Source organism: Streptomyces montanus, assembly GCF_005786655.1.
GTDB lineage: Bacteria > Actinomycetota > Actinomycetes > Streptomycetales > Streptomycetaceae > Streptomyces > Streptomyces sporangiiformans.
Genome location: NZ_VBZC01000016.1, coordinates 107,094 through 164,385, shown reverse-complemented (window position 1 = coordinate 164,385; position 57,292 = coordinate 107,094). Strand labels below are relative to the sequence as shown.

The following is a 57,292-nucleotide window of genomic DNA, read 5'->3' as shown; positions in this document are numbered from 1 at the left end:
CCTGACCGTGGCCATCCTCGCCGTGGTCGCGCTGCGCCCGAACGGCTATCTGCCCGCCATGTACATCATCCAGGCCCTGCCGTTCCTCGCGCTGGTCCTCGCCGGAGGTGCGGCGAGCGTCGCGCACGCGGTGCTGCGCCGGCGGCGGCACGGCGGCGAGAAGGAGTACGTCACGAGGGCGCGATACGCGGTCGCGGCCCTGCTCGTCGCGGCCTCGGCGGCGTATGTCGCGCCGCGCTGGTACGACGGCGCCCGCACCGCCGTCACCACCGACGCCAACGCGCCCTACCAGGCCGCGGCCACATGGCTGGCCACCGAGGTCGACCGCCCCGAGGACGCCCGCGTTCTCGTCGACGACGCGCTCTGGCTCGACCTCGTGCACTCCGGCTACCGGCCCGGCCTCGGCGCCATCTGGTTCTACAAGGCGGACCTCGACCCCGCCGTGACGAAGACGATGCCGCGCGGCTGGCGCGACCTCGACTACGTCGTCGCCTCCCCGACGGTGCGCCGCGACGCGGTCGACCTGCCCAACGTCAAGGAGGCGATGGAGCATTCGACGCCGGTCGCCACCTTCGGCAAGGGCGCCGACCGGATCGAGATCCGGCAGATCAGGGGATCCACGGCAGACACCGACGGCACGGCAGACACCGACAGCACAGCAGACACCGACAGCACGGCAGGCACCGACAGCACGGGAAGCTCCGGAGGCGACCGATGAACTTCGAAAGCACGGTCCCCGAAGAACTCGGCGATCCGGCCCTACGTGCTGTCGACCTCCCCGAGCCCGCAGCCGTCACCATCGTCGTGCCGACCTTCAACGAGTCGGCGAACATACGGGAGTTGCTGTACCAGATCACGGAGTCGGTGCCCGCGCGGCTGCCCTGTGAGGTCATGTTCGTCGACGACTCCACCGACGACACCCCCGAGGTGATCCGGCAGGCCGCGCAGGACTGCCCGTTCCCGGTCACCGTGCTGCACCGCGACACCCCGGACGGCGGGCTCGGCGGGGCCGTCGTCGAGGGCATCAGGGCCGCGACCTGCGACTGGATCGTCGTCATGGACGGCGATCTGCAGCATCCGCCGTCCCTGGTGCCGGAGTTGGTGGCCGCCGGAGAGCGCACGCCCGCCGGGCTCGTCGTGGCCTCCCGCTACACCAAGGGCGGCAGCCGCGCGGGCCTCGCGGGCGGTTACCGCGTCGCCGTGTCGCGCGGCGCGACCTGGCTGACCAAGTCGCTGTTCCCGCGCCGGCTGCGCGGCATCAGCGATCCGATGAGCGGCTTCTTCGCGATCCGCCGCAGTGTGGTCACCGCGGACGCGCTGAAGCCGCTCGGCTACAAGATCCTGCTCGAAATGGCCGTCCGCGGGCGCCCGCGCGAAGTCACCGAGGTGCCCTTCGTCTTCCAGAACCGGTTCGCGGGCGAGTCCAAGTCGACCGCGCAGGAGGGGATGCGGTTCCTGCGCCACCTCGCCGGGCTGCGCACCGCGTCACCCATGGCGCGGATGGTGGTCTTCGGACTGATCGGCGCGACCGGGTTCCTGCCGAACCTCGCCGCGCTGTGGGCCCTGACATCCGCCGGGCTGCACTATCTGCCGGCCGAGATCATCGCCAACCAGTTCGGTGTCGCCTGGAACTTCTGGCTCATCGAGCACCTGTGCTTCCGGGACCGCCGGCAGCACCGGCACTGGTGGGACCGCGTCAGCCGGTTCGCGCTGCTGGCCAACGCCGACCTCGTGCTGCGCATCCCGCTCATCGCGCTGCTCGTGGGGCGGTTCGGGATGACCGCCTTCACCGCCACCGCCCTGGCGCTGGTCACGACGTTCGTACTGCGGTTCGTCGGGACAGAGGCGCTGGTCTATCTGCCACGGAAGGCACGTGCGTCACGTAAGTCAGGCCTGTCACCCGCGCCGCATGAGGCACATACGCATGAGGGACACAAGCCTCATGAGTCACATATGCCGCAGGAGGCTCGTACGCCGCATGAGGTGCGGGCGACACGGGACGCACATCCCGGCCGTGGCCAGCTCAGCAGGAGCCGTAGAGCAAGGAGAACCGTGTGAAACCGAGACGGAGAACAACCCTGCTGGCCGTGGGAGCTCTCACCGCCGGCCTGCTGCTCGCCGCACCCCAGTCCGCCTCCGCCGCCAACCTCGTGAAGAACCCCGGCTTCGAGACGGCCGGTACGGACGACATGCCCTACTGCTGGAAGAAGTCCGGCTGGGGCGACAACGACTTCACCTTCTCCACCGTCGCCGACGCCCACTCCGGCTCCAAGGCCATGAAGGTCGAGCTGACCCGCCGCGTCGACGGCGACCGCAAGGCGCTGATCACCGAGTCCGCCGAGTGCGCGCCGCCGGTCACGGCGGGCAAGCAGTACGACCTCGCGCTCTGGTACAAGTCGACGACCCCGGACACCTCGCTCACCCTCTTCCGGCACGACACGACCGCGGGCTGGCAGTACTGGACCGACCTCAAGACGCTGCCGATCAGCGGGAGCTGGGCCCGGGCCGAGGTCCGCACCCCCGAGGTGCCCGCTGGCACGGACCGCATCAGCTGGGGCGTCTCCGTCTACGGCACCGGCTCCGTCACGACCGACGACTACACGATGGACCAGGTCGCCGACCCGACACCCGACCCGGTGTGCACGGGCACGGCCGAGGAGTGCGCCAACGGCAGATGGGACGTGCTGCCCACGAAGAACCCCGTCCGCTCGATGCACTCCGTCGTCCTCAACAACGGCAAGGTGCTGCTGATCGCGGGCTCCGGCAACAGCGAGGAGTTGTTCAAGGCGGGCACGTTCACCTCGGCGGTCTACGACCCGTCGAAGGGGACGTACAAGCAGATCCCCACGCCCAAGGACATGTTCTGCGCGGGACATGTGCAACTGCAGGACGGGCGTGTGCTCGTGATGAGCGGCAACAAGGGCTATCCGTCCGCGGACGGCAGGGTCGGCTACCAGGGCTACAAGGACTCGTACATCTTCGACCCGGTCACCGAGACGTACAGCAAGACCAACGACATGAACGACGGCCACTGGTACCCGTCGGCGACGGTCCTCGGCAACGGTGACGTGATCTCCTTCGGCGGCCTGAAGGAGGACTCGACGGGTTCGGTGACAGCCGAGCGGTGGTCCGACGCGCAGCAGAAGTGGCTGCCGCTGTGGCAGGTCAACCAGACCTGGTCGTACTGGGGCCTGTACCCGTCGATGATCCTGATGCAGGACGGCCGCCTCTTCTACTCGGGCAGCCACGTCTTCGGCAACAACATCCCGGGCACGGGCTCGGCGATCTACGACTACGACGCGAACACGACCACACAGGTCCCCGGCCTCCAGAACAAGGACGAACGCGACCAGTCGGCGAGCGTGCTGCTGCCGCCCGCCCAAGACCAGAAGGTCCTGACGATCGGCGGCGGCAACATCGAGTCGAACCCGGACGGGAACCGGCTGACGGACATCATCGACCTGAAGGCGACCAGTCCCTCGTACGTCGCCGGGCCGCCGCTCCCGCAGGGCACGGTCGACCTGGGCAACGGCCGGGTGGCCGAGACGGGCAACCAGGGCAAGATGTACGTCTCCGCCGTGCTGCTGCCGGACGGGAAGGTGCTGGAGACGGGCGGCGCCCTGCACAACCGCGCCAACCCGGTCTTCGAGTCGTCGATCTTCGACCCGGCGACGGAGACCTTCGACCCGGTGGCCGCCGACCCGGAGGCGCGCGGCTACCACTCGTCCGCGTTCCTGCTCCCCGACGGCCGCGTGATGGCGACCGGCGACAACCCGGGCAACGGCTCCTGGAACCACAACGTGTCCATCTACACGCCGCCGTACCTGCTCAAGGGCGCCCGCCCGAAGATCACGTCGGTGATCGACAAGGAGTGGACGTACGGGGACACGCAGCGGATCACGGTCGACCGCCCCGTCGCGAAGGCGCAGCTGATCCGCCCCGCGGCCGTGACGCACTCCTCGGACCCGAACCAGCGGTTCGTGGACCTGCCGCTCTCGGTGGACGGCGACAACATCGACCTGAACGTGACGAGCAACCCGAACCTCGCCCCGCCCGGCTGGTACATGCTCTTCGCGGTCGACGCGAACGGCGTGCCGTCGGTCGCCGAGTGGGTGCACCTCCAGGGTCCGTCCGCACTGGCCGCCTCCGAGACCGCCTCGGCGCACGTCCACTCCTTCGCCGACTCGCTCGACGGAGCCGTCCAGCAGCCCGGCAAGAAGCGCACATCGGCGAAGGTGAGCCCGACGATCGCCGGCTGTGACCGGCACTACGGCACGGCCAACGTCTGCGTCCCGACGGCGTTCCCGGCCGAGGTGAAGCAGACGACCGCCGCCCGCTGCACCTGGCTGAAGGAGAACGACTACGGCCGTCTGAAGGTCAACGGCAAGGACGATCCGCTGCGCCTGGACCGCAACAAGGACGGCGTGGCGTGCGGGAAGGCGGACATACGCAGGCGCTAAGCGACCGGAGCTCTCGCTCCTGGGAGCCCTCTCGCGCCTAGGAGCCTCTCGCCCCAGGAGCCCTCCCGCTCCTAGGAGCCGAACTCCGTGAGGGCGCGTGCCACGATGGCCTGCAGGCGGTCGTGGTGCGCGCCCCGCCAGTACACGCGCCCGCACTCCTCGCACTGCGCGAAGACGTCGTACGAGCGCTGGGTACCGCCTTCGAGCCGGCCCGCGACCTCGTCCTTGGCGGCCTCCTTGAGCATGCCGTTGCAGGCCGTGCAGCGGGTCCAGGGCCGCAGCTCGGGCTCGAACCGGCCCAGTACGTCCCGGAGTTGGTCGTCGGGCTGCGTGCTGTAGACGAACGCGCCCGCCCACAGTTCGCGGCGGCGCAGCAGACCGCGGTCGCGGCTGAGCATCACCCGCCGCTCGGCCGCCGACCGCGCGGCGAGGGCCGGGTCGCCGATGTCCGTGGACTCGTACGCGGCGTCCACGCCCAGCAGGCGCAGCCGGCGGGCGAGCGTGCCGAGGTGGACGTCGAGGAGGAAGCGCAGCGGCGCGCCCGGCACCCGCTGCGGGCGCTCGACGGCCCGTACCCGGACGGTCTGTCCCGCCGCCGGGACGTGCGACGCGGGCACCTCACGGCCGTCCACGACGAGCCCGCCGACCTCCGTGAGCGGCACGCCCAGCGACTCCACGACATGGCCGAGCGTGGAGACGCCGTCGGTGACGACCTTCGTCGCCTTCGCGCGTCGCCCCTGCGGGACGAACAGCGCCGGCTCGCGGTCGAACTCGACGAGGATCTCTGGACCGTTCACCAAGTCAGGATGTCATGCGGGCTGTTCAGGAGCCCGCGGGTTTTCCCGGCGTGAGGCCGTGCTCCACCACGTCGAGGGTGCGCTCGACGAGGTCCGCGAGGTTGTCCCGGTGGTCGTTCTCGGCCCAGTGGATGGACGCCTCCATCATCGCGCCGACGACGCCCATGCAGTACGCGCGGACCTCGAGGTCATCGGGAGCGCGCCCGGTGCGTTCCGCCACGATCCCGCACATCATCCGGCCCGTGACGGACATGCTCTCCCTCGCGCGGGAGCGGACCGCGGGCACCTCGGCCATCAGCCGCGAGCGCAGCCTCTGCTCCTCGGGGGACTCGAACTCGCCCGACATGGCCTGCTCGACGGCGTCGCGGATCACGTGCCGCAGCGATATCGTCAGCGGCTCGTCCGCGGGCCGCGCCCGCAGCGCGGCCTCCATCAGCGGGTCGTACTCGTCCGTGAGGACGATGTCCTCCTTGGTCGGGAAGTACCGGAACACGGTGGAGGGGGAGACCTCGGCCGCCTCCGCGATCTGCTCGATGGTCGTCGCGTCGTACCCCTGCTCCATGATCAGCCGGTAGGTCGCCCTGCGGATCGCGGCCCGGGTCTTGATCTTCTTCCGCTCGCGAAGCCCCAGGTGAGCCGTGGCAGCGGAGGTCGAGCTGTGTGCGATGGCGGCCATGGTGGTCATTGTCGGCCATCAGCGGGGACGAGGCCATGCAGCCTCATCAAAAGTGGCAGTAGCTATCAAAAGATCGCTACTGCCACTTCTGGTGCACCGCGCTCGCGGTCGCCCGGGCTAGTAGGCCACGAGCGAGATGCACACGTAGTGCGCGATGAACGCCGCGAGCGTGAAGGAGTGGAAGACCTCGTGGAAGCCGAACCATCGCGGTGAGGGGTTGGGGCGCTTGATCCCGTAGATCACGCCGCCCGCGCTGTAGAGGAGGCCGCCCACGATCACGAGCACGAGGACGGCGATGCCGCCCGCCCGCATGAAATCGGGCAGGAAGAAGACGGCCGCCCAGCCCATCGCGATGTAGCAGGGCGTGTAGAGCCAGCGCGGGGCGCCGATCCAGAAGACCCGGAAGGCTATGCCCGCGCCCGCCGCGACCCAGATGCCCCACAGCAGCCACTGCCGCTTGGCCTCCGGGAGGAGCAGCATCGTCAGCGGCGTGTACGTGCCCGCGATGATCAGGAAGATGTTCGCGTGGTCGAGTCTGCGCAGTACTCCGTCCATGCGCGGACTCCAGTCGCCCCGGTGGTAGAGCGCGCTGACGCCGAAGAGAAGGCAGGCCGTGAGGACGTAGATCCCGCAGGCGATGCGGCCGCGGGGTGAGTCGGCGAGCGCGGTCAGGACGATTCCGGAGACGAGTACGGCCGGGAACATGCCGGCATGCAGCCAGCCGCGGAGTTTGGGCTTGACCGGGTGCGGCAGGGAGAGCGCGGAGGAGACGCGGTCGGCGACCGGCGGGTCCTTGGGCGCGTCGGAGGCGGACGCAGTCATGCGGGGCATCGTACCTACGGAACCGTAAGTTACGTGTCAGTACGACCGTATGAATGCCGCCAAGTGGCCAGGGTCTCACGGGTGATGGGTGGACGGGAACGCCCTGTGCGTGAGAAATGGCCGAGAGTGAGTGGTGATGGTCACGCCGCTCAGTTGTGAGGCGCTCTGGACATATGCGCGAACCCGTCGGATGATCAAATGAGTGCCGTTGGCACCGGATGAGCGCCAAGTGATCGATGCGCAAAGCGTCCGGGTCACAGCCCCCACGGGGCGATCAATACAAAATCCCTCATCTAGGAGCAATCGTGGCGCCTGACATCGCGGCTCCCTCCGCTGTTCCCACCAAACATCAGGACCTGGTCTCGTGGGTCAACGAGATCGCAGCACTGACGCAACCGGACAGCGTGGTCTGGTGTGACGGCTCAGAGGCCGAATACGAGCGCCTGAGCGAGGAGCTCGTCCGCAAGGGCACCTTCAGGAAGCTCGACCCGATCAAGCGCCCCAACTCGTACTACGCGGCATCCGACCCGACCGATGTCGCCCGGGTCGAGGACCGCACCTTCATCTGCTCCGAGAAGGAAGAGGACGCGGGCCCCACGAACCACTGGAAGGACCCCGCCGAGATGCGGGAGATCTTCGCCGGTGAGCAGGGCGTCTTCCGCGGCTCGATGCGCGGCCGGACCATGTACGTCGTGCCGTTCTGCATGGGCCCCCTCGGCTCGGAGCTGTCGGCGATCGGCGTCGAGATAACCGACTCCGCGTACGTCGCCGTGTCCATGCGCACGATGACGCGGATGGGCCAGGCGGTCCTGGACGAGCTCGGCACCGACGGCTTCTTCGTGAAGGCCGTCCACTCGCTGGGCGCCCCGCTCGCCGAGGGCGAGGCCGACGTCCCGTGGCCCTGCAACTCCACCAAGTACATCTCGCACTTCCCCGAGTCCCGCGAGATCTGGTCGTACGGCTCCGGCTACGGCGGAAACGCGCTGCTCGGCAAGAAGTGCTACGCCCTGCGCATCGCGTCCGTGATGGCGCGCGACGAGGGCTGGCTGGCCGAGCACATGCTGGTCCTCAAGCTGACGCCGCCGCAGGGAGAGTCGAAGTACGTCGCCGCCGCCTTCCCGAGCGCCTGCGGCAAGACGAACCTCGCCATGCTGGAGCCCACGGTTCGTGGCTGGACGGTCGAGACGATCGGTGACGACATCGCGTGGATGCGGTTCGGCGAGGACGGCCGGCTGTACGCGATCAACCCCGAGGCCGGCTTCTTCGGCGTCGCGCCCGGCACCGGTGAGCACACCAACGCCAACGCGATGAAGACGCTGTGGGGCAACTCCGTCTTCACGAACGTCGCGCTCACCGACGACAACGACATCTGGTGGGAGGGCATGACCGAGGAGACGCCCGCCCACCTCACCGACTGGAAGGGCAACGACTGGACGCCGGAGTCCGGGACCCCGGCCGCCCACCCGAACGCCCGCTTCACCGTCCCGGCGTCCCAGTGCCCGATCATCGCGCCCGAGTGGGAGGACCCGAGGGGCGTGCCGATCTCGGCGATCCTCTTCGGCGGCCGCCGGGCCACGGCCGTCCCGCTGGTGACGGAGTCCTTCGACTGGAACCACGGCGTCTTCCTCGGCGCGAACGTCGCTTCGGAGAAGACCGCCGCGGCCGAGGGCAAGGTCGGCGAACTGCGTCGCGACCCCTTCGCCATGCTGCCGTTCTGCGGCTACAACATGGGCGACTACATGGGCCACTGGATCGATGTCGCCAAGGACAAGGACCAGGCCAAGCTCCCGAAGATCTACTACGTGAACTGGTTCCGCAAGAACGACGCGGGCAAGTTCGTGTGGCCGGGCTTCGGCGAGAACAGCCGTGTCCTGAAGTGGATCGTGGACCGGCTGGACGGAAAGGCGGAGGGCGTCGAGACGCCGATCGGCATCCTGCCGACCAAGGACGCGCTCGACACCGAGGGTCTCGACCTCTCCGAGCCCGAGCTGGACTTCCTGCTCACCGTCGACAAGGAGGTGTGGCGCGAGGAGGCCGCGCTCGTGCCCGAGCACCTCAACACGTTCGGTGACCACACGCCCACGGAGCTGTGGGACGAGTACCGCGCCCTGGTCAAGCGCCTGGACTGACGGCCGGGACGGCCGCCCGCGAGGGTGGTGTCGGCGAACCTCATGACAGGGCCGGGGCCCCGCACAACGGTGTGCGGGGCCCCGGCCCTGTCAGCTGTTCTGTCCGTGCCTCATGCCCGAATCCGGCGGTCCCGCCCTTCCCGGACTTCGGCGGCGCGCTCACCCACAGCCCCGCCCCGGCCAGGCCCTGAGGCGGGGTCCCTTTCCGAGGGGTTGTTTCGCCCCCGCCGCCCCTACCCTCCCCCAGCTACCGCTGGGAGGTGCCCCCAGAGGGGCTGACATACCCAGCCCGTCCGGCGTTTGAGGACGAGGCCGTTCAGGCCGACGGGGGTCTGGGGGCGGAGCCCCCAGGTACGGGATGGGACGGGTAAGGGCGGCGGGGGCGAAGAAACCGGGCATGACCAGGGGCGTCGCCATCGACTGGTCAAAGCGAACGCAGTGCTGTGGCGCCCGGTCCGCGTGACGCTGCGGGTGCGCGCGGACCGGGGCCGATCGGGGGAGCCCGGAGGCCTCAGTGGGACGTGAGGGCCTGGGGCTCGGCGGCAGCCGCGTGGGCGTCCATGCGTTCGGCGGAGAGGATCGCGGCCGCGGTGTCCGCGCGGGACGCCGCCACGACGAGGGCGCGTCCGGCGAGAGTGTGTGCGCGCTGGTGGAGAGCCGCGACGCGCGGCTCGTCGTCGGCGGCCCCCGACGCATGGACCGGCGGACGTCCACCCCGAAGCCGGGCCACCTGCTCGGCCAGCCGCTCCGCGGCGACCTCGAGGTCGGCGGACGGCGCGAGGCCGCGCAGTTCGTCCGTCACCGTGAGCAGCGCCGCGAGATGACCGGCGAGCTGGATGTCCAGCTCTTCCTCGCGCGACCGGTGGGGAAAGTCGGCGGTGCCGGCCATCGTGTGGACCGACTTGGCACGGATCGGTTCGTACATGGGGACGGCCTCCTGTGCTCTGACAGGAAGCCATCCTAGCTTGGATTTCGTCTAAAGTTGAGCCGGTTCGCAGAAGTGACCCCATTGGCCACACAAAGTGATGGCCCGAGCGGGGACGGAGAGGCCGAGCGGCGGCGTCACGGCTGGCTGTATCCGTCCAGGAAGTTCCCTATGCGCGTCACCGCGTCCGTCAGATCCCTTGCCGTGGGCAGCGTGACCACCCGGAAGTGATCGGGCTCGGGCCAGTTGAACCCCGATCCCTGCACCACCATGATCTTCTCGGCCCGCAGGAGGTCCAGCACCATCTGCCGGTCGTCCTTCACCTTGAAGACCTTCGGGTCGAGCCGCGGGAAGAGATAGAGCGCTCCCTTCGGCTTCACACACGTCACACCCGGGATCTGCGTGAGCAACTGGTGCGCCACGTCCCGCTGCTCGCGCAGTCGGCCGCCGGGCAGTACGAGATCGTTGATCGTCTGGCGGCCACTCAGCGCCGCCACCACACCGTGCTGACCGGGCATGTTCGCGCACAGCCGCATGTTCGCCAGGATCGTCAGTCCCTCGATGTACGAGTCGGCGTGCGCCCGCGGCCCGGAGATCGCCATCCAGCCCACCCGGTAGCCGGCAACGCGGTACGCCTTGGACATCCCGTTGAAGGTGAGCGTGAGCAGATCCGGGGCGATCTTGGCGGTCGCGGTGTGCGTGGCGTCGTCGTACAGGATCTTGTCGTAGATCTCGTCGGAGCAGACGAGCAGGTTGTGGCGGCGCGCGATGTCCGTCAGGCCCCGCAGCATCGCCTCGTCGTACACCGCGCCCGTCGGGTTGTTCGGGTTGATGATGACGAGCGCCTTGGTGCGGTCGGTGACTTTCCGCTCGACGTCGGCGAGGTCGGGCATCCAGTCGGACTGCTCGTCGCAGCGGTAGTGGACGGCCGTACCGCCGGAGAGGGAGACGGCCGCGGTCCACAGGGGGTAGTCGGGCGCCGGTACGAGGACCTCGTCACCGTCGTCCAGCAGGCCCTGCATGGCCATCACGATCAGCTCGGAGACGCCGTTGCCGATGAAGACGTGCTCGACGTCCGTCTCGATGCCGAGCGTCTGGTTGTGCATGACGACGGCCCGGCGCGCCGCGAGCAGGCCCTTCGCGTCCCCGTACCCGTGCGCGGACGAGACGTTGCGGAGGACGTCCTCCAGGATCTCGGGCGGGCACTCGAACCCGAACGCCGCGGGGTTTCCGGTATTCAGCTTGAGAATGCGATGCCCTGCTGCCTCAAGCCGCATCGCCTCCTCGAGCACCGGGCCCCGGATCTCGTAACAGACGTTGGCGAGCTTGGTCGACTGGATCACCTGCATGTCCGCGAGCTTACGGCCGCGTAACGCTTCATGGGGCGTGTTCTCCACCACGTGAGACGTGGTGCTTTGGGTGGCTTTGACTCTCGACTGCACCACAGGCCCCTTCTTTCTCTACAATGCCGCGCCATGTCCCGGACCCTCAGTGCGGCAGCGGCGCCTCCCACGCTAATGCCACGAAGAACCCAAAGGGCGTGTACGACGTGAATGGCGCATACCGGGAGAACGGTGAAGGCCGCGACACGCCGCGTGTGTACCACCCGTACGGCGACACGGCTCCGCCGTACGACGAGTACGCGGACCCGGCGGCGGCGCACGGCTGGCAGAACGCGTACGACGACACGGTCCGCATCGAGTTCGGGGAGGACCCGGCCGCTGCGGGGCCCTACCCGAAGCCGGCGGCTGCGGGTCTCCCCGACGAGGAGGGGCGTCACGAGCGGCTGATGCGCCGCCGCCGCGTCCGGCTGCGGAGGCGCGGAGCCGTGGCGGCCGGTGTGGCCTGCGTCGGGCTCTGCGTCGTCGTGATCACCGGCCTCTTCGGGTCCGAGAGCTCCGGCGACGGGGACCGGAAGAACGCGCCGGACGCCCAGCAATCCTCCTCCGCCACGGACCGGCCCGACTCGACCGCCTCGGCGTCCGGCGACCCGTCCGGAGCGTCGCGCGAGGCAGCGTCCGGGGCGCCGGCCCGGGCCTCGGCGAGCCCGTCGCCGAGCACCTCCCGCACCGATGGGTCCGGCGGGTCCGAGGACGACTCCGGCAAACCCGCGAAGGACACGCCGTCGCCCACGGCCACCACCACGAGCGAACCCGGCAGGGGAAACGGCAATCCCGGTCGGGGCCAGGGGGCCACCAAAGGCCCCAAGTAGCGAGCCGTGTCCGGAAGTACGGCGGAAGTACGGCGGAAGTACGGCGGAAGTACGGCGCAAAACTTGCTCAAATCAGCGGCTTGATTCAACTCCTTGCTCACCAGTCACTCGCACCCCAGAATGCGCATGACAAAAACGGGAAGCGGCCGGGAAACCCCCGGTCGCTCAACACGTAAAAGGGGACCCCACATGAAGCCCCGCGCAAAGAAGCCGCTCTTCGCCGTACTCGGAGCCCTGGTGATCACCGGAGCGGGCATGGCGCCCGCGGTGGCCGCCGGCACGGGTGAGGCCGCGGCGCCCGTCCTGCAGGCAGAGGTCAAGACATCCGCCGGACAGGCGGAGACCAGAGTGCCTGCCACACAGAAGGAGGCCGAGGCGCCCGCCGTCCGGGCGGTCGACTTCGCCGGCACCGTCGCGCTCAGCAACTGTTCCGGATCCGTCGTGCGCATGCCGGGCTCGGAGGCGGACGACCCCGCCCTCGTGCTCTCCAACGGCCACTGCCTCGAGAGCGGCTTCCCGGAGCCGGGCGAGGTCATCGTCGACCAGCCCTCCAGCCGCACCTTCGGCCTGCTCAACTCCGCCGGTACGCGCGTCGCCACGCTCAGGGCCAGCAAGATCGCGTACGCGACGATGACCGACACCGACATGTCGCTGTACCAGCTGACCAGCACGTACCAGCAGATCCAGAACTCCTACGGCATCAAGGCGCTGGAGCTCAACGCCGCCCGCCCGGCGGCCGGTACCGCCATCAAGGTCGTCTCCGGCTACTGGAAGCGGATCTACAGCTGCAGCGTCGACGGGTTCGCCTACCGCCTCAAGGAAGGCTCGTGGACCTGGAAGGACTCGGTCCGCTACACCTCCTCCTGCAACACCATCGGCGGCACCTCGGGTTCGCCCGTCATCGACAACGCCACCGGCAAGGTCGTCGCCGTCAACAACACCGGTAACGAGGACGGCGGTCGCTGCACCGACAACAACCCCTGCGAGGTCGACCAGAACGGCAACATCACCGTTCGAAGGGGCATCAACTACGCCCAGCAGACCTACCAGGTCGTCCCCTGCGTCGGGCTCGACAACAAGATCGACCTGAGCCGCTCGGGGTGCACTCTTCCCAAGCCGTAGTGCGGCTCCGGTAGTGGGCGGGTGGTCAGGCCGTGCGCCGGACCGCCCGCCCCGCCAGTACGTCCGTACGCCGCCCGTCCTCGACGGCGAAACGACCGTCGACGAGGACGTGCGGGATGCCGGCCGGGAGCGTGCGCGGGGTCTCGAAGGTCGAGCCGGCGGCGACCGTGGCCGGGTCGAAGAGGACCAGGTCGGCGCGGTGGCCCTCGCGGACCAGGCCGCGGTCGGGCAGGCGGAGCCGCGCGGCCGGGCGTGAGGTGAGATGCGCGACGCATTCCTCGAGGCTCAGGACGCCCAACTCCCTCACGTACCGGCCGAGATACTGGGGGAACGTCCCGTACGCGCGCGGATGCGGCTTGTCGCCCTGGAGGATGCCGTCGGAGCCGCCGGTGTGCACGCGGTGGCGCATGATCTGCTGGACGTTCTCCTCGTGGCCCACGTGCTGGAGGATCGTGGAGCCGAGGCTGTCGTCGAGGAGGAGACGGCGGGCGGTCGTCCACGGGGCCTCGCCGCGCTCGTCGGCCGACCGCTGGACCGTCCGCCCGACATAGGACGCGAGGGCCGGGTCGCTCACGCCCGAGATCTCGATCGTGTCCCACTCGATGGGAACGCCGTGGCAGCCGTCCGCGCCCACGACCTCCATGTGGTGGCGGATCCGCTCGGCGGTGCCGTCGTCCTTCAGCCGGGCGAGGATCGCCTCCGGGCCGCCCTCGCTCGCCCAACTGGGCAGCATCGCCACGAGAGTCGTACACCCCGGGGTGTACGGATATGTGTCGAGGCTGATGTCGGCCCCGGAGGCGAGCGCGTCGTCGAGGAGCGCCAGCAGATCCGGTGCCTTCCCCTCGTTCACGCCGAAGTTCATGGTGGCGTGGGCGAGATGGAGAGGGCAGTTCGCGTTCCGCGTCAGCTCCACCATCTCCTCGTACGCCTCGAGCGCGCCCGCTCCGTACGAGCGGTGGTGCGGGCAGTAGTAGCCGCCGTGTTCCGCCACCACCCGGCACAGCTCGGTGAGTTCGGCGTCCTTGGCGTACATGCCGGGGGTGTACGTCAGCCCGGACGACATGCCCACGGCCCCCTCGCGCAGCCCGTCGGCCACCAACTGCCGCATGGTGTCCAGCTCTTGGGGCGTCGCCTCACGGTCGTCCCATCCGACGGCGAGCATCCGGACGGTGCCCTGGGGGATGAGGTACGCGGCGTTGACGGCGATGCCCTCGCCGTCGAAGCCGTGGTCGAGGCGGTCCAGGTACTCACCCACCGACCGCCAGGTGAAGTCGATGTCGTCGCCGTTGCCGTTCCAGCCGGTGATCGCACGGCGCACCTCGGCGAGCGTGCGGTCGTCGACGGGCGCGTACGACAGCCCGTCCTGGCCGATGACTTCGAGGGTCACCCCCTGCGCGACCTTCGCGCTGTGGTCCGGGTCCCGGAGCAGGGCGAGGTCGCTGTGGGCGTGCATGTCGATGAAACCGGGGGAGAGGACGAGGCCCTCGGCGTCGAAGACGCGGCGGGCGGTGGGCCGCTGGCAGCCGGCCGCCGCGGCCTCCTTGACGATCGCGGCGATACGGCCGCCCTGGATGGCCACGTCGGCCCGGTAGGAGGGTTCACCACTGCCGTCGACGACGTCCGCGTCACGGATGACGAGATCCACGGTGCCTCCTAGAAGAACGTACGCACGTAGTCCACGACGGTGCCGTCCTGCTCCACCACCGGGATCAGCTGCCACTTGTCGAACGACGTGCAGGGGTGGGAGAGGCCGAGGGCCAGCCAGTCGCCGACCTCCAGATCCGCCTCGGGGGTCGTACCGATCCACGCGTGCTGGTCGGAGAGGGACGTGACCGTGATGCCGTGCGCGGGATGCTCGGCGCCCGCACGGCGGACCACCTCGGCGACGGGCAGGTCCAGGTCGTACGCCGCGTCCCGCTTGCCCGCGTTGACGAAGGCCTGCTCCGGGGAGGGGCGGGAGACGACCTGGGCCCAGAGGCGGAAGGCGGGGTGGAGGGCGCCCTCTTCGGGGACGCGGTTGAACGGGGTCACCCGGCGGTAGTGGCCCACGTCGTGCGAGACGTACGCACCGGACCGCAGCAACTTCAGTACGGGCAGGGACAGTTCGGGGATCTCACCGAAGACGTCGGCCACCGCGTCGAACCAGGCGCTGCCGCCCGCGCTGACGACGATCTCGTCCAGCCCCTCGAAACGCCCCGCCCTGTCGAAGTCGGCGGCCAGCGCGGTCAGGCGGCGCAGCCACGCGTGCACCCGCTCCGGGTCCGCCTTCGGCACCTCGCCCTCGTACCCCGCCACGCCCACCAGCCGCAGTGTGTCCACGGCGGCCACCGCGTCCGCGACCACCGCGCACTCCGCCTCCGTCCGTACGCCGGTCCGGGCGCCCTCGCCCGCGGCCAGCTCGACGACGACGTCCACCGGGCGGGCCGATCCCTGCAACGCCGCGTCCATCAGCTCGACACCGCGCACCGAGTCGACGTAGCAGATGAGGCGGAAGGACGGGTCGGCGGCGAGTTGGGAGGCGATCCACTTCAGCGCGGCCGGGTCGACCAACTCGTTGGCCAGGAAGACGCGCTGGATGCCGAAGGCCCGTGCCACCCGCACCTGGTGCGGCACCGCCAGGGTGATCCCCCACGCGCCGTGCTCGATCTGGCGGTGGAAGAGCTGGGGCGCCATCGTGGTCTTCCCGTGCGGGGCGAAGACGAGGCCGTGGCGGGCGGCATACGTCTCCATGAGGCGGAGGTTGTGCTCCAGGTGCTCGGCGGAGAGGGCGAGTACGGGGGTGGTGAAGCCGTCGGTGAAGAGATTGCGGCGCCGGGCGGCCAGTTCGCCGACCGTCAGGCCCTCGGCGTCCGGCGGGAGGCCCCTGAAGCGGTGGTCGACGCGTTCCTCGGCGAGCCGGGCGAGGGCTTCGAGGGCATCGAGGGCTTCGGCTGGTCTGTCGACGGCCATGGAGCCTCCCTGATGAGGTGTGTTGCGATATTTGCAACGCTCATTGCGTATGTCGCTCACCGCTGTCTAACATCCCAGCCAACGCCGGGTCAACGGAGCCGCCGAGACCCGCGGAGCGACAAGGAGTCACAGTCATCGTTACCCCCGTCGGAGATGGCGTGGACGTTGTCACGCTAGGCGAGTCCATGGTCACCTTTCTGCCCTCCCGTCCGGGGCGCCTCGCCGACGTACCGTCCTTCGACCGGGGCATCGGCGGCGCGGAGTCCAATGTGGCGTGCGGGCTGGCTGCCGCCGGACATGCGGTGAAGTGGGTCAGCCGGATCGGCTCCGACGGCTTCGGGCAGCACCTGGTGGAGCGGATCGCCGCACTCGGCGTCGACACGAGTGCGGTCCAGGTGGACCCGGCCCGTCCCACCGGCATCTACTTCCGCACGGCGGGGGAGCGGGCGTTGACGCCAGGCGCGGGGGATCCCCACGGGCCGGACGTCATCGAGGGGGCCTACGGGGGTGCGGACGGGACCGCGGGTTCGGACGGAACCGCCCTCGCCGGCGGGGCCGCCCTCGGCGGCGGGGCTGCGGACGCCGGCGGGGCCGCGGATGCCGGCGGGGCTCCGCTCTCCGAGGTCGTCTACTACCGTGCCGGTTCCGCGGCCTCCGCCATGTCCCCGGCGAACATGCCGGGCGACGAGATCCGCTCCGGCCGCGTCCTCCACCTCTCCGGCATCACGGCCGCCCTCTCCGACGACTGCCTCGCCCTTCTGCGCGACCTCACGTCCCCCCGCCCCCGCCGCCCCCTCGTCTCCTTCGACGTCAACTACCGCGCCGATCTCTGGCGCGACCGGCCCGAGGCCGGCGCCACGCTCCTCGGCCTCGCCCGCCGCAGCGACCTCGTCTTCGTGGGCAGCGACGAGGCGGAGGCCGCCTGGGGCGTGACCGGCGGCCCCACCGCGATCCGGGCACTGCTTCCCGAGCCGCGCCTGCTGGTGGTCAAGGACGGGGGACAGGGGGGCACGGTGTTCGATGGCGGGAGCGGGAGCGAGGGCGATGGCGATGGCGAGGGCGAGTCCGTCACCCATGTCCCCGCCCTCCGTGTGGACGTGGTCGCCCACGTCGGGGCCGGGGACGCCTTCGCCGCCGGTTTCCTGTCCGCGACCCTGCGCGGGCTCCCCGTACGGGACCGCATCAGGCACGGGCATCTCATGGCGGCCGCCGCGCTCACCGTGCCCGGGGACCTCGCGGCGCCGCCCGCACGCGGGCACGCCGACCGGCTGGTCGCCCTGGACGACGACGCGTGGGGGACACTTCGACTCGGCCCCGGGTGGACGCGGGCCCCGGAGGAGGTACGCACCCCATGAGCCAGACCGTCGATCGCGCGCTGAGCATTCTGCCGCTGCTCGCCGAGGGCCCCGCCGACCTCGGCCAGGTCGCAGACCGGCTCGGTGTGCACAAGTCCACGGCGCTCCGGCTCCTGCGCACGCTCCACGAGCACGGCCTCGTCTACCGCCAGTCCGACCAGCGCTACCGCCTCGGCGCCCGCCTCTTCGCGCTCGCCCAGGAGGCGGTCGAGAACCTGGACATCAGGGAGATCGCCCACCCCCACCTCGTACGCCTCAACGAGGAGTGCGGGCACACCGTTCACCTCGCGGTGTACGAGGAGGGCGAGGTCCTCTACATCGACAAGGTCGAGAGCCGCTACCCGGTGCGCATGTACTCCCGGATCGGAAAGCCCGTCGCCATCACGGTCGCCGCGGTCGCCAAACTGCTCCTCGCCGATCTGCCCGAACCGGAGCGCCGCGCCCTCGCGGACAAGCTCGACTACCCCATGTACACGGCCCGTTCGATCCCCAACGCCCCCGCCTTCCTCAAGGAGCTGGCGGCGGTACGCGAACAGGGCTGGGCCACCGACCTCGGCGGCCACGAGGAGTCCATCAACTGCGTGGGCGCCCCGATCCGCGGCACCGACGGGCGCGTCGTCGCCGCCATGTCGGTCTCCGCACCGAACGTCGTCGTCACCGCCGACGAACTCCTCACGCTGCTCCCGCTGGTGCGCCGTACGGCCGAGGCCATCAGCCGCGAGTACTCCGGCACCGCACCCCACAAGGAAGCGAGCTCATGACGGACAAGATCGCCCTCACCCCGAAGACCCACACCACCCCGCCCGCCAAGTTCTCGCACGGCGTCAAGAAGGGGAACATCCTGCAGGTCGCCGGGCAGGTCGGTTTCCTGCCCGCCGTGGAGGGACAGCCGCCGACGCCCGCCGGGCCCACCCTGCGCGAGCAGACCCTCCAGACCCTCGCCAACGTGAAGTCGGTTCTCGAGGAGGGCGGCTCCGGCTGGGACGACGTGATGATGGTCCGCGTCTATCTCACGGACGTCGACCACTTCGCCGAGATGAACGGCATCTACAACCAGTACTTCGAGGAGCAGAACCTCACCGCTCCGCCCGCCGCCCGCACCACCGTCTACGTCGGCCTGCCCGCGGGCCTCCTCATCGAGATCGACGCGCTGGCCGTACTGGGCTGACGCCCCCTCAACTCCCGCACCCCGTACGTCATCACGGTGCGGCGCTCCCTCACATGGCGCCGCACCGCGATTCCTCCTGCCCGAAAGATCAATGCACTTAAGAAGAGGCCCCCCTCTATGTCATCCCCCCTCATAGCCATACCTCTCGCCGCGGAGACCCCGGAGCCCCCACCCCACACCGGCGGCCTGCTCACCCTCATCGACGGCACGGCCGGTCTGCTGACCATCGCGGCCCTCGGCATCGTGCTGCTGCTCGTGCTGATCATCAAGGTCAGACTTCAGCCGTTCGTCGCGCTGCTCGCGGTCTCCATAGCCGTCGGCCTCGCGGCCGGCCTCTCCGTCACCGAACTCTTCGGCACCGTCCAGAAGTCCGAAGCCGTGTCGCTCATCGAAGACGGGATGGGCGGCACCCTCGGACACGTGGCGATCATCATCGGCCTGGGCACCATGCTCGGCGCCGTGCTCGAAGTCTCCGGCGGCGCCGAGGTGCTCGCCTCCCGGCTGCTCGGCCTCTTCGGCGAGAAGCGCGCCCCGCTCGCCATGGGCCTGACCGGCCTGATCTTCGGCATCCCGGTCTTCTTCGACGTCGGCATCTTCGTGCTCGCGCCGATCGTGTACGCGGCGGCCAAGCGCGGCGGCAAGTCGATCGTGCTCTACTCCATGCCGCTGCTCGCCGGTCTCTCCATGACCCACGCCTTCCTGCCGCCGCACCCCGGTCCCGTCGCCGCCGCCGGACTGCTGAAGGTCGACCTCGGCTGGGTCATCCTGATGGGCGTCGTCTGCGGTATCCCCGCCGTGCTCGCCGCCTGGGCCTGGTCCGCGTGGATCGGGCGGCGGCTCTTCGTGCCCGTACCGCAGGACATGGTCGAGGCCGCAGACGAGGCGAAGGCCGCGCTCGCGGAGGAGCAGCGCAAGGACGGCGTGACGCCCCCGGAGAAGCCGGTTCCGCTCGGCATCGTCCTCGCGATCATCGGCACCCCGCTGCTGCTGATCCTGCTGGCGACGTTCTCGTCCATCGCCTTCGATCCCTCCACGGCCCGCAGTGTCATCGAGTTCTTCGGCCACCCCTTCGTCGCGCTCACCCTCGCGCTGCTGCTGGCGTACTACCTCCTCGGCATCCGCCGTGGCTGGTCCCGCAAGTCCCTGGAGACCGTGTCGACCGCCTCGCTCAAGCCGGTCGGCAACATCCTGCTGGTGGTCGGCGCGGGCGGTGTCTTCGGCGCCGTACTCAAGGGCAGCGGCGTCGCGCAGGCCCTCTCGGACACCTTCAACGACGTCGGGCTGCCCGTGGTCGTCCTGTCCTATCTGATCTCGCTGGTGCTGCGCGTGGCCCAGGGCTCGGCGACGGTCGCGATCGTGACGACGGCGGGCATCGTGGCGCCGCTGCTGTCGGAGGGCGACCACTCACAGGCCTTCGTCGCCCTGGTCATCATGGCGATCTCGGCCGGCTCCATTTTCGCCTCGCACGTCAACGACGGCGGCTTCTGGATCGTGGCCAAGTACTTCGGCCTCTCCGAGCGGGACACCCTCAAGACCTGGACGGTCCTGGAATCGGTGCTGTCCGTGGCCGGCTTCGTGGTGGCGGCGGTGTTGAGCGTCTTCGTATAGAGCGGCGACACCGCGCGCGACCGGTCCGGCCGCCCGACCCCCCGCGGCCGGGCGGCCGGACCTTTTCCGGCGCGCTACCTCGACGGCTCCGGGTAGCCGGGCGGAAGCCGCCACGCAGCACGTTGGTTCCCTTGCGGGGCGGGACGGCAGGACGGGGCGGTACGGCGGGACGGCGGGACGACAAAGGGGACAGACCCACTGACAGACGCACGGGGGAGTGGGGCCCGACTGTTCCAGGCACAGGATCGTCGACCATACTGCCCACCGTGGAGCAGCGCATAGGACCCAGCATCCAGCCCCTGCAAGGCGCGGCGGCCGACCCGGCATTCGTCCCCGGCATCACGGGCCCGCGCCCCGCCGAGCCGGAGGAGACGAAGCCGGACGGGACAGCGCCGGAGGACGCCGTCGACGAGGCCGCGGCCGCCGAAGAGGCTGTCGTGGAAGAGACCGTCTCCGGGGAAGAGCCCGCGGCGGACGCCGCCGAAGAGTCCGAGAAGGAGGCCGAGAAGCCCGAGGATTCCGAAGAGGACTCCGAGGAGGCCCCTGATGGCCCCGTCTTCGAGGCCTCCGACCGCCGTGCCTCGATCACGGCCGATCATCGCGGCGTACGACTGCGCCTGGACGACCAGGCGTGCGAGTTCCGCTGGGACGAGGTCGGGGCGATCGAGACGGAGTCCCCGCGCTTCGGCAAGCGCTTCACCATCACGGTGCACACCCCTGACCGCCGCTGGTACCCGATCGAGATCGAGGCGACGGCCAGGGCGTGCTTCACGGAGTGGGAGTCGCAGCTGGACGAGGTCCTGGACGCCTACTTCGAGGACGGCGAGGACGCCGCCGCCGACGCCGGGAAGGGCGCCGACGACGACTCCGAGTAAGGCGCGCTAGCTGCAGTACTGCGCTTCCTTGCCGATCGAGCGGTACATGCAGTCCGAGTTCTCCAGCAGCTGCAGCACCGCGTCCCGGTTGCGGGACGTCTCGCGCTCGATGACCTCGTCGGGCGGGTAGAAGCCGCCGCCGGAGCTGGACGACGGGTACATCTCGAAGGTGTAGCCGAAGATCTTCTGGCTGCCCCACAGATAGTCGTCGATCGAGCCGTCGGTGATGTACAGGTCGCTGGACTGCTCGGCGGTGTAGCCGTTGCTGGCGCCCATCTTCTTGCCGACGGTCGCGAAGGCGTTGCGGTCGTCGGCCGTCATGCCCGTCGTCGTGTCCGAGTAGGTGTAGCCGAAGGGCCACAGCACCAGCTCGCTGTACGTGTGGAAGTCGATGGCCGCCTTGATCTGCTGCTTGCCGCCGACGACCCGGCCGCGGACGAAGTCCGCGACGACCTTCACCTCGGGCGCGGACTCGGCAGCCGGGCCCCGGTAGGTCTCGGAGGACGTCGAACCCGAGGAACCGCCGCAGCAGCCCCAGCGGTAGTTCCAGTTGCGGTTGAGGTCCGTGCCGACGTTCGACGAACCGCTGTTGGGCTGGCGGTTCTTGCGCCACGAGCGGTAGGAGCCGGTCGCGATGTCGTACTCGCCGCCGTCCGGGTTGAGGTCCGGGACGATCCAGATCTCGCGGTTGTTCACCATGTTCGTGATCCGCGAGTCGGAGCCGTATCCGGCACCCAGCTCACGCATCAGGTAGAGCGCCATCTCGACGGTGAGGTGCTCGCGCGCGTGCTGATGGTGGGTGAACAGGACCTCGGGCTCGGACTCGTCGGTCCCGACGTTGTCGCTGATCTTGATGGCGACGATGTCGCGGCCCTGGTGCGATTTCCCGATCACCCGCTTGCTCATGATGTTCGGGTACGCGGAGAGCCGCTGGTTGATCTCCGTGTTCATCTCGGCGTAGTTGTGATAGCGCGCGTCGGCGGAGGGGAAGTCCAGGATGCTCGCGTCACGGCTGCTGGAACGGTCCGGGGCCGAGCCCAGCGGCGAGACCTCGTAGCCGAGCCCGCGAAGCTTCCGGACCTGGGACGCGCGGCCCGAGACGACGACGGTCTCCTCGTCGGCCTCGTCCACCGACACACCGGTCCGGGCGATGGCCGTACGGGTGGCGGCGGTGCTGTGGTCCAGCTGGATCTCGTACTGGCGGATCTCGTCGGCGTCGGACGCGGGTGACGCGCCGGGGGCGCCGCTCGCGGTGGTCGTGGCGGCGATCGGGGCCGCGAGGGCGAGGGCGAGGAGGGTGGCGAGGGCGGCGGTGCGTCGCACGCGTCTGCTGCCGCTTTTGCCGCCGCTGTCGGTTTCGTCGCCGCCTTTGCTGCGAAGTCGCATGAATTCTCCTAGGTTCTCCAGGAATTCCGGGATCTTCCGGAAGTGTGGGGATGGGAGCGGGGGGTGGTTCAGTGCGACGTGCCGGGGTCCGCCGTCCAAGTGATGGCGGACCCCTGTGTGCGGGTGTGGCGCTCATCGTGCTGGGTTGGCATGAGCGGGTCAAGGGTGAGTGATATGAGGCGGGCAGTGTACGCGGAGGCGTGCGCCTCTACGCGGATCCGGCCTTAAGGTGCACCCGCGCGTGTGACGGGCGGGTGCACGGGCGGCCCGTCAGCGGGGAGAGTGGCGGTTTGCGCAAGACGGGCAAGACGAGCAAGGCGAGCAAGACGAGCGAGATGGGCAAGACGAGCAGGACGAGCGAGGACCGGCTGATCGAGGCAAGCGTGAGCACCCAACAGGCCCACAACCAAAGGCCGTTCGACCATCGTATGGCCGTGTTCGGGTCGGACGGCGATTTCCTCGCGGCCGCGCTGCCCTTCATCGCCGAGGGGCTCACGGCGTCCGGCGAACCCCCGCCCGTGGCCATCGCCGACCCGATCCGGCTCGGCCTCCTGCGCGAGGCGCTCGGCCCGGACGCCAAGGCCGTCGGCTTCATACCCCACGCCGAGTGGTACACGGGCTCGGCGGCCAACGCCATCGCCCAGGGCGCCGGTTTCCTCGCCACGGAGGCGGGACCCGGCGGCCGTATCCACCTCCTGATGGAGCCTCAGTGGGCGGGCCGCGCAGGCAGTTCTGCGCGCGAGACCACGGAGTGGATCCGCTACGAGGCGCTCGCGAACCTGCTGTTCGCGCCGTTCGCGGTGACGGCCCTGTGCGCGTACGACACCCGTACCGCGGGCCACGCCATCGTCGACGTCGCGCGCCGCACCCACCCCGACACACCGGTGTACGAGGAACCGGCCCGGCTCGTCCGCGAGTTGGACACCGTTCCGCTGCCGCCGCCCCCGCCCGACGCCGAGCGCCTCATCGCCCCCGAGGCGAGCACCCTGAGCGAGCGGGCTCGGGCGAGGGCTCGCGGACTCGGGCCCGCCGACGCCGAGTTGTTCGCGACGGCGGTCGCCTCGGCGCTGTTCGCCGAGGCGGCGGCGTCCCCGCTCACCGAGGCCCTGTTGTGGGGCGAGGGCCTCGCGTGCGTCTGCGAGCTGCGCACCCCCGCCCGCATCGGCGACCCGCTCGCCGGTTTCGTCCCGCCCGCACCCGAGGTCGGGCCCTCCGGCCAGGGCCTGTGGCTGACCCGCCAGGTCTGCGCGTACGTGGACATCCGGGACCGGGAGGCGGGCGGTTCGCTGATCCGGATGCAGTACGCGCGTTAGCACAGAAGAAGCCCACGAAAGAGGCCACGCAGCGGTACGCGTACGACCAACTTCCTTCACGGCACGCCCTCTTGTGCCTTCGCGCTCTTTACGCTTTCTTGATCGGCATGGCTGTCAAGATCTCCCTGGCCGAGGCGTGCGGCCGCTGGCACCTGTCCACCGGCCGCACCCTCTTCGACGGCTGGGCGAGCCTGGGCCGCTGGACGACGTACTTCTTCGTCGTCTACGTCGTGATCTGGGGTTTCGTCTACGGCGCGGCGGCGATGTCGTCGTCCGGCCTGCCGCTCCAAGCCCTCTTTCCCGACGTCATGGACCTCAAGTGGTGGTCCGTCCTGACCGGCCTGGTGGGCCTGGTCTTCGTCTGGTTCAACAAATACGCCGTCTTCGAGAAGGTCATGACGGTGCTGGTGGGCGTGATGTTCGTGGTCACGGTCTACCTGGCGATCCGTGTCACTCCGAACATCGGCGAAGCCTTCGCGGGCCTGCTCCCCGTCCTGCCCGACGAGAAGGACTCGGTCCTCAACACCCTCGGCCTGATCGGCGGCGTGGGCGGCACCATCACCCTTGCCGCGTACGGCTATTGGGTCAACGCGAAGGGCTGGACGAACACCGGCTGGATGAAGGTGATGCGCCTCGACAACCGCGTCGCGTACGCCACCACCGGCATCTTCGTCATCGCGATGCTCTTCGTCGGCGCGGAGCTCCTCCACTCGGCGAACGTGGCCATCGCGAGTGGCGACAAGGGCCTCATCCAGCTCGGGGACATCCTGGCGGACGAATACGGCACGGCGACGTCGAAATTCTTCCTCGTCGGCTTCTTCGCCACGTCCTTCACCTCGCTGATCGGCGTCTGGCACGGCGTGAGCCTGATGTTCGCGGACTTCGTAGAGCGCTACCGTGCGCGCCGCGGGGCGACGGGCGAGCCGGTCGCGTCCGCCGAGGAAGTGGCGTCCGGCGCCCGCGAGAAGTCCTGGCCCTTCCGCGCCTACCTCCTCTGGCTGACCTTCCCCCCGATCGTCCTCCTCTTCCAGGGCCAGCCCTTCCGCCTGATCATCCTGTACGGCGTCCTGGGCGCGGCCTTCATGCCCTTCCTCGCCCTCACCCTCGTCTGGCTCCTCAACTCCTCGCGCACGCCAGCGGAATGGCGCAACGGCATCCTCAGCAACGTCATGCTGGTGATCGCGGGCCTGCTCTTCGTCGTCCTGTGCGTGAAGCAGGTCTGGGACCAGCCGTGGTCGGAGTTCTTCTGATCTCCTGCGGTCCGGGAGGAGGGGCCGGCCGGCCTGCCGACCGCGCCACCCGCGTCGAGGTGACGAGCACGTAATCTGCGATCGGCACATCACACTGATCGGCGCACATCGTCACGCGAGGGATGGACATGCAGCAGCCCGGACCCGGCTCCCAGTCGCCACAAGGCTTCGGCCCGCCTCCTCCGTCGTACGCCCCGCAGAACCCGTACGCCCAGCAGCCCCCGCACGCTCCCCAGAACCCGTACGCCCAGCAGGCCGCCCCGTACCCGCCCGTCCCCACCCCGCCGCAACCGCCTGCCCAGGGCCCGGACTTCCTCGCCGCCGACCGTCACAACGCCGTCGTCGTGGACGCCGAGGGTGTCTCGTTCGAGAACCACGGAATGAACGCCGAGTTCCCCTGGCCCGTGATCCGCAGCGTCCACTACAAGCCCGGCGCCACGGGCAGGGGCCTCATGGTGGCCGTGGTCCACGTCGACGGCAGCGTGTATGAGTGCGGAGTCGACGCGAAGCGCCGCGAGCGGCTGCAGGAGTGGTTCGGGCAGCTCTCCTCCGTGCTCGGGTATTACCGCCCGGCGGGTTAGGAGCGCCGTCACGCCGGTCGTCACTCAGCCGTCGGGTTTTCCTTGCGAAACTTCCAGCTCCAGAGCGCGCTGAGCCGGTGGTCGTGCTCGAAACCAGCACCGAGAGGCCCCACCCGCTCGATCGCCCCATCGACGCGCGGATCGTCGCGCAGGGCCAGGCCGTAGGCGGCCTCCAGGCGTACGAGTTGGTTGTCGTCGTCCAGCAACGCCGCCAAGGCATCGGCGACCGCGGGCGAACGGTCCCGGGAGCCGGCCAGTGCCGCCGCGGCCGCACCCCGCACGTCGGCATCCTGATCCTCGGTCAGGAGGAGCAGAGCCTGGGTGATCTCCGGGAGGAGCTCGTCGTCCCGCATGCCCACCGTGCACGCCCTGATCCGCACCTCGGGGTTCTGGTCACGCGTGAGGGTGAGCAACGCGGCCCTGGCGGCGGGAGAGAGGGGAACGTCTTCCGCGGAGAGGGCGTAGGGCACTTCGCGGCGTACCCGGGGGTCGGGATGGCCGGCGTAACGGAGGCCGATGTCCTCCTGGCCGGGATGCTCGTACTCGGTGAAGGCGTCGAGCACCTTCGCGAGCATGCCGCTGTCCGTTTCCTCGGCCGCCCAGGCGGCCAGGAGTTCGCTCGCCTTCTTCTCGTAGTGCGGGCCGTTGCCCAGCAGTCCCCGTATCCGCAGGTAATCCACCACGAACCGGCGGTGCGCCAAAGCAGGGTGGTGGCGATGGGCCACCACGGCCGACCAGGTCTCGAAGCTGCGACGCTCGCTGAGGATCCAGCAGCCCGCCCACCAGTCCACATGGTCCTCGTCATGCTGCCCGACAGCGCGGGCGATCAGTTCGTCGACGGGTGTCAGGACGCGGAAGGCCCACTCCAGAGAGGTCAGGATGGCGCCGTGCCCGGCCCGCGTGACGAGCCCGCCGAGCGAGACCTGATCGACCCAGTGGTACTCGTCGTCCTCGACCCGGACCGTCGCGGCGGGACCCGGCGCGCCTGTTCTGCGCCGCAACTCCTCGGCCGCGCCCGCTTCGTACCAGTTCCGAGCCAACGCGAGCAGCCGTTCTCGAGCGGCTTCCGGAAGCCGCAGCCGGGGCTCCTTGCCGAGCACGGCCGAGAAGACCGCCGGGGAGCCGCCGTCAATGGCACGCCACAGCGGCGTGGTCCCGTCCGGCAGGACCCGGTCAGGATCCGCGCCGCCCTCCACCAGCACTTCGGCGACCGCCGTGTCGTACGCCGCCACCGCCACGCACAGCCCCGGCAGCCCGTCCCCGTCCACCGCATCCGGATCGGCGCCCTTTTCCAACAGGGCCCGCACCCCCTCGGCGTCCCTCACCCGGACCGCCGACATGAGATGACCATCGAGTCTACGCATCGGTACCGAGGCGGAAGCAGCTGGCTCCCTCGCCGCAGAACGGTTCTTCCCACGTGATGTCGCCCATCGGGCTGCTCCTCACAGGCTGTTGGCGACCTACGTATGCCTGGTTCGAGCAGTCGCAGTTTACAGGCGAGGGTGCGGAGCCGCTCGGGCTGATGGTGCGACCGTCCGCACTGCCGATGGGCTCCGTGCCCTTCACGCCGAACACGGCAACGTGGCACCGACGGTTGAGCGCATCCAGGCACTGAACGTTTCCACGCGCGGTGTACTGGTATGGCTCACATGAGCGCTGCCGTGACACTGGGCGGAGATGTGGTGACTCAACCAGTGACTTGCAGCCGGAATTGCAGGAGGGTGGCGCCTGGTGTGTCCGGGACCGGAACCGCGGTCAGGCCGGCGGCTGCGGCAAGGTCCTCGAATCCTGAGCGGGTGTACCAGTGAAGTACCCAGGGGCGGTCCACGACGGTGCTCTCGCCGTCGCGGTACCGCTCGTAGCGCAACACCGTCGTCTGCGTCCGCGTGGGATCGCTGCGCTCCTCGGACACCACCGATACACGCAATTCAGCACCGTCGTCCGCCGTGGCGGTGCGCACCCGGCCGATCTGTTCGGCAGGTGTGGGCGATGGGACAAACACAGGCACCAGGGCGGTGCCGCCCACGGCGAGGTGGTTGCGGATGCCGCGGAGGGCAGCCAGAGCGGTGGAGTCGTCGGGAAGCAGGTTGAAGGTAGGCCCGGCAAGGAAGATCGCACGATACCGGCGTGGCAGATCGAGGGCTTCCATACGCTGGTGATGGACGACGACATCGACGCCTTGCTCCCGCGCCCGGCGACGGCATCGGTCCAGCATGTCCGCCGAGGCGTCAACGCCCTCGACGTCCAGACCGCGCCGACGCAGATCGAGCAGCGGATCGCCGTCCCCGCACCCCAGTTCCAGAGCTGGACAACCGACCTCTTGCACAAAGGCCGCGTAGGGCTCCGGATCTTGGGTGACGGACTTCAGCGGCCCGTATAACTCCGCAACGATGCCTGTGTAGAAATCAGCTGGATCCACGCCTGCACCTTACGCTTCAACCGCATGCTGATCGTCCCGATGCGACCGCACCGCAGAGCGGCACGGCAGATCCCGTTCGTTTTGACTCCGCGCCCACGCCGGAGTCGTACGCATCGGCGTCTTGGACAGCGACAGATGTGTCGCAGGCGTGGGGCCCACTTGGATGTACCGAGGTAACGATCACTCCGCTGATCTGGGGTTTTTGCGCTGGTTGGCATTGAAGCGCGCTTTCTTCTGACGATTCCCACACGTGTTCATCTCGCACCATTTGCGAGTGCGGCTTTGGCTGGTGTCGAAGAAGGCGGCTTGGCAGGTTGGTGATGCGCACAAGGCCAATTTTCCGTCCCGTTCGCCTGCGATGATGCTGATCGCGTCGGCGGCGATCACGCTGAGGGCATCTTCCACGCAGGAAGCCGAGCTGAGCCGCCATCGCCGCTTACCCTCGGGCGTGAGGATCGCCGCGGCCCGGCCCTGAGCGCTGCAGTCATTGATGACTTGGACAGCAGACGCAGGGAGAGCGTCCTGGAGCGCGGCCGCTGTCGCGGCGGCGTGAATCGACTCCCTCAGTTCCCGAGCGAGGTCGAGCTGGGCGGTGGTGCAGGAGTCCACGGCGAGGCCGTTCACTGCCAGCCAGTCGATGAGTCGGTGCGGCGTGGGAATGCGCTCCACAGGGTCGCCATGACGCTCCGACAGAGTCCCCGTGAAGCTGGTCGCCAGCACGTTGCCGAGGCGGAAGTCAGGGAACGCAGCACGCATGGAACCACCTTAGCCGGTTGCAGCATGGCTCGGAGAACTGTTAGAACCGTCTTAGCCGGTTCGCGACAGATCGTAGCCGGTTCCACGACGGCCAGGAGGTCTCATGCCCCGTCCAACCGGCGACGTGCAAGCATTTGAAGCCCACGCGACTGACGCCGACCTCGACGATCTGCGCGCGCGACTGGCCGCGGCGCGGCTACCGGAAGCTGAGACGGTCTATCGCGCCGCGCCCGACCCTCGCCGATGGGAACAGGGCGTTCCTCTCGCCGACCTCGTCGATGTCGTGAACTACTGGCGCACCGGGTACAACTGGCGGTCCTTCGAAGAGCGCCTCAACCGGATCGGCCAGTTCCGCACGACCATTGATGATCTGGGAATCCACTTCCTGCACCGCCGATCCGCGCGCGCGGATGCCACTCCTCTGCTCATGACGCACGGCTGGCCAGACAGCATTGCTCGGTTCATCGATGTGGTGGACGAGCTGGCAGATCCGAAAGATGCAGACGCGCCGGCGTTCCACGTCGTGGTTCCGTCGCTGCCAGGCTTTGGTTACAGCGACAAGCCGGCCACCACCGGGTGGGGAACCGAAAAGATCGCGGCCGCATGGGTGGAACTGATGGGAAGGCTCGGCTACAGCAAGTTCGCAGCCCACGGCGGCGACTGGGGAGGCAATATCACCACGGTTCTCGCCGGCAGGTTCCCGGCGCACGTTCTCGGCATCCACACCACGTTCGCGGAGGGACCGCCCGGTTTGACAACGGACGGGCTGACGGCGGTCGAGCGCAAGTGGACCGAGGAAACCCGCGATTTCTGGCGCCACCGCGCGGCGTACGCGAAGCAGCAGGCGACCCGACCGCAGACCATCGGCTACTCGCTCGTCGACTCACCGGTCGGGCTTCTTGCCTGGATCCTCGACAAGTTCGCCGAGTGGTCAGACACCGAAGACAGCCCGTTCGAGACGATTTCCCGAGACAGGGTTCTTGACGACGTCACCCTGTACTGGCTGACGCGGACCGGCGCATCGTCGGCCCGCATCTACTACGAAAGCCACAACTCGCTGGACCCCGAACTTCGGGTCGACGTCCCGTCAGCAATCACTATGTATCCCCGCGACGTCGAGAAGTGTCCGCGCCCCTGGGCACAGGAGCGGTACCGGCAGATCGTCCGATGGGGGTCGCCCGAATACGGGGGGCATTTCCCGTCGCTGGAGGTTCCCGAGTATTTCGTCAAAGATCTGCAAGAGGGCCTCGCGGCAGTGCTGGCCGCTAATCGGTGAACGCGGCTCCGCGACCGGGCAGGGCGTGGACGTGTGGGCCCACCGCGTTCGACCATGCGTTGCCCGCCGTCGCGTCCCAGTTCGTCGACCACGTCATCGCGCCGCGCAGGTCGGGATACGTTCTCGGCGGTTTGAAGGAGCCGCAGTTCGTGCCTTTGGCGAGGCAGTCCAGGGCGTTGTTCACCACGGAGGGGGAGACGTAGCCGCTGCCCGCGCCGCGGGTGGAGGCCGGGAGGCCGAGGCCCACCTGGGACGGGGCCAGGCCGCCCTGCAGTTGGATGCAGGCCAGGGCCGTGAGGAAGTCCACCGAGCCCTGGCTGTAGACCTTGCCGTCGCATCCGAGCATCGAACCGCTGTTGTAGTACTGCATGTTGACGACCGTGAGGATGTCCTTGATGTTCAGGGCCGTCTGGAAGTAGGAGTTGGACGTCGACTGCATGTCGATCGTCTGCGGTGCCATGGTGATGATCAGTGACGCGCCGGCCTTCGAGGACAGGGAGCGGAGCGCCTGCGTCATGTACGTCGCGTTGAGGCCGTTCTCCAGGTCGATGTCGACGCCGTCGAAGCCGTACGTCTGCATCAGCGAATACACGGAGTTCGCGAAGTTCGTCGCCGAGGTCGCGTCGTTGACGGACACCGCGCCGCGTTCGCCGCCGACCGAGACGATCACCTTCTTGCCCGCCGCCTGCTTGGCCCTGATGTCCGCCTTGAACTGGTCGACCGTGTAGCCGCCGAGCCCGGCCGAGTCGAGGTTGAAGGTGACCGCGCCCGGCGTCGACGTGGCATCCGCGAAAGCCACCGCGATGATGTCGTACGGGGACGGGACGTCGGAGATCCTCTGGACCGTCGCGCCGTTGTTGAAGTTCTGCCAGTAGCCGGTCACGGCGTGCTTGGGCAGGGCTGTGCCCCCGCCCCCGCCCGGCGGAGCCGTCGTCGTCCCGGTCACGGCCGCCGACTTCGCCGACTCACCCGCCGCGTTGGTCGCGGTGACCTGGAAGGAGTACGAGGTCGAGGCCGCCAGACCGGAGATCGTCGCCGAAGTGCCGGTCACCGCGAGCGCCTTCGTGCCGTTGCGGTAGATCTGGTAGCCCGTCGCGCCCGCCACCGCGTTCCAGGCGAGCGAGACCGACGAGGAGGTCGTGGACGCGACCTTCAGGCCGGCGGGCGCGGAGGGGATGGTGGGGGACGGGTCGCCGCTTCCGCCGCCGTCGGGGCCGAACACGGACACGTCGTCCGCGTAGTACGCCGTCTGTGCGTACCAGCCGTGCGTGTAGATCGTCACCGACGTCGTCGACGCCCCGGTCGTGAAGCGGGTCGTCAGCTGCTTCCAGGAGGAGGAGTCGGGGGTCCAGGTCGAGACGTCCGTCGTACCCGTGCCGCTCGCGCCCAGATACGCGTACCCGCCCCGCACCCACGCGCTCAGCGTGTACGTCGAGTTGGGCCGTACCGCGACGGTCTGGACGCACCTGGCGTTGTCCTGGCCGCTCGGCGTGGCCTCCAGGGCGGAGGCGCCGCCGTGCACCGGCGCGGAGACGGTGGCGCCGCTGCCCGCCGAACACGTCCAGTCGGTGAGGCCCGACTCGTAGCCGGCGTTCTTGGCGTTGTTGACGTCCGCCGCCGACGCCTGGCCGGCCAGGCCGGTGAGGGTGAGGGCGGACGCGGTGAGCACGGCGGCGAGGGCTCCGGCCCATGCCCGGCGCGTTCGTCTGCGTCGCTCGGGTCGCTCGGGTCGCTCGGGTCGCTCGGACCGCTCGGGTCTTCCGGGGCGTTCGGGCATGCCTGGTACGCGGTTCACTTCGGCCTCCGGTGGGGGGTGGGAAGGGGAACGGTGGCCACCGCTGGACGTACAAGCTGGTCCAGACCAATAGGGTTGTCAAGACCTCTCGTTCGACTTCAACCGCCCTATGGGATAACCGAGTTGAGGCATATGCGCCTTACTCTGTGTGGATCAAGGCTCCACCTTCGGTGAGTTGATCTCGGAGATTCGGTGTTGAGCGGGGCAAGCCGTGGATAAGGTGCTCCAAGCAAGAGCAAGAGGACGTCACAGGGGCGATCTGAGGCGGTGGTCGACCACCCCGCCGCAGTGAACGGGGTGGTGTGCAGCGTGCCGACCGCGATAGCCGTCACCAGTTCCGATCTGGTGCTCCCACCGCAGGACCGGCAGACACCGCCCGCCGCCGTCCAGCCCCTCGAAAACCTCGAGAACTCCCTCACCGGGATGCACGCGCTCATCGAGCAGCACGGATACGTGATCGCGTTATACCCGGCCTCCACCCCCGCCGACGTCACCCGACGCCTGCACGCCGTCCGCTCCGTCCTGGAGAGCGACCGCATCGCCCTGCTCGGCGTCGACCTGCCGCCGCTCGGACTCGCCCTGCTCGCCCAGCAATTGCGCCAGCTGTCCGTCTGCGACTTCAGCCCCGGAGTGCTGGCCTCCTCCGCGCGGCTGCTCGCCCACTACATCTACGCGGGTGCGGTGCTCGGCTCGGTCGCCAAGCTCGACCGGGTGCCGGTCTCCCTCAAATCCCACGCCAAGTCATGGGTGCCGGGCGCCCAGTTCGCCGTACTGGCCAATCCGCGGCCCCAGCTGGTGCGCCTCGGGCAGGGCGGGCAGGGCCGCCAGGGCGGACAGGAGGAGCTGGCCGGGCCCGAGTTCGGCACGCGGATGCTCGTCGCGTCCGGGCAGCTGCCCGGCGACTGGCTCACCGCGACCCTCGCTCCCGCCTGGCGCGTGCAGGGCGTCGCCACCGTGCCGCTGCCCGCCGAGTCCGCGCGCTGGTGGGGCACGGGCAAGGTCGCCGAGTTCGCCGCGGGTCTGCACGACGTGTCCGTGCTCTACCAACTGGTCTCGTCCGTACGGCGCGAGGAGTGCCACTGGTGCGGTCTGGAACTCATCGGCGACCGCTGCGGTTTCTGTGCGGCGCCTTTGCCTCCGCCACCGGAGCTTCCGACCGCCACCGTACGGGCAGTTTCTTCTGTACGTGCCTTGCCCCCAGGCACCGCGTAAGTCACGTACGTACAGCTGAACAACGGAAACGACTCGCACACCCCGCACGACCGAGCACCAGGTACGACCGCTGAGCACCAGATACGACCGCTGAGCACCAGGTACGACCGCTCGACCCCCGCTGTCCCCGCCCCCGATCGAGGTTGTCCGCGCCATGAACTCACGCCAGCGCCGCGGCGTCATCCTGCTGGTCCTTTCGGTCCTGTGCGCCCTGGGCGCCTTCGCCGGAGTCCTCTCGGTGATCCGCGACGTGAACTCGAAGGTCGGCCCGGAGGTCGCGGCGTACCGCCTGAAGAGCGACGTCGCGCCCTATCGGGAGCTGACGGCCGACCAGTTCGAGAAGGTCTCGATGCCCGAGCGGTGGCTGTCGTCGACCGCGGTCACCAACCTCTCCCAGATCCGCGGAAAGATAGCCGTCACCCGGCTGGAGAAGGGCTCGCTGCTCCAGACCGACATGATCGTGGACCGGCCCGCGCTGAAGGCGGGCCAGCAGGAGATCGCCATCATGATCGACGCGGCGACCGGTGTGGCGGGGAAGATCAACCCGGGTTCGCGGGTCAACATCTACGCCACGTTCCAGGCCGAGAACGACAACGGCAAGGACCAGTCGAAGGTCATCGTCGAGAACGCCGAGGTGATCGACGTCGGCAAGCTGACCGCGCTGGACCCCTCCCAGAACAGCGACGACCGCCGCCGCACCGCGACCGAGGCGGTTCCGATCACCTTCGCCCTCGACACCGCCGACGCCCAACGGGTCGCGTACGCCGAGTCGTTCGCGACCCATGTGCGCCTCGCCCTGGTCGCGGGCGGATCCGACACCGCCGTCGCACCCGGCGACCGCACGTACACCCTCGACGAGGACAAGTAGGAGGCCGTGATGCGCTCAGCCCTCACGAAGGCCCTCACCAAGGCGTCCACGAAGGTGTGCCGATGACCATCCGCATCCTGCCGGCCGTCGGCGACATCGACTCGGCCCGCGCCCTCACCACACTGCTGAGCCAGCTGCCCGACGCCGAACCCGCCGCGCCCGTCCCGGACACCACGGCCCTCCTGGACACCCTGGCGCGGCTCGCGGCGGAGTCCCTGGACGAGCTGCCCGAGGTCGTCCTGGTCCACGAGCGGATCGGTCCGGTGCCCGCGCTCGACGTCGTCCGCGACGTGGTGATGCGGTTCCCGGCTGTCGGGGTCGTCCTCATCACCGCCGACACCAGCACGAGCGTGCTGACCGCGGCGATGGACTCCGGCGCCCGCGGCATCATCGGCCTGCCCCTCGGCTACGACGCCCTCGCCGAACGCGTCCAGGCGGCCGCGGCCTGGTCCCTGGGCATGCGGCGCCATCTCGGCAGCGGTACGCCGGAGTTGTACGCGGGGCCCGGCGGCACCGTCGTTACCGTGACCGGAGCCAAGGGCGGCGTGGGCGCGACGGTCACCGCCGTCCAAATCGCCCTGGCGGCACGGGCGTCGGGGCGTACGGTGGCGCTGCTGGACCTGGACCTCCAGTCCGGGGACGTGGCGTCGTACCTGGACGTGCAGTTCCGCCGCTCCGTGGCCGACCTCGCCGGCATCAGCGACATCAACCCCCGCGTCCTCCAGGACGCGGTCTACACCCACGACACCGGGCTCGGGCTGCTGCTGGCCCCCGCCGAGGGCGAACGCGGTGAGGAGGTCACCGACCGGGCCGCCCGCCACGTCCTGAACGCCTTGCGCTCCCGCTACGAGGTCGTGGTCGTCGACTGCGGCTGCCAGATGAACTCGGCCACCGCGGCCGCCATCGAACTCGCCGACCAGGCCCTCCTCCTCGTCACCCCGGACGTCGTCGCCGTCCGCGCCGCCAAGCGCATGGTCCGCATGTGGGACCGCCTGCAGATCCGCAAGGCCGAGGAGACCCTGACCGTCGTCAACCGCTTCTCGCGCGGTACGGAGATACAGCCGTCCCTGGTCGAACGGGTCACCGGCACGAAGGTCGCCCGCTCCGCGGTGCCCGCCTCCTTCAAGGAACTCCAGTCGGTGGTCGACGCGGGCCGCCTCCAGGACCTGGACGCGCGGTCCACGGTCAAGCAGGCGCTGTGGGCGCTGGCGGGCGAGCTGGGACTGGTCGCCGCCCAGGAGAGCGGCGGCAGGCGCCGCAAGTCGTCCCCGGACCGGGGAGCCCTCAGCCTCCGCCGCAAGGGCGGCGGCGACCGGGGCGCGGTCACCCTCGAATTCGCGGGCATGTTCCCGCTGCTGCTGGTCGTGATGACGATCCTGTGGCAGTGCGTCCTGTACGGCTACACGTACTCCCTGGCGGGCAACGCGGCGGACGAGGCGGCGCGGGCGGCCACGGCGGCCGCCGCCTCCGGCACGGGTGCGGGTGCCGCCTGCGCCTCGGCAGGCAAGGAGCACCTCCCCGCCTCCTGGCAGGACGCGGCGATCACCTGCCAGAAGGCGGGGGACGTCTGGAAGGCCAACGTCACCGCCCAAGTCCCGCTCTTCTTCCCGGGCTTCGACGCGGGCTGGCAGGTCATCGGCGAAGCAGGCGCGGCAACGGAAGGGGACGCGCAATGAGCCCCCGGGTACGTCCATCGCGTTGCCCGGCCCCACCGGGGGCGCGTCCCGTAAGGGGCGCGGGGAACTGCGCGACCAGCCACGAACAACCCGCACCTTCCCCACCGCGCCGAACCCGCCAAGCCCGTAAGACCCGCACATCCCGCGGAGCGACTCGCTGGGGCGACCGAGGCGTCTCCATGCTGGAGTTCGCCGGGTTTCTGCCCATCCTCCTCATCATCGGGATGGCCGCCATCCAGCTCGGGCTCGTCGGGTACGCGATCAACCAGGCCGGTTCCGGGGCGCGGGCCGCGGCGAGGGTCGCCTCGCAGGAGCCTGGGGGCGGAGAGGCGGCGGGGTATGCCGCGATGAGCGACTGGCTGGACGCGAACGTATCCGCACCCAATGGGGGCGGCGACACCACCACCGCCACCGTGACCGTGGACGTACCCGTCCTCATCCCGTTCGCGGAGTTCGACTGGCAAGTCGTCCGCCGCGCGACCATGCCCAATGACGATGACGACTGAACCCGTGCTGAATCACCGACCCCCGGAAGGGAGTTGAAGACATGAGCCTCAGGGCCCGTATCGCCGCCCCCGAAGAGGGGGGAGCCGGTCGCGAGGACGGACACCTCGTCGCCGTCTACCGTGCCAAGCTGCTCGAAGAGATCGACCTGGCCGAGATGTCCAGCCTCGCGGCCGCCGAACGGCGCGTGCGGCTGGAGCGTGTGCTCGGGCACATCATCAGCCGGGAGGGGCCCGTCCTCTCCTCCTCCGAGCGCTCGCAGCTCATCCGGCGCGTCGTCGACGAGGCTCTCGGGCTCGGTGTGCTCGAGCCCCTGCTCGCCGACGCGTCCATCACCGAGATCATGGTCAACGGGCCGGACTCCATCTTCGTGGAGCGGTCCGGGCGCGTTGAGCAGCTTCCCCTGCGGTTCGCCTCCAACGAGCAGCTCATGCAGACCATCGAGCGCATCGTCTCGACCGTCAACCGGCGCGTCGACGAGTCGAACCCCATGGTCGACGCCCGCCTCCCCACCGGCGAACGCGTCAACGTCATCATCCCCCCGCTCGCCCTCACCGGCCCGACCCTCACGATCCGCCGCTTCCCCCGCGCCTACACCCTGCCGGAGCTGATCGGCCTGGGGTCGTTGGACGAGCAGATGCTCATGCTGCTCGCCGCGTTCGTCCGGGCCCGCTTCAACGTCATCGTCAGCGGCGGTACCGGCACCGGCAAGACGACCCTGCTCAACGCCCTCTCCGGGCTCATCCCGTCCCAAGAGCGCATCATCACCATCGAGGACTCCGCCGAACTCCAGCTTCAGCAGGAACACGTGATCCGCCTCGAATCCCGCCCCCCGAACGTGGAGGGCAAGGGCCAGATCACCATCCGCGACCTCGTCCGCAACTCCCTGCGTATGCGCCCCGACCGCATCATCGTCGGCGAGGTGCGTGGGGGCGAGACCCTCGACATGCTCCAGGCCATGTCCACCGGCCACGACGGCTCCCTCGCGACCGTGCACTCGAACTCCGCCGAGGACGCGCTGATGCGCCTGCAGACCCTCGGCTCGATGTCCGAGGTCCAGATCCCCTTCGAGGCACTGAAGGACCAGATCAACTCCGCGGTCGACGTGGTCGTCCAGCTCGCCCGCCACGGCGACGGCTCCCGCAAGGTCGCGGAGATCGCCCTGCTGATCTCGCACGGCCGCGAACAGTTCCGCATCGTGCCCGTCTCCCGCTTCGTCCCCCGCCCCGTAGGCCCCGACCGCGTCGTCCACGGCCACTTCGAACACCTCCCGCTGCCGCGCCCGGTCGCCGAGAAGCTGTACGTCGCGGGCGAACCGCTGCCGCCCTCCTTCAGCGTGGCCGAGGCCATCGACGTACTTCACACAAGGCAGGCCATCGGATGACGTCCCCCGCCCCCTCGCCCACTCCCAGGAGGTGCGCGCCATGAACAACCCAGCCCTGCTCGCCCTCGGCGCCACCGTCCTGTGCGGCACGCTCGCCGTCGCGGGCGTGCACACGTACGCGTCCGGACGCGCCCAGCGCCAGGCCCTCGTCGACCGCCTCGCCGGCGGCGGCCCGCTGCGTACGGCCGCGGGCCGCGCCCGCCGTTTCGCGGCTGTCGACCGCCGCCTGCGCCACACCCGACTGGGCCGCACGATCCAGATCCGCCTGTCGGCCACGGGACTCGACGTGACGGCGGGCGAGTTCTTCACGTACGTCGCCGCCGTGGTCGCGGCGCTGTGGCTGATCGCCTCCGCCGCCCTGGCCCCCTTCTTCGGCCCCATCGCCGCCGCGATCGGCGTCTGGGGCGCCGCGATCTTCCTCAACTGGCAGCGCCAGAAGCGCATCGAGGCCTTCATCAACCAACTCCCGGACGTCGCCCGCCTCCTGGCCAACGCCTCCGCCGCGGGCCTCGCCCTGCGTACGGCCCTGGCGATGGCCGCGGAGGAGCTGGAGGCCCCGGCGGGCGAGGAACTCGCCCGGGTCGCCGACCAGCTGAGCCTCGGCCGCTCCATCGACGACACCCTGGGCGAACTCGCCGAACGCCTCCCCTCCCGCGAACTCGTCGTCCTGGTCACGACGCTGGTCCTGTCCAACAAGGCCGGCGGCTCAGTCGTCAACTCCCTGCGGAACCTCACCCAGACCCTGGAGGACCGCAAGGAGACCCGCCGCGAGGTCCGCACCATGCTCTCCGAGGTCAACGCGACCGCCTTCACGGTTCCCCTCCTCGGCCTCGGCTCCCTCCTCCTGATCAACTCCTCGAACGAGGGCGCCCTGGCCCGCGTGACCGGCTCCCCGGTGGGCCAGATCCTGGTGCTCATCGCCATGGGCCTGTACACGGTCGGCTTCTTCGTCATCCGCCGCCTCGGCAAGATCGAAGTATGAGGAGGGGATGACGTTGCTGCCCTTGCTCCTCGCCGCACTGACGGGCCTCGCCGTCGTGTGCTTCCTCCTCGGCATCCGTATGCTCCGCGCGGAGGCCAAGCTCCCGGGCGACCTGGCCCTCGCGCTGGAGGTCGGCTCCACCCGCGTCTCGAAGGCCGACTCCGCCGTCGACCGGCTCGGCATGCGCTTCGCGCCCCTCGTCCTGCGCCTGATGGGCCCGCGCCGCGTCGACGCCAAGCGCCGCCGCATCGACATGGCGGGCAACCCCGGCGGACTCACCCTGAACCGTTACGCGGCCCGCCGCGCCGTGTACGGCGTCTTCGGCGTCGTCCTCTTCTTCGTCTTCTTCTCCAACGGCCAGCTCCTCTTCGCCCTGCTGGCCCTGGGCTTCGGCCTGCTGGCCGCCGATGCCCTCATCTGGCAGGCCATCCGCGAACGCAAGGAGGTCATCGACCGCACCCTCCCGGACTTCCTGGACGTCCTGGCGGTCGTGGTCTCGGCCGGACTCGGCTTCCGGCAGGCCCTGGACCGGGTGGCCGAGAGGTACGAGGGCCCCTGGGCGGACGAACTGCGCATCACGCTCCGCCAGATGGACATGGGCGTCGGCCGCCGCCAGGCCTTCGACGAACTCCGCAAGCGCAACTCGTCCGAGCAGGTCGCCCAGTTCGTGTCGGCCCTGCAGCAGGGCGAGGAGCTGGGCTCTCCGATCGCGGAGACGCTCATCCAGCTGGCCACGGACATGCGCCGCACCGACGCCCAGAACTCCCGTCGCCGGGCGGCGAAGACGATCCCCAAGGCCACGATGGTCACGCTCGTCTTCATGCTCCCGGCCACGATGATCCTCATCGCCACGGGAATGTTCCTGGGGTCGGGGACGAACTACGGCTCGATTCTGGGGCGTTGACGATGGGATTGAGGAGGAGGTTACGGGGCGCCGCCGCGGCTGCCGCGAGTGTGGGCGGGAGCGTGCGCGCGGGACGTCGAGGTGCCCCGGCCGCCGGTTACCTCGCCGACGACGCCCCCGTCCCCGGCAGCGTCCGCCTCCAGCTCAACGCCCTGCAGGCCCTGTGCCGCCAGGCGTTCGCGGTCCGGCTGACGCTCGTCGCGATCGGCGCCCCCTTCGCGATGGCCAACGCGGCGGACGGCCCGCCCCGCTACGGCGTACTCGCGGCAGCCGTCCTGGGCGTCATGGGCTCGTACGCCATGCTCAGGGACTGGGACCGCTTCGCCCCCCGCCTCCTCGCCCACCCCACCCTCCTGGCGGTGGACCTGGTCTTCGGCGCGATACTCCTGCTCACCGCGTCCCCGGCGTCCCCGCTCGCGTACGCGGCCGTCTGCACCCCGCTCCTCTCCGGGCTGCTGTACGGCTGGCGCGGCTCCGGAGTCTTCACGGGACTCCAACTCGTCGTCCTGCTCACCGTGTTCAGGGCCTGGGAACACCGCCCCGGCGCCGGCGCCAGCACCCTCCTCGTCGCCGGCTTCTGCGTCGCGGCCGGCATCATCGGTGTGACCCTGCGCAATCTGATGTTCCAGTTCGGCACCGCCAGCCAGGCGCTCGCGGAGGCGAACTCCCGGCTGGCCGTGGCGGAGGCGGTCGAGTCCGAACGGGCCCGTCTCGCCCGCGAGATGCACGATTCGGTGGCGAAGACGCTGCACGGCTTGGCGCTGACCGCGGAGGCCCTGGCGGCCTCCGCCGACCACCCGAATCCCGACCCCCGCGCCCTGAAGGACCAGGCCACGGCGGTGGCGAGCGCGGCCCGCCGCGCGGCGGCGGAATCCCGCGACCTCCTGACGGACCTGCGCCGCCACGAGGCGCTGACGACTCCGCCGACCGACTTGGTGGAGGAACTGACGGCCCGTGTGGAGGACTTCGCGTCGCGTACGGGCATCGCGGCGACGCTACGACAGGAGGCGCACGAGAGCGGCGCCCTATCCGTACCTTTCGACGCGGCCCACCAGCTCCTCGCGATCGTCTCGGAGGCCCTGGAGAACACGCACCGCCACGCGCAGGCGACCAGAGTGCACGTCGAACTCGCCCTCGACACGGACCACTCCCACTCCCACCACTCCCACCTTCGTCTGACGGTGCGGGACGACGGAACCGGCCTGGACGCCACCCTCGACGACGTACAACACCTCGCGAAGAGCGGCCACTTCGGACTGCTCGGCATGGCGGAGCGGGCGGCGTCGATCGGCGCGCGGCTCCGTGCGCGCCGAGGCGCGCACGGAGGCACGGAGATCAGCGTGTACCTTCCGATGCGAAGCGTGACACTTCCCCGAAAGTCGTCACACTCCATGACGAACACGTCGAACACGTCGAACACCCCCCAAGAGGAGGCCGCACATGCCTGACCAGGCACAACCCGGCCCGCCCCTGCGCGTGCTCGTGGCCGACGACAACCCGGTCGTACGGGCAGGCCTCGCAGCCCTGCTCGGCGCGCACCCGGACATCCGTGTCGTCGCACAGGCGGCGAACGGCGCGGAGGCGGTCACGCACGCGACGCGCCTCCGCCCGGACGTCGTCGTCCTGGACGTACGGATGCCGGGCACGGACGGCCTGACCGCCCTGCCCTCCCTGGCCCGCCTGGCACCCGTGATGATGCTGACGTACAGCCGTGAGCCCGAGGTGGTGGCCGAGGCGTTGCGGCGGGGGGCGATCGGCTACTTGGTGCACGGCGAGTTCACGGTCGACGAACTGATCACGGCGGTAAGGGACTTGAGCGACGGAAGGCCGGCCTTCACGCCCTCCGCGGCGGCCGTCTCCTCGTCCGCTACGTCATCTGTACCGCCCTCGGCTACGCCACCCATCTCTGACGCGCTCAACGTTTCGTACGAACCGGACGAAAATTCTTCGCAGCTGCAATCGACTGTGGCACAGTCGTCAAAGGCTCGACCCGCCTACGCGACGGGGCTCCACCGCCGCGACCGCAACCGACGGGACTTCGGACTGAGTTCACGGGAGGTGGAGGTCATGGATCTCATCGCGGCCGGCATGAACAACCGGCAGATCGCCGCCACGTGCTTCATCAGCGAGAAGACCGTCAAGAACCACGTCAACCGCATCTTCGCAAAGATGCACAGTTCCTCGCGCAGCGAAGCGATCGCTCACTGGCTGGGTACGGCTCACGGGGGGTGGAACCGGTGACTCCAATCTCGGGAAGTTGGGCCCCTGGACCCACCCGGAGTAGGCGGTTTCTCACGTACGGTGCGCGGGATGGTGGTGGTCTTGGGTGGGAAGGAAGGGCTCATGGTGGCCAAGGACTTGATGCTGAGGGTGACTGTGGGCGTGGAGCGTGCCGTCGGGGCCTGGGCCCGGGACGTGTCCGGTCGGATGCGGGGGCGGGATCGGGACCGTGGGGCGGGGTTTGTGGAGTATGCGGGGTTGATGATCCTGATCGCCGGGATCTTCACGCTCATCGACCAACTAGGGCTCGACGGGCTGATCTCCGGGGCGATCGGCGACGCGGTGAACGACGTCATCGGCGGCTGAGCAGCAGCCGCCTGCGTAGCGACGACAGAGGGCAGACTCTCCCCATCTACATCTGGATGACGGGGATTCTGCTCTTTGTTGCGTTCGCATTCTTTGCCTTCGCCCAAGCGGCATCCGCTCGCAACGGTGCTCAATCCGCGGCGGATGCGGCGGCATTAGCCGCGGCGCAGGACTCCCGGGACGAGCTGATGGAGGGTCTGGAAGCCGCCATCGGTCAGGACGACAACTGGCTGGACTGGCTCTACGCCGAAGGGTTCGACGGCGCCGGAGCCGCAGCCGCGGCCGATCAGTTGGCCGCCGAGAACGACGCCACCGTTCGGGACTTCCAACCTTGGTCGGACGGCGACTACCCCGGATACCGGGTGGAGATCGAGACGAACTACACAGTCGGGGACTCGATCATCCCGGGCACAGAGTCGCAGACCGCGCGGGCCCATGCCACGGCCGTCATTCAACCCCGCTGTGACTTCGATGTGCCCGACGATCCCAAAGACGTCGTCGAACTCGACTGCGACGGCGACCTCGTTGACATCGACCCCGAAGATTTCGATTTGGACGACCTTCCCGACGCGTCCGTGCTGTTCTCTGTGCATCTGGCCGAGTGAAAGGAAGCCGTACCAATGAACTTTCGGCACACCATGAAGGGCCGCAGGGCACTGACCGCGGTGGCGATCACGACCGGGCTGGTCCTCACGGTGGCCGGCTGCGGTGGGGGCGACGACGACGGCAAGTCCGGTTCGTCATCGTCGGCGCCTGCGAAGAGCGATGAGGGCGAGGACAAGCAGGGCAAGGAGTCACCGGCGGCGCCGTCTGGTGAGCCGCTGGCGACAGCCAAAGACGGCGACATCACCGTCACGGTCACCTCCGCCGAACGCGACGCCGGTGGGTTCGTCACCGTTTCGGGCAGCGTGAAGAACGACGGCGACCGCTCGTGGCTCGGTGCCAACTGGGCCAGTGACGAGCGGGAGTTGCGTTCCAACGGCGGGTCCCTGTCGGGCGCCAGCCTGGTCGACAACGAGGGCAAGAAGAAGTACCTCGTACTTCGGGACACGTCAGGCCGTTGCCTCTGCACGAAGTTCAGCGGCCAGATCAGCCCAGGTGACACCGCGAGTTGGTACGCCCAGTTCCCGGCTCCACCCGAAGGCACCAACAAGGTGTCCTTCCAGGTCGGCTCCATGCCCCCCGCCTCCGTCGAACTCTCCGAGGGCGAGTGACCATGCTCCTCACCCGCCGAGCCACCGTCACCGCAACCACCCTCACCGCCCTCGTCTTCCTGACCCCCCTCACCCCCGCCTACGCGGACGACGAAGACCCGAGCGCACCCCCGGGCAGCGTCACCACCTCCCCACCCCCTGAAGTCGACGCGAACAGCCCGGGCCTGAAGCTCGCCGACGGCGCCACGCTCGCGCCCGCCAAGGTGCTGGACATCAAGTCGGTGGTCGAAGATCTCGGCGGAGAGGAGCGCAGGGTGGACACGAACGAGGACGTGACGTTCGCGCTCCAGGCGGAGGTCCTCTTCCCGAAGGACAGCTCGAAACTGAACCCGGAGGCACGCGCACGCATCCAGACGATCGCGGAGGAGATCAAGGCGCAGAACGCCAGGAACGTCCGCGTCTTCGGCTTCACTGACAACCTCGGCTCGTACGCCCACGGCCTCACCCTCTCCAAGAACCGCGCCGAGGCCGTCCACGAGCAGCTCGCCGCCGCCGGCCTCGGCTCGGACGTCACCTTCCAGGTACGCGGCTACAGCGAGGACTACCCCATCGCCGACAACACATCGGAGCAGGGCCGCCGCAAGAACCGCCGCGTGGAGGTGACGTTCCCGAAGGGCGAGTCCACGAGCGAGAGCCAGTAAGAGCCAGTAGATGTGTGAGAGCCGGTAAATGTGTTGTGTGCCGGACCGGCCCTGGGTAGGAAGTGCGGATGACTGCTCTCGGTGTTGTGTACCGGCCTCAACTGCCCCCTGAACGCGTACGGTCCATGGCCCGGGTCGCGGAAGACTCAGGCCTGGAGGAACTCTGGCTGTGGGAGGACTGTTTCCTGGAAGGGGGCATCTCCGTCGCGGCCGCCGCCCTGGCCTGGACGGAGCGGCTGCGGGTCGGTGTCGGGCTGCTGCCCGTGCCCCTGCGGAACGTCGCCGTCACCGCCATGGAGACCGCCACCCTTGACCGTCTGTTCCCCGGGCGCTTCACGCTGACCGTCGGGCACGGAGTGCAGGACTGGATGGGGCAGGTCGGCGCGCGGGCCGAGTCGCCGGTCACGCTGTTGCGTGAGTATCTCGACGCGCTACGGGCGTTGCTGCGCGGCGAGCGCGTCACCACCGAGGGCCGGTACGTGAAGCTGGCCGACGTCGCTCTCGACTGGCCGCCGCCCACCGCCCCCGAGGTCCTCGCCGGCGTCACCGGCCCCCGATCCCTCCGCCTCTCCGGCGAGGCCGCCGACGGCACGCTCCTCACCGCCGGTACCCCTCCGGAGGGCGTACGGAAGGCACGGCAACTCATTGACGAGGGGCAGAAGTCGGCCGCTCGTACCGGCCCCCACAAGGTGGTCGTCTACCTCCTCACCGCCACCGGCCCGGACGCCGCCGCCCGCCTCCGCGCCGAGCTGGAGACAGAAGGCCTGGCGTCGGTCCCGGACCTCGGAGTCGCCGGAAGCGCGGACACGGTCGCCAGGGCCGTTCAACGCCTCGCGGACGCCGGAGCCGACACCGTGATCCTTCAGCCCACGGCCGATGAACCGGACCCCGAGGGCTTCGTCCGCTTCGTGGCCGAGGAGGTACGCCCCCTCGTCCCATGACGTCGGCCGCGGACCGTCGCTCACGCCGAGTGTCAGTGGCCGGTGCCAGACTCCCTCGGCATGAGCGACGACATGCGACCGGACGTGCGACCAGCCATGCGACCGGACACCCGACTGGACGTGCGACTGAGGGACGTACAGGAAACCGACCTGGCCGTGTTCTTCGAGCAGGAGCACGACACCGAGGCCGTCCGGAGATCGAGGTTCATACCCCGGCCACGTGACGCCTTCATGACGCACTGGGCCACCCAGATCCTCGCCGACGACACCGTCTTCGTGCAGACGGTCACCGTGGACGACGCCCCGGCCGGCCACATCGTGGCCTGGTGGGACCAGCACGACGAACAGCGGCACCGCTTCGTCGGCTACTGGCTCGGCCGCCCCTACTGGGGCCGCGGCGTCGGCACCAAGGCCCTGGCCCTCTTCCTGCGGTGCGAGCGGAACCGCCCCCTCCTGGCCGACCCCTTCATCGAGAACACGGCCTCGATCCGCCTCCTGGAACGGCACGGGTTCCGTCCGGTCGGCACGGTCCGCCACGGCGCGGACGAACACACCCTGCTCGTCCTCACGGCGCCCCTGTGACGGTCGCAGGAAATCAGTCGCGCGCCCGAGAGACCGGCTGCCACCATCACCCCCATGAGCCGGCCACACACCCCCTTCGAAGACCTCGTCGCCGAAGCCGAAGCAGCCCCCACCGAAGGGTGGGACTTCTCGTGGTTCGAGGGCCGTGCCACCGAGGCGCGGCCCTCATGGGGATACGCGCGGGCGATGGGGGAGCGCCTGGCGAAGGCCGAAGCCGCGCTCGACATCCAGACCGGCGGTGGTGAAGTCCTCAACTCGGCCGACAGGTTGCCGCCTCTCACCGTCGCCACCGAAGGCTGGCCCCCGAACGTCGCCAAGGCCACCGCCCTGCTCCGCCCGCGCGGCGCGGTCGTCGTCGCGTCGCCGGAGGACGCCCCGCTGCCGTTCGCCGACGAGGCGTTCGACCTGGTGGTGAGCCGGCATCCGGTGCGGGCGGACTGGACCGAGATCACTCGGGTGCTCAGCCCCGGCGGCACGTACTTCGCCCAGCACGTGGGCCCCCGCAGCGCGTACGAGGTCGTCGAGTACTTCCTCGGCCCGCAGTCGGAGCCCGACGACGGCGGCGCCCGTCACCCCGACCGCGAGCGCGCCGAGGCCGAGGCCGCCGGGCTGGAGATCGTCGACCTGCGGGCGGAGCGGCTGCGGATGGAGTTCTACGACATCGGCGCGGTCGTGCACTTCCTGCGGAAGGTGGTGTGGATGGTCCCCGGCTTCACCGTCGACCAGTACCGGGAGCGACTCCGCACCCTGCACGAACGGATCGAGACGGAGGGCCCGTTCGTGGCCCACAGCACCCGCCACCTCATCGAGGCCCGCAAACCGCAGACCTGACGGGCGACGGTCGACCGTCGGCGGTCGGCGGTCACGAAGACGCGCCCCGACCATCAGGTGTCGTCCCGCAATCCCAATCGCAGATGCTCCACATGGTGCAGCGCCTGCTCCAGCAGCTCCGCCACATGGTGGTCGTACAGCGCGTACACGATCGACCGCCCGCGCCGCTCACCCGTGACGAGCCCGAGGTTCCGCAGCAGCCGGAGCTGATGGGAGCAGGCCGACTGCTCCAGGCCCGCCGCCTCCGCCAGTTCGCCGACCGCGCACGGCCCTTCGCGGAGGCGGGCGAGGATGCGCAGGCGTGAGGGCGTGGCAAGGGCCTGGAGCGTGGCGGCGACGTCCGCGGCGCCGACGGCGTCCAGACGTTCGCGGGTGCTGCTCTGCTCATCGACTCCATGGCCCATGAGGTCATCGTATCGACGCCGTCTGATCGTCGATCGGCTCAGCAGCTCAGCAAAGCAGCCGTACACATGAAGACGTCTTCATGTGTTCCTGTATGGTGAGCGGCATGTCCGTCCTCACCCCCACCCGAGCCGGCGCGGCCCGCACCCGCCTCCTCGCCCTCCCCGAAGCCCGCTGGGCCACCGCCGCGACAGCCGCCTTCCTGCTCGCGCTGCCGCTCCAACTGCTCGGCGGGAGCGCCTGGTTGTGGGGGCCGTTGTATGCGGCCGCGTACGTCACGGGTGGCTGGGAACCGGCCCTCGAAGGGCTCAGGGCGCTGCGTGAGAAGACCCTCGACGTCGACCTGCTGATGATCGTCGCGGCGCTCGGCGCCGCCGCGATCGGCCAGGTCATGGACGGCGCGCTGCTCATCGTCATCTTCGCCACCTCGGGCGCCGTGGAGGCCCTGGCCACCGCCCGCACCGAGGACAGCGTCCGCGGCCTCCTCGACCTGGCGCCCCCAACGGCCACGCGCCTTCGCCCCGAGAGCGGTACGGAGGAGACAGTCGCCGCCGCTGAACTCGCCATCGGCGACATCGTGGTGGTCCGCCCAGGCGAACGCGTCGGCGCCGACGGCCGCGTCCTCGACGGCGCGAGCGAGATCGACCAGGCGACCATCACCGGCGAACCCCTCCCGGTACCGAAGGCGGCGGGCGACGAGGTCTTCGCCGGCACCCTGAACGGCACCGGCGCTCTCCGCGTCCGGGTCGAGCGCGACCCCTCCGACTCGGTCATCGCCCGCGTCGTCGCGCTCGTCGAGGAGGCGTCCCGCACCAAGGCCCCGACCCAGCTCTTCGTCGAGCGGATCGAACACCGCTACGCGCTCGGCATGGTGGCCGCGACCGTCCTCGTCTTCGCCGTCCCGCTCGCCTTCGGCGCACACCTCACCGACGCCCTCCTGCGCGCCATGACCTTCATGATCGTCGCCTCGCCGTGCGCGGTGGTCCTGGCCACGATGCCTCCCCTCCTCTCCGCCATCGCCAACGCGGGCCGCCACGGCGTGCTCATCAAGTCCGCCGCCGTGATGGAACGCCTCGGGCAGGCGGACACGATCGCGTACGACAAGACCGGAACCCTGACGGAAGGCACGCCGCATCTGATCAAGGTGATCCCGGAACCGGCCTTCTCCGAGAACGAGTTGCTCGCCCTCGCCGCCTCAGCCGAGCACCGCAGCGAGCACCCGATCGCCCGCGCGATCGTGGCGGCCGCCCGGGACCTGGCGCGTGAGGAGGCGTACGACTTCCGGGCCGAACCGGGCCGCGGCGTGACCGCCACCGTGGGCGGGCGCGAGGTGATGGTCGGCTCACCCGAACACCTCGGCGAGCAGGCGCCCGGCGCGCCCGGCGCGTCCGACACACCCGACGGAGCCGCCGCCGACGGAGCCTCCGTGCCCGACAGCGACGGCACCGCGCCCGACAGCGACGGCACCGCGGTCGTCGTACGGGTCGACGGCGTGCGCGCCGGCTGGCTGCTCCTCGCCGACCGGCTCCGCTCGGGCGCCCCCACAGCCGTAGCCGCCCTGAACCGCCTCACCACGGCCCCGCCGACCCTCCTCACCGGCGACAACCACCGCGCCGCCCACGCCGTGGCCGAGCAGACCGGCATCCCCTCCGACGGCGTACGGGCAGGCCTGCTCCCGCACGAAAAGGCGGCGGCCGTGGGGCGGTTGAACGGCCATGTCCTCTTCATCGGCGACGGGGTGAACGACGCCCCCGCACTGGCCGCCGCGCACACCGGCATCGCGATGGGCCGCAGGGGCTCGGACCTCGCGCTGGAGACGGCGGACGCGGTGCTCGTCCACGACGACCTCACGGCCGTGCCCAAGGCCGTCGCCCTCTCGCGCCGTGCCCGCCGCCTGGTCGTCCAGAACCTGTGCATCGCGGGGGTGTTCATCACCGGGCTGGTGATCTGGGACCTGGCCGGTCACCTCCCGCTGCCCCTCGGCGTCGCCGGCCACGAGGGCTCCACGATCCTGGTGGGCCTCAACGGCCTGCGCCTGCTGCGGGAGCGCGCCTGGCTGGACTCCTGACGCACCCGCCGAACGCCTACGCGTGTCCGCCCACCGTCACCTTCCCCACCACCAACTGAGGTGTGGCTTCCAGGACTTCGCCCACCCGGTCCACCTGCTCCGCCAACTCCCGCCGCTGCACGCCGGTGAGCCGCCCCAGCGGCTCCACCGTCACCGTCGTCCGCTTCCCCTGCCGCCGCTGGTGCCAGACCCCCGCGACCACGCCGTCGACGAGCAGCACGGGGTAGTTCCCCGCTTGGCCGCGCGCCGTGGCCCGCTCATGGGCAGCCCCGGGGAACATGCGCTCGCGAGGCTGCGCGGCGATGGCGTACGCGTCGAAGTACGGGAGCAGCCGCACCCCGCGTACGGCCTCCGAGGGGAAGCCGGTGTCGCCCGCCGCCACCCACGCGGGCGTCCCCTCGAAGTCGACCTCCTCGATCCCGCCGGCGGAGGCCAGGGCGGCGAAGAGGTCGGCGGCCCAGCCCCGGGGCGCGGCGGCCCACTTGGCGAAGTGCTGCGGCGTCGCGGGGCCGTACGCGCGCAGATAGTGGCCTACGAGCGCGGCGAGGGCCTCGTCCGCGGGCAGTGGCTCGAAGCGCGGCGGGCGGGTGTACGTGGCCTTGCGGCCGCGGTCGGGGGCGAAGCACAGGGCGCCGGTCTGGCCCGCCCGGTGCATCACCTGGCGCCAGCGCGGCCACTTGCCCTGGAACGCCTCCATGACGAGGTCGCCGGCCCAGGGGCCGGTGCGGGTCACGACCGCCTCCGTCAGCTCGTCCAGGGTCAGTTGCTCGCCGTCCAGGGCGTCGCCGATCGCGGCGACCACCTCGTCCTCCTGCTCGGGCGTCATCCGCACATCCGGCGGGTGCGGGCTCGGAGCGGCCGGGATCGCGGTCAACGCGGCGCTCCAGAAGGGGAGTTCGGCTGCGGCGAGGAGGTGGATCGTGCCGCGCGGGCCATACGTCTTCACCACACCGCGGTCCTCCCACAGTGCCGCGCGTACGTCCTGCCGGGTCGCACCGTCGAGCCGCAGGCCGATCGAGTGCTCGGCCGCCGACAGGACCTGCGCGTGCGCGGCGAGCATCGCGCCGACGACCTCGGCGACGGATGTGCCGGACGGCGCGGGCGTACCCAGCAGTTGTCGCTCGTAGCGCCGCGCGCTCGCCTCGTCCCATGTGATCCTCGATGTCATGGCGGCGACGGTAGACCCGAAAGAGGTCGGATCCTGTCCGCTGCCCGACTGTTGGGAGGGGAAGGCGATGGCGAAGGGCAAGGGCCCCTACGTCTGCGGTCTCGACGCCGCCGTGGACGTCGTGGGCGGCAAGTGGAAGCCGATGATCCTTTGGGCGCTGCACGACGACGGGACACTGCGCTTCGGGGAGCTGCGCCGGCATGTCTCGGGGGTCAGTGAGAAGGTGCTGATCCAGCATCTGCGCGAGCTGGAGGCGGACGGGATCGTGCATCGCGAGGTGTACCGGGAGGTGCCGCCCCGGGTCGAGTACTCGCTGACCGATCTGGGTGAGGCGCTCAACAGGGCGCTGCTGCCGCTGGGCGAATGGGGCGATCGTCACATGCGGGAAATCGTTGCCCGGAAACACCCAACCGAGTGCGAGGAGCCGGCGGCCGTCGCGCAGTCCGGCTGAGCTCCGAGGGGCTTGGACGAGGGCTCGGTCGAGGGCTCGGCCGAAATGTGGGCCCCCGCCCGCCCGTTGCGAGGCCGTTCGGGTGCAGTCGGTCGGCCGAATGGTGCCCGGAAACCATCACACGGTTTTCACATTGTTACCCCATACGGCTCGTCCGCCCCCTCCGCCTCACGTAAAGTTCGGACCAAGGTAATTCGCGTGAGCAAAACAGCGCGGTCGGTACCGCGCAGTGGAGGGGGCTGCGCGGTGCCTTTCTCCGGGGGCTGTTCCCGCCCTGTCGCCGGGTGCCGGGAGCGCGTCAGAGGTCCCGTACGGTGACCCGCACTCCGCGCCGCAGGCCCCACCGCTCCATCGCCCCGGCCTCCGCCTCCAGGACGTGCCGGGCCCGGAACCGAGGCAGCCCGACCCGCCCAGGACGCATCGTCCGCACCGCCATGACCCGGAACTTACGGTCCAGGTAGGCCACGTCGACCGCGAACCGCATGCCCACGGTGTGCACCGCGCTCGCCGGCGTCAGCAGCAGCGCCCCCTCGATTCCGTCGCGCCCGAGCAGCCCCCGCCGCCGCGCCCGGCCCGACTCGGCGAGCTCCAGCGGGACCGGTTCCGCTGTCCGGGGTGCGGTGAACGTGGCCATGTCCGCGAAGTTAGCGAGGGCGTCAAGCGGGCGTTCGCAGCCCGCTTCACCCATGTGGAGGAGTCGAGGGGAGATGTCGCCAAGGGCCTCACAAGCGGTCAGAAACCCCTGAATCCCTTTGAATTCCTCCAGTTTCCCCTGGAATCCCATGCGAACCGGCCATGATCACGCCTGAATGAACGGTTCCGCGGCCACCCACGCGTTGCCGGACGATTGCGCAGAGTAGTTGTGGCACGCCGATGCGCGCGGTAGCCCTTACGAAGGGTTATGGTGGAAACCCCCCCTCGGGCCGGTCCGTCTCCCCCCCACGGACCGGCCCGTTTTCTTTTGCGCTCCGCGCGTCCCACACCCGCCCACACGTGCCCACTGTGCGCAGCCACCACGCGCCCACACGCGCCCGCCGCGCGCAGCCACCACACGCGCCCCGGATGAACCGCCGCCCGCGAGCCGAACCGGCGACTGAGGCGCGCGAGCCCACCGCACACGACGGGAAAGGCCTTGCCCCCCAAGGGGAAGAGAGGCACCCACAGCGGTAGGGTGTCGCCCTCGGGGGACCGCCATCTGTACGGAGGGGCTGACATATTCGTGAACCTGCGCGACAACCTGCGCCGCTTGCTGGTCAGGTTCTATGCACGCAGGGTGGAAGGCCACCTTGACCACGACCAGGTGCCCAAGCACATCGGGGTCATCATGGACGGCAACCGGCGCTGGGCGAAGGCGGCCGGGAGCACAGCCGCCCAGGGGCACCGCGCCGGAGCCGACAAGATCGAGGAGTTTCTCGGCTGGTGCTCCGAGACCGACGTCGAGGTCGTCACCCTCTGGTTGCTGTCGACGGACAACTTCGACCGCCCCCAGGAAGAGCTGGTCCCCCTGCTCGGCATCATCGAAGGCGTCGTCCGCACCCTCGCCGCCGACGGCCGCTGGCGCGTCCACCACGTCGGCACGCCGGACCTCCTGCCCTCCCAGATGCAGACGGCGCTGAAGGAGGCCGAGGAGTCCACCGCGCACGTCGACGGGATACTCGTCAACGTCGCCATCGGCTACGGCGGCCGCCAGGAGATCGCCCACGCCGTGCGTTCGATGCTCCTCGACCATGCCGACAAGGGCACCTCAATGGAGGAACTCGCCGAGAACGTCGACATCGACATGATCGGAAAGCACCTCTACACGAGTGACCAGCCCGACCCCGACCTGGTGATCCGCACCAGCGGCGAACAGCGGCTCTCCGGATTCATGCTCTGGCAGACGGCCCACTCCGAGTACTACTTCTGTGAGGTCTTCTGGCCGGCCTTCCGGAAGGTCGACTTCCTGCGCGCGCTGCGCGACTACGCGGCACGACACCGGCGTTACGGCGGCTGACCAGGCAGGCCAGCAGGGACGTACTTCATCGTGTGTTAACGAACACGTCGTCGTGTGACCGGGCATGGCGGCGCGTGTTCGAGGGCATAAGCCTTCCAGGTCGACACCCGAACCACGGGTGTCGTATCTCAGCGGACGGCACGGGGCCGTCCGCCCGGGAGGCCCTTTGCACCAGCGCGACCGTGCGGTCAGTACGGACGAAGCGGAGGGCCGGTCCTCGGCCCGTGCATCGGCGCCATCGACCGGCCCAGATCTCCTCCGTCGCTCCCCGACCTCATCCGAGGGGGTACGTCCTTCCGTGGTGACCAGCACAAAGCGCCACAAGCCAGACCGGCGCACTTACGTTCTCGACACCAGCGTCCTGCTGGCCGACCCGCACGCCATGAACCGCTTCGACGAGCACGAGGTAGTGCTCCCCGTCGTCGTGGTCACGGAACTGGAGGCCAAGCGGCACCATCCCGAACTCGGCTACTTCGCCCGGCAGGCCCTGCGCCTGCTCGACGACTACCGGGTGAAGTACGGCCGCCTCGATGCCCCCATCCCCATCGGGGATCTCGGCGGGACGATCCGTGTCGAGCTCAATCACTCGGACCCCAGCGTCCTGCCTTCCGGCTATCGACTGGGGGACAACGACTCCCGCATCCTCGCGGTCGCCCGCAATCTCCAGGCCGAGGGGTTCGACGTCACGGTCGTGTCGAAGGACCTGCCGCTGCGGATCAAGGCGTCCTCCGTCGGTCTCCTCGCCGAGGAGTACCGCGCGGAGCTGGCCATCACGGACTCCTCCGGCTGGACCGGAATGTCCGAGCTGACGCTTTCCGCCGAACAGGTGGACCTTCTCTTCGAGGAGGAGAGGCTCTATGCCCCGGAGGTGTCCGAGCTCCCGGTGCACACCGGCCTGACGATCCAGTCCGAGCGCGGCAAGGCCCTGGGGCGCGTGACGCCCGAGGGCAACGTCCGTCTCGTACGGGGCGACCGGGAGGCCTTCGGCATCAAGGGGCGCAGCGCGGAGCAGCGCATCGCCCTCGACCTGCTGCTCGACCCGGACGTCGGGATCGTGTCGATGGGCGGCCGGGCCGGCACCGGAAAGTCGGCGCTGGCGCTGTGCGCGGGTCTGGAGGCCGTGCTCGAACGCCGCCAGCACCAGAAGGTGATGGTCTTCCGCCCGCTGTACGCGGTGGGCGGGCAGGAGCTCGGCTATCTGCCCGGCTCCGAGGCCGAGAAGATGAGCCCGTGGGCGCAGGCGGTCTTCGACACGCTGTCCGCGGTCACCAGCCGCGAGGTCATCGAGGAGGTCACCGCGCGGGGCATGCTGGAGGTCCTGCCGCTCACGCACATCCGCGGCCGCTCCCTCCACGACGCGTTCGTGATCGTGGACGAGGCGCAATCCCTGGAACGGAACGTTCTGTTGACCGTTCTGTCCCGAATCGGCGCGAATTCACGGGTCGTTCTGACCCATGACGTTGCCCAGCGGGACAATCTCAGGGTCGGCCGATATGACGGTGTGGTCGCCGTCGTGGAAAAGCTGAAGGGTCATCCGCTCTTTGCGCATGTCACCCTGACGCGATCTGAGAGGTCCCAGATTGCCGCCCTTGTGACGGAAATGCTGGAGGACGGGCATATCTGACCCCGTTCGACCGCTTCTGGCCAAGTCATAGCGGTTACGCGGTAGTTGGCGCCGTCCGGCAAAGGCGAAGAGCCTAGCCGGGCGGCGTCTTGGCGTGTGCTCGTTTCCGAGAAACTCCTGAGGCAAACAAGGTGTGAGCTTTCACACTCAACACAGAATTGCCTCCCGGTACCCGGTTACGGCAGAGTCTCACTCCTGTCAGGCCCCGCATACGACACACCGGTACCCCCAGCGGTACGGCACAACAGCAGAACCAGAACCAACTCCATAAAGTCGTCGTATGCCGCCCGAGCACCATGCGGCGCTCCCGTCATGGGGGTTGCCCACCGGGTCAGTGCCTCCCGTGACCCCGCAGTTGGGAGGCCAGTGTGAGGGGCACGATTGCGTCCGCCAGGGTCACCGAAGCGGACGATGCTGGAAGGAAACCGTGTGAGCCGGATTTCGGTCCGGGGATTCGCAGTGGCCTCGGCCACCGCGGTCACCACTGTCGGCTGTGTCGTCGGTGTTGCCTCGGGTACCACCGCGCAGACCTCGTCGGACGACGCCGAGGCGCTTTCGGGTGACTCGACGCTCCTCGCGGACATCCCCGCGGGCCAGCAGGCCCAGGTGCAGACCGCGTCCCTGACACAGCAGGCCGACTCTCAGGCCATTGCCGCGGACACGACCGCCAAGAAGGACGCCGAGGAGGCCGCGCGCAAGAAGGCCGCCGAGGACGCGGTCGCCAAGCAGAAGGCTGCCGAGAAGGCCGAGCAGGAGGCGAAGGAGCGCAAGGAGGCCCAGGAGGCCGCCAGCCGTTCCGCGACGCGTGATCCGTCCAGCTTCGCGCCCCAGAAGTCGTACACCGTTGCGGAAGTCCAGGCAATGGCGCGGCAGATCGTCCCCGCGGACCAGTTCCAGTGCTTCAGCAACATCGTGGACCATGAGTCGAGCTGGAACTACCAGGCCGACAACCCCGGCTCCGACGCGTACGGCCTGGTCCAGGCGCTGCCGGGCTCCAAGATGTCCTCCGCCGGCGCCGACTGGCAGACCAACCCGGCCACCCAGATCAAGTGGGGCCTGGGCTACATGGACAGCCGCTACGGCAGCCCCTGCGAGGCCTGGTCCTTCTGGCAGGCGAACAACTGGTACTGAGCCGACCGCCGCTCAACCTTGCGAAGCCCCTCACCGTCCTTCGGTGAGGGGCTTCGGCCATGTACGGTCGGACGCGAGGACTCCGGGGGGAGTGGTGAGGAGCAACGGGGGAAAAGGACGGATCATGTCGCAAGTGCCAGGGTGGCTGGGCCGGCTCGGCGCCGGACTGACTCAGATAGGGGAGCGCTGGGAGGAGCGCCGCGTCGCGGCGGAGAAGGACGAACAGGCGGACGACGAGGCGCCCGCGCCGGACCCGGTGCCGCCGCCTCCCGCCTACGCCCCCGCCGTCGCCGCCCGCCCCGATCCCGCAGCGGCCGTGCCCTGGGGTGTACGCGTCGCCGCCGAGGCAAGCTGGCGGCTGCTCGTACTGGCGGGCACCCTCTGGGTGTTGATGCGGGTCATCAGCGCCGTACAGCTCGTCGTCTTCGCCTTCGCCGCCGCGCTGCTCATCACCGCGCTGCTCCAGCCCACGGTGTCGCGACTGCGGCGGTACGGGGTGCCGCACGGGCTCGCCACCGCCCTCACCGCCATTCTCGGCTTCGTCGTCATCGGTCTCATGGGGTGGTTCGTCACCTGGCAGGTTCTGGAGAACATCGACAACCTCTCCGACCAGATCCAGGACGGCATCGACGAGCTGCGCCGCTGGCTGCTGAACAGTCCGTTCCATGTGACCGAGGATCAGATCAACGACATCGCCCAGAACCTGCGCGAGGCGATCGGGGCGAACACCGACGAGATCACCTCCGCGGGCCTGGAGGGTGTGACGGTCGTCGTCGAGGCGCTGACCGGCATCCTCCTGACGATGTTCTCGACGCTGTTCCTGCTGTACGACGGCAAGCGCATCTGGCAGTGGACGCTCAAGCTCGTCCCGGCCGCCGCCCGTCCCGGTGTCGCGGGCGCGGGGCCGCGGGCGTGGCAGACGCTGACCGCCTACGTTCGCGGGACGGTGATCGTGGCGTTGATCGACGCCATCTTCATCGGCCTCGGCATCTTCTTCCTCGACGTCCCGATGGCCGTCCCGCTCGCGGTCTTCATCTTCCTGTTCTCCTTCATCCCGCTGGTGGGTGCGGTGGTGTCGGGGGCGTTGGCGGTGGTGGTCGCACTCGTCACGCAGGGCGTCTTCACCGGGGTCATGACCCTGGCCGTCGTGCTCGCGGTCCAGCAGATCGAGGGCCATATCCTCCAGCCCTTCATCCTGGGCCGCGCCGTTCGGGTGCACCCGCTCGCGGTGGTGCTCTCTGTCGCGGCGGGTGGCATGGTCGCGGGGATCGGCGGGGCGGTGGTGGCGGTTCCGCTGGTCGCTGTGACGAACACGGTGGTCGGGTACCTGCGGGCGTACTCCGGCGAGGCGGCGCACCCCCGGGCGCAGCCGCCGACGCCGGCAACACCGCCGGCCCCGGATGCGACTCCGGCTCCTGCTCCGGCTCTGGCTTCGACTCCTGCTCCGACGGACCCCACGCCTCCGCCATCGGACGCGCCGCTGCCGGAGTAGAGCGCCCGGGGGATACCACCGATGTGATTCGCCCCCGCCGCCCCTACCCGTCCCATCCCGTACCTGGGGGCTCCGCCCCCAGACCCCCGTATCGGCCTTGCGGCCTCGTCCTCAAACGCCGGACGGGCTGAAGATTTCAGCCCCTCCGGCGTTTGAGGAGCGGGGTCTGGGGCGGAGCCCCAGAAGGATGGGACGGGTAGGGGCGGCGGGGGCGAGGAAAACGGCCCAGCCCCCGGAGGCTACTCCGCGAGGATCGCCTCGGCGTCCAGTGTGACCCCGACGGCCAGGAGCACCGCGGCGATCTTGAAGGCCTCCTGGATGGTCTCCCGATCGACCCCCGCCCTGCGGAGCACCCGCTCGTGGGAGTCGAGACACTGACCGCACGCGTTGATGGCGGACACGGCGAGGGACCACAGTTCGAAGTCCGTCCTGTCGACCCCCGGATTGCCGATCACGTTCATGCGAAGACCGGCCCGCAGCGTCCCGTACTCCGGATCGGAGAGCAGATGCCTCGTCCGGTGGAAGACGTTGTTCAGCGTCATGAGCGCGGCGACGGACTTGGCCGCCGTGTAGGCCTCGGGAGAGAGCCTCGCGTTCGCCTCCTCCTCCAACTCCCGCAGCACACGCGGCGACCGCGAAGCGATCGCACAGGCCAGCACCGTCCCCCACAACCGCTGCGGCGGCAGCCCACTGTCGCCGATCACCGAACCAAGGTTCAGTCGCAGATCCTTCGCGTAGTCCGGAATCGCGGACTTCAGCTCGTC

53 protein-coding genes (1 of these 53 running past the window's edge) are annotated in these 57,292 nt (G+C 69.7%); 37 read left to right on the top strand and 16 right to left on the bottom strand.

Annotated elements, in window-relative coordinates; genetic code table 11:
- The 3 genes in view from FE633_RS17025 to FE633_RS17015 are tightly spaced (each overlapping or abutting the next) and all read left to right on the top strand, a layout consistent with a single transcriptional unit that may run on beyond the window.
- Nucleotides 1–718: the final stretch of an ArnT family glycosyltransferase gene (locus FE633_RS17025; RefSeq protein ID WP_138046000.1), read on the top strand. 1,010 nt of this gene lie to the left of the window's left edge; 718 of the gene's 1,728 nt are visible here — the last part of the coding sequence; the start codon falls outside the window, past its left edge; the stop codon is at nt 716–718.
- Nucleotides 715–2,058, top strand: coding sequence for a glycosyltransferase (locus tag FE633_RS17020; protein WP_138045999.1), 1,344 nt, complete (start codon nt 715–717; stop codon nt 2,056–2,058). Before FE633_RS17025 ends, FE633_RS17020 begins: the two co-directional genes overlap by 4 nt.
- Entirely contained in the window at nt 2,055–4,460 is a 2,406-nt protein-coding gene (locus tag FE633_RS17015; protein WP_138045998.1) for a galactose oxidase family protein, read from the top strand. Before FE633_RS17020 ends, FE633_RS17015 begins: the two co-directional genes overlap by 4 nt.
- Before the next feature lie 71 nt (nt 4,461–4,531).
- Here the strand turns inward: FE633_RS17015 and FE633_RS17010 are convergent, their stop codons facing one another.
- From FE633_RS17010 to trhA, 3 genes are all read right to left on the bottom strand, one after another.
- Nucleotides 4,532–5,257 (bottom strand): Mut7-C RNAse domain-containing protein, encoded by a 726-nt coding sequence (locus tag FE633_RS17010; protein ID WP_138045997.1) that lies wholly within the window; start codon nt 5,255–5,257, stop codon nt 4,532–4,534.
- Nucleotides 5,258–5,282: 25 nt separating this feature from the next.
- A complete protein-coding gene (locus FE633_RS17005) occupies nt 5,283–5,942 on the bottom strand; it encodes a TetR/AcrR family transcriptional regulator (protein WP_425473183.1) in 660 nt (219 codons plus the stop codon).
- Between the two features lie 108 nt (nt 5,943–6,050).
- Nucleotides 6,051–6,755: a PAQR family membrane homeostasis protein TrhA gene (trhA, locus tag FE633_RS17000; protein WP_138045995.1), complete on the bottom strand. Its 705-nt coding sequence runs from the start codon at nt 6,753–6,755 to the stop codon at nt 6,051–6,053.
- Nucleotides 6,756–7,060: 305 nt separating this feature from the next.
- Between trhA and FE633_RS16995 the strand changes: the two genes are divergently transcribed.
- Nucleotides 7,061–8,884: a phosphoenolpyruvate carboxykinase (GTP) gene (locus FE633_RS16995; RefSeq protein ID WP_138045994.1), complete on the top strand. Its 1,824-nt coding sequence runs from the start codon at nt 7,061–7,063 to the stop codon at nt 8,882–8,884.
- A 511-nt stretch (nt 8,885–9,395) separates the two neighbouring features.
- Here the strand turns inward: FE633_RS16995 and FE633_RS16990 are convergent.
- Nucleotides 9,396–9,809 (bottom strand): SCO4983 family protein, encoded by a 414-nt coding sequence (locus FE633_RS16990; protein WP_138045993.1) that lies wholly within the window; start codon nt 9,807–9,809, stop codon nt 9,396–9,398.
- A gap of 137 nt (nt 9,810–9,946) precedes the next feature.
- Nucleotides 9,947–11,158, bottom strand: coding sequence for a pyridoxal phosphate-dependent aminotransferase (locus tag FE633_RS16985; RefSeq protein WP_119102689.1), 1,212 nt, complete (start codon nt 11,156–11,158; stop codon nt 9,947–9,949).
- Nucleotides 11,159–11,349: 191 nt separating this feature from the next.
- Here FE633_RS16985 and FE633_RS16980 point away from each other — a divergent pair, with 191 nt between their 5' ends.
- Nucleotides 11,350–12,021: a hypothetical protein gene (locus FE633_RS16980; protein ID WP_138045992.1), complete on the top strand. Its 672-nt coding sequence runs from the start codon at nt 11,350–11,352 to the stop codon at nt 12,019–12,021.
- A gap of 189 nt (nt 12,022–12,210) precedes the next feature.
- Nucleotides 12,211–13,143 carry a trypsin-like serine peptidase gene (locus FE633_RS16975; RefSeq protein WP_138045991.1) on the top strand — a complete coding sequence of 311 codons (933 nt, stop codon included), beginning with the start codon at nt 12,211–12,213 and terminating at the stop codon, nt 13,141–13,143.
- 25 nt (nt 13,144–13,168) lie between these two features.
- On the opposite strand, the gene FE633_RS16970 is transcribed toward FE633_RS16975, so the two are convergent.
- Entirely contained in the window at nt 13,169–14,788 is a 1,620-nt protein-coding gene (locus tag FE633_RS16970; protein ID WP_138045990.1) for an N-acyl-D-amino-acid deacylase family protein, read from the bottom strand.
- Nucleotides 14,789–14,796: 8 nt separating this feature from the next.
- Nucleotides 14,797–16,092, bottom strand: coding sequence for an amino acid deaminase (locus FE633_RS16965; protein WP_138045989.1), 1,296 nt, complete (start codon nt 16,090–16,092; stop codon nt 14,797–14,799).
- Between the two features lie 134 nt (nt 16,093–16,226).
- Between FE633_RS16965 and FE633_RS16960 the strand changes: the two genes are divergently transcribed.
- The 5 genes from FE633_RS16960 to FE633_RS16940 all read left to right on the top strand — a co-directional run bounded on the left by FE633_RS16960 (nt 16,227) and on the right by FE633_RS16940 (nt 21,098).
- A complete protein-coding gene (locus FE633_RS16960) occupies nt 16,227–17,447 on the top strand; it encodes a sugar kinase (protein ID WP_281291205.1) in 1,221 nt (406 codons plus the stop codon).
- Nucleotides 17,444–18,208, top strand: a complete 765-nt coding sequence (locus tag FE633_RS16955; RefSeq protein WP_138045988.1) for an IclR family transcriptional regulator — start codon at nt 17,444–17,446, stop codon at nt 18,206–18,208. Before FE633_RS16960 ends, FE633_RS16955 begins: the two co-directional genes overlap by 4 nt.
- Entirely contained in the window at nt 18,205–18,615 is a 411-nt protein-coding gene (locus tag FE633_RS16950; protein ID WP_138045987.1) for a RidA family protein, read from the top strand. The genes FE633_RS16955 and FE633_RS16950 overlap by 4 nt, the downstream gene beginning before the upstream one ends.
- 117 nt (nt 18,616–18,732) lie before the next feature.
- Complete coding sequence (locus tag FE633_RS16945; protein WP_138045986.1) at nt 18,733–20,223, top strand: GntP family permease; 1,491 nt, start codon at nt 18,733–18,735, stop codon at nt 20,221–20,223.
- A gap of 266 nt (nt 20,224–20,489) precedes the next feature.
- The gene (locus tag FE633_RS16940) at nt 20,490–21,098 is read left to right on the top strand and encodes a hypothetical protein (RefSeq protein ID WP_138045985.1); all 609 of its coding nucleotides are present in this window, start codon (nt 20,490–20,492) and stop codon (nt 21,096–21,098) included.
- A gap of 6 nt (nt 21,099–21,104) precedes the next feature.
- Here FE633_RS16940 and FE633_RS16935 read toward each other — a convergent pair whose 3' ends face one another.
- Entirely contained in the window at nt 21,105–22,484 is a 1,380-nt protein-coding gene (locus FE633_RS16935; RefSeq protein WP_138045984.1) for a M14 family metallopeptidase, read from the bottom strand.
- Between the two features lie 290 nt (nt 22,485–22,774).
- Here FE633_RS16935 and FE633_RS16930 point away from each other — a divergent pair, with 290 nt between their 5' ends.
- The 3 genes from FE633_RS16930 to FE633_RS16920 all read left to right on the top strand — a co-directional run bounded on the left by FE633_RS16930 (nt 22,775) and on the right by FE633_RS16920 (nt 25,628).
- A complete protein-coding gene (locus FE633_RS16930; protein ID WP_246113666.1) occupies nt 22,775–23,797 on the top strand; it encodes an MEDS domain-containing protein in 1,023 nt (340 codons plus the stop codon).
- On the top strand, nt 23,710–25,047 hold the full coding sequence (locus tag FE633_RS16925) for an Nramp family divalent metal transporter (RefSeq protein WP_138045983.1): 1,338 nt from the start codon (nt 23,710–23,712) through the stop codon (nt 25,045–25,047). Before FE633_RS16930 ends, FE633_RS16925 begins: the two co-directional genes overlap by 88 nt.
- Before the next feature lie 128 nt (nt 25,048–25,175).
- Nucleotides 25,176–25,628, top strand: a complete 453-nt coding sequence (locus tag FE633_RS16920) for a hypothetical protein (RefSeq protein ID WP_138045982.1) — start codon at nt 25,176–25,178, stop codon at nt 25,626–25,628.
- Between the two features lie 20 nt (nt 25,629–25,648).
- On the opposite strand, the gene FE633_RS16915 is transcribed toward FE633_RS16920, so the two are convergent.
- The 3 genes from FE633_RS16915 to FE633_RS16905 form a co-directional block, all read right to left on the bottom strand.
- Entirely contained in the window at nt 25,649–26,968 is a 1,320-nt protein-coding gene (locus FE633_RS16915; RefSeq protein WP_246113665.1) for a HEAT repeat domain-containing protein, read from the bottom strand.
- A 347-nt stretch (nt 26,969–27,315) separates the two neighbouring features.
- Nucleotides 27,316–28,047, bottom strand: a complete 732-nt coding sequence (locus FE633_RS16910; RefSeq protein ID WP_138045980.1) for a class I SAM-dependent methyltransferase — start codon at nt 28,045–28,047, stop codon at nt 27,316–27,318.
- 180 nt (nt 28,048–28,227) lie between these two features.
- Nucleotides 28,228–28,803 carry a CGNR zinc finger domain-containing protein gene (locus tag FE633_RS16905; RefSeq protein ID WP_138045979.1) on the bottom strand — a complete coding sequence of 192 codons (576 nt, stop codon included), beginning with the start codon at nt 28,801–28,803 and terminating at the stop codon, nt 28,228–28,230.
- Between the two features lie 103 nt (nt 28,804–28,906).
- Between FE633_RS16905 and FE633_RS16900 the strand changes: the two genes are divergently transcribed.
- Nucleotides 28,907–30,079, top strand: a complete 1,173-nt coding sequence (locus tag FE633_RS16900; RefSeq protein WP_138045978.1) for an epoxide hydrolase family protein — start codon at nt 28,907–28,909, stop codon at nt 30,077–30,079.
- On the opposite strand, the gene FE633_RS16895 is transcribed toward FE633_RS16900, so the two are convergent.
- On the bottom strand, nt 30,069–31,874 hold the full coding sequence (locus FE633_RS16895) for a chitinase (protein WP_425473182.1): 1,806 nt from the start codon (nt 31,872–31,874) through the stop codon (nt 30,069–30,071). The two genes, FE633_RS16900 and FE633_RS16895, sit on opposite strands and share 11 nt — an antisense overlap.
- A 309-nt stretch (nt 31,875–32,183) precedes the next feature.
- On the opposite strand from FE633_RS16895, the gene FE633_RS16890 reads away from it, so the two are divergent.
- The 16 genes from FE633_RS16890 (at nt 32,184) to FE633_RS16815 (ending at nt 46,199) form a co-directional block, all read left to right on the top strand.
- Nucleotides 32,184–33,086, top strand: coding sequence for a hypothetical protein (locus FE633_RS16890; protein ID WP_246113663.1), 903 nt, complete (start codon nt 32,184–32,186; stop codon nt 33,084–33,086).
- Nucleotides 33,087–33,240: 154 nt separating this feature from the next.
- On the top strand, nt 33,241–33,954 hold the full coding sequence (cpaB, locus tag FE633_RS16885) for a Flp pilus assembly protein CpaB (RefSeq protein ID WP_138045977.1): 714 nt from the start codon (nt 33,241–33,243) through the stop codon (nt 33,952–33,954).
- A 62-nt stretch (nt 33,955–34,016) separates the two neighbouring features.
- Complete coding sequence (locus tag FE633_RS16880) at nt 34,017–35,630, top strand: CpaE/TadZ family protein (RefSeq protein WP_138045976.1); 1,614 nt, start codon at nt 34,017–34,019, stop codon at nt 35,628–35,630.
- Between the two features lie 179 nt (nt 35,631–35,809).
- Nucleotides 35,810–36,136 carry a TadE/TadG family type IV pilus assembly protein gene (locus FE633_RS16875; protein WP_138045975.1) on the top strand — a complete coding sequence of 109 codons (327 nt, stop codon included), beginning with the start codon at nt 35,810–35,812 and terminating at the stop codon, nt 36,134–36,136.
- 41 nt (nt 36,137–36,177) lie between these two features.
- Complete coding sequence (locus tag FE633_RS16870) at nt 36,178–37,518, top strand: TadA family conjugal transfer-associated ATPase (protein ID WP_138045974.1); 1,341 nt, start codon at nt 36,178–36,180, stop codon at nt 37,516–37,518.
- Nucleotides 37,519–37,558: 40 nt separating this feature from the next.
- The gene (locus tag FE633_RS16865) at nt 37,559–38,500 is read left to right on the top strand and encodes a type II secretion system F family protein (RefSeq protein ID WP_138045973.1); all 942 of its coding nucleotides are present in this window, start codon (nt 37,559–37,561) and stop codon (nt 38,498–38,500) included.
- Nucleotides 38,501–38,507: 7 nt separating this feature from the next.
- Entirely contained in the window at nt 38,508–39,404 is an 897-nt protein-coding gene (locus FE633_RS16860; protein ID WP_138045972.1) for a DUF5936 domain-containing protein, read from the top strand.
- Between the two features lie 2 nt (nt 39,405–39,406).
- Complete coding sequence (locus FE633_RS16855; protein WP_138045971.1) at nt 39,407–40,852, top strand: sensor histidine kinase; 1,446 nt, start codon at nt 39,407–39,409, stop codon at nt 40,850–40,852.
- On the top strand, nt 40,845–41,645 hold the full coding sequence (locus tag FE633_RS16850; RefSeq protein WP_138045970.1) for a response regulator: 801 nt from the start codon (nt 40,845–40,847) through the stop codon (nt 41,643–41,645). The genes FE633_RS16855 and FE633_RS16850 overlap by 8 nt, the downstream gene beginning before the upstream one ends.
- 120 nt (nt 41,646–41,765) lie before the next feature.
- The gene (locus FE633_RS16845; protein ID WP_425473184.1) at nt 41,766–41,990 is read left to right on the top strand and encodes a hypothetical protein; all 225 of its coding nucleotides are present in this window, start codon (nt 41,766–41,768) and stop codon (nt 41,988–41,990) included.
- Nucleotides 41,987–42,595: a pilus assembly protein TadG-related protein gene (locus FE633_RS16840; RefSeq protein ID WP_281291204.1), complete on the top strand. Its 609-nt coding sequence runs from the start codon at nt 41,987–41,989 to the stop codon at nt 42,593–42,595. Before FE633_RS16845 ends, FE633_RS16840 begins: the two co-directional genes overlap by 4 nt.
- 15 nt (nt 42,596–42,610) lie before the next feature.
- Nucleotides 42,611–43,204 carry a DUF4352 domain-containing protein gene (locus FE633_RS16835; protein WP_138045968.1) on the top strand — a complete coding sequence of 198 codons (594 nt, stop codon included), beginning with the start codon at nt 42,611–42,613 and terminating at the stop codon, nt 43,202–43,204.
- 2 nt (nt 43,205–43,206) lie between these two features.
- A complete protein-coding gene (locus FE633_RS16830; protein ID WP_138045967.1) occupies nt 43,207–43,845 on the top strand; it encodes an OmpA family protein in 639 nt (212 codons plus the stop codon).
- A 68-nt stretch (nt 43,846–43,913) separates the two neighbouring features.
- Nucleotides 43,914–44,786, top strand: a complete 873-nt coding sequence (locus tag FE633_RS16825; protein WP_138045966.1) for an LLM class flavin-dependent oxidoreductase — start codon at nt 43,914–43,916, stop codon at nt 44,784–44,786.
- A 60-nt stretch (nt 44,787–44,846) separates the two neighbouring features.
- Nucleotides 44,847–45,368, top strand: a complete 522-nt coding sequence (locus FE633_RS16820) for a GNAT family N-acetyltransferase (RefSeq protein ID WP_138045965.1) — start codon at nt 44,847–44,849, stop codon at nt 45,366–45,368.
- Between the two features lie 54 nt (nt 45,369–45,422).
- Nucleotides 45,423–46,199 carry a class I SAM-dependent methyltransferase gene (locus FE633_RS16815; RefSeq protein WP_138045964.1) on the top strand — a complete coding sequence of 259 codons (777 nt, stop codon included), beginning with the start codon at nt 45,423–45,425 and terminating at the stop codon, nt 46,197–46,199.
- 53 nt (nt 46,200–46,252) lie between these two features.
- Here FE633_RS16815 and FE633_RS16810 read toward each other — a convergent pair whose 3' ends face one another.
- The gene (locus tag FE633_RS16810; RefSeq protein ID WP_119102716.1) at nt 46,253–46,603 is read right to left on the bottom strand and encodes an ArsR/SmtB family transcription factor; all 351 of its coding nucleotides are present in this window, start codon (nt 46,601–46,603) and stop codon (nt 46,253–46,255) included.
- Between the two features lie 104 nt (nt 46,604–46,707).
- Between FE633_RS16810 and FE633_RS16805 the strand changes: the two genes are divergently transcribed.
- Complete coding sequence (locus tag FE633_RS16805) at nt 46,708–48,669, top strand: heavy metal translocating P-type ATPase (protein ID WP_246113661.1); 1,962 nt, start codon at nt 46,708–46,710, stop codon at nt 48,667–48,669.
- 16 nt (nt 48,670–48,685) lie between these two features.
- Here FE633_RS16805 and FE633_RS16800 read toward each other — a convergent pair whose 3' ends face one another.
- Nucleotides 48,686–49,837 carry a winged helix DNA-binding domain-containing protein gene (locus FE633_RS16800; RefSeq protein ID WP_138045962.1) on the bottom strand — a complete coding sequence of 384 codons (1,152 nt, stop codon included), beginning with the start codon at nt 49,835–49,837 and terminating at the stop codon, nt 48,686–48,688.
- 67 nt (nt 49,838–49,904) lie between these two features.
- Between FE633_RS16800 and FE633_RS16795 the strand changes: the two genes are divergently transcribed.
- Nucleotides 49,905–50,288 carry a winged helix-turn-helix transcriptional regulator gene (locus FE633_RS16795; protein ID WP_138046012.1) on the top strand — a complete coding sequence of 128 codons (384 nt, stop codon included), beginning with the start codon at nt 49,905–49,907 and terminating at the stop codon, nt 50,286–50,288.
- A 298-nt stretch (nt 50,289–50,586) separates the two neighbouring features.
- Here FE633_RS16795 and FE633_RS16790 read toward each other — a convergent pair whose 3' ends face one another.
- Nucleotides 50,587–50,922 (bottom strand): DUF192 domain-containing protein, encoded by a 336-nt coding sequence (locus FE633_RS16790; RefSeq protein ID WP_138045961.1) that lies wholly within the window; start codon nt 50,920–50,922, stop codon nt 50,587–50,589.
- A gap of 585 nt (nt 50,923–51,507) precedes the next feature.
- Between FE633_RS16790 and FE633_RS16785 the strand changes: the two genes are divergently transcribed.
- The 4 genes from FE633_RS16785 (at nt 51,508) to FE633_RS16770 (ending at nt 56,528) form a co-directional block, all read left to right on the top strand.
- Nucleotides 51,508–52,281: an isoprenyl transferase gene (locus FE633_RS16785; protein ID WP_119102721.1), complete on the top strand. Its 774-nt coding sequence runs from the start codon at nt 51,508–51,510 to the stop codon at nt 52,279–52,281.
- A 298-nt stretch (nt 52,282–52,579) separates the two neighbouring features.
- Nucleotides 52,580–53,905 (top strand): RNA 5'-3' helicase PhoH2, encoded by a 1,326-nt coding sequence (gene phoH2, locus FE633_RS16780; RefSeq protein ID WP_138045960.1) that lies wholly within the window; start codon nt 52,580–52,582, stop codon nt 53,903–53,905.
- 429 nt (nt 53,906–54,334) lie between these two features.
- Nucleotides 54,335–55,036, top strand: a complete 702-nt coding sequence (locus FE633_RS16775; protein ID WP_138045959.1) for an aggregation-promoting factor C-terminal-like domain-containing protein — start codon at nt 54,335–54,337, stop codon at nt 55,034–55,036.
- Between the two features lie 124 nt (nt 55,037–55,160).
- Nucleotides 55,161–56,528, top strand: a complete 1,368-nt coding sequence (locus FE633_RS16770) for an AI-2E family transporter (protein ID WP_138045958.1) — start codon at nt 55,161–55,163, stop codon at nt 56,526–56,528.
- Between the two features lie 239 nt (nt 56,529–56,767).
- Here the strand turns inward: FE633_RS16770 and FE633_RS16760 are convergent.
- Nucleotides 56,768–57,292, bottom strand: a 525-nt coding sequence (locus FE633_RS16760) for an alkyl hydroperoxide reductase (protein WP_138046011.1), incomplete at its 5' end; no start/stop codon positions are given.

Excerpts from the sequence above, each read along its gene's own strand:
- FE633_RS16945 (WP_138045986.1), top strand. The coding sequence starts at position 18,733 with ATGTCATCCCCCCTCATAGCCATACCTCTCGCCGCGGAGACCCCGGAG.
- FE633_RS16830 (WP_138045967.1), top strand. The coding sequence starts at position 43,207 with ATGCTCCTCACCCGCCGAGCCACCGTCACCGCAACCACCCTCACCGCC.
- FE633_RS16900 (WP_138045978.1), top strand. The coding sequence starts at position 28,907 with ATGCCCCGTCCAACCGGCGACGTGCAAGCATTTGAAGCCCACGCGACT.
- FE633_RS16975 (WP_138045991.1), top strand. The coding sequence starts at position 12,211 with ATGAAGCCCCGCGCAAAGAAGCCGCTCTTCGCCGTACTCGGAGCCCTG.
- FE633_RS16800 (WP_138045962.1), bottom strand. The coding sequence starts at position 49,837 with ATGACATCGAGGATCACATGGGACGAGGCGAGCGCGCGGCGCTACGAG.
- FE633_RS17020 (WP_138045999.1), top strand. The coding sequence starts at position 715 with ATGAACTTCGAAAGCACGGTCCCCGAAGAACTCGGCGATCCGGCCCTA.
- FE633_RS16935 (WP_138045984.1), bottom strand. The coding sequence starts at position 22,484 with ATGCGACTTCGCAGCAAAGGCGGCGACGAAACCGACAGCGGCGGCAAA.
- FE633_RS16880 (WP_138045976.1), top strand. The coding sequence starts at position 34,017 with ATGACCATCCGCATCCTGCCGGCCGTCGGCGACATCGACTCGGCCCGC.
- FE633_RS16965 (WP_138045989.1), bottom strand. The coding sequence starts at position 16,092 with ATGGCCGTCGACAGACCAGCCGAAGCCCTCGATGCCCTCGAAGCCCTC.
- FE633_RS16845 (WP_425473184.1), top strand. The coding sequence starts at position 41,766 with ATGCTGAGGGTGACTGTGGGCGTGGAGCGTGCCGTCGGGGCCTGGGCC.
- FE633_RS16920 (WP_138045982.1), top strand. The coding sequence starts at position 25,176 with ATGCAGCAGCCCGGACCCGGCTCCCAGTCGCCACAAGGCTTCGGCCCG.
- FE633_RS16850 (WP_138045970.1), top strand. The coding sequence starts at position 40,845 with ATGCCTGACCAGGCACAACCCGGCCCGCCCCTGCGCGTGCTCGTGGCC.
- FE633_RS16820 (WP_138045965.1), top strand. The coding sequence starts at position 44,847 with ATGAGCGACGACATGCGACCGGACGTGCGACCAGCCATGCGACCGGAC.
- cpaB (WP_138045977.1), top strand. The coding sequence starts at position 33,241 with ATGAACTCACGCCAGCGCCGCGGCGTCATCCTGCTGGTCCTTTCGGTC.
- FE633_RS16810 (WP_119102716.1), bottom strand. The coding sequence starts at position 46,603 with ATGGGCCATGGAGTCGATGAGCAGAGCAGCACCCGCGAACGTCTGGAC.
- FE633_RS16915 (WP_246113665.1), bottom strand. The coding sequence starts at position 26,968 with ATGTCGGCGGTCCGGGTGAGGGACGCCGAGGGGGTGCGGGCCCTGTTG.
- FE633_RS16805 (WP_246113661.1), top strand. The coding sequence starts at position 46,708 with ATGTCCGTCCTCACCCCCACCCGAGCCGGCGCGGCCCGCACCCGCCTC.
- FE633_RS16870 (WP_138045974.1), top strand. The coding sequence starts at position 36,178 with ATGAGCCTCAGGGCCCGTATCGCCGCCCCCGAAGAGGGGGGAGCCGGT.
- FE633_RS16795 (WP_138046012.1), top strand. The coding sequence starts at position 49,905 with ATGGCGAAGGGCAAGGGCCCCTACGTCTGCGGTCTCGACGCCGCCGTG.
- FE633_RS16770 (WP_138045958.1), top strand. The coding sequence starts at position 55,161 with ATGTCGCAAGTGCCAGGGTGGCTGGGCCGGCTCGGCGCCGGACTGACT.
- FE633_RS16855 (WP_138045971.1), top strand. The coding sequence starts at position 39,407 with ATGGGATTGAGGAGGAGGTTACGGGGCGCCGCCGCGGCTGCCGCGAGT.
- FE633_RS16865 (WP_138045973.1), top strand. The coding sequence starts at position 37,559 with ATGAACAACCCAGCCCTGCTCGCCCTCGGCGCCACCGTCCTGTGCGGC.
- FE633_RS17005 (WP_425473183.1), bottom strand. The coding sequence starts at position 5,942 with ATGACCACCATGGCCGCCATCGCACACAGCTCGACCTCCGCTGCCACG.
- FE633_RS16815 (WP_138045964.1), top strand. The coding sequence starts at position 45,423 with ATGAGCCGGCCACACACCCCCTTCGAAGACCTCGTCGCCGAAGCCGAA.
- FE633_RS16875 (WP_138045975.1), top strand. The coding sequence starts at position 35,810 with ATGCTGGAGTTCGCCGGGTTTCTGCCCATCCTCCTCATCATCGGGATG.
- FE633_RS16905 (WP_138045979.1), bottom strand. The coding sequence starts at position 28,803 with ATGCGTGCTGCGTTCCCTGACTTCCGCCTCGGCAACGTGCTGGCGACC.
- trhA (WP_138045995.1), bottom strand. The coding sequence starts at position 6,755 with ATGACTGCGTCCGCCTCCGACGCGCCCAAGGACCCGCCGGTCGCCGAC.
- FE633_RS16860 (WP_138045972.1), top strand. The coding sequence starts at position 38,508 with ATGACGTTGCTGCCCTTGCTCCTCGCCGCACTGACGGGCCTCGCCGTC.
- FE633_RS16985 (WP_119102689.1), bottom strand. The coding sequence starts at position 11,158 with ATGCAGGTGATCCAGTCGACCAAGCTCGCCAACGTCTGTTACGAGATC.
- FE633_RS16955 (WP_138045988.1), top strand. The coding sequence starts at position 17,444 with ATGAGCCAGACCGTCGATCGCGCGCTGAGCATTCTGCCGCTGCTCGCC.
- FE633_RS16950 (WP_138045987.1), top strand. The coding sequence starts at position 18,205 with ATGACGGACAAGATCGCCCTCACCCCGAAGACCCACACCACCCCGCCC.
- FE633_RS16825 (WP_138045966.1), top strand. The coding sequence starts at position 43,914 with ATGACTGCTCTCGGTGTTGTGTACCGGCCTCAACTGCCCCCTGAACGC.
- FE633_RS16990 (WP_138045993.1), bottom strand. The coding sequence starts at position 9,809 with ATGTACGAACCGATCCGTGCCAAGTCGGTCCACACGATGGCCGGCACC.
- FE633_RS16835 (WP_138045968.1), top strand. The coding sequence starts at position 42,611 with ATGAACTTTCGGCACACCATGAAGGGCCGCAGGGCACTGACCGCGGTG.
- FE633_RS16790 (WP_138045961.1), bottom strand. The coding sequence starts at position 50,922 with ATGGCCACGTTCACCGCACCCCGGACAGCGGAACCGGTCCCGCTGGAG.